Source organism: Algoriphagus taiwanensis (assembly GCF_036245645.1).
In the GTDB taxonomy this organism is placed as follows: domain Bacteria; phylum Bacteroidota; class Bacteroidia; order Cytophagales; family Cyclobacteriaceae; genus Algoriphagus; species Algoriphagus taiwanensis.
Genome location: NZ_BTPE01000022.1, coordinates 1 through 54,103, shown reverse-complemented (window position 1 = coordinate 54,103; position 54,103 = coordinate 1). Strand labels below are relative to the sequence as shown.

The 54,103-nt window shown below is 43.6% G+C and carries 46 protein-coding genes; 28 read left to right on the top strand and 18 right to left on the bottom strand.

Going from position 1 to position 54,103, the window contains the following annotated elements; translation table 11 throughout:
- Positions 1-345 precede the first annotated feature (345 nt).
- A complete protein-coding gene (locus AAA938_RS19500; protein ID WP_338230513.1) occupies positions 346-768 on the bottom strand; it encodes a nucleoside-diphosphate kinase in 423 nt (140 codons plus the stop codon).
- A gap of 183 nt (positions 769-951) precedes the next feature.
- Between AAA938_RS19500 and AAA938_RS19495 the strand changes: the two genes are divergently transcribed.
- From AAA938_RS19495 to AAA938_RS19480, 4 genes are read left to right on the top strand one after another with little or no spacing between them, the layout of a single operon-like run.
- The gene (locus tag AAA938_RS19495; protein WP_338230511.1) at positions 952-1,986 is read left to right on the top strand and encodes a DHH family phosphoesterase; all 1,035 of its coding nucleotides are present in this window, start codon (positions 952-954) and stop codon (positions 1,984-1,986) included.
- Positions 1,987-2,025: 39 nt separating this feature from the next.
- Complete coding sequence (locus tag AAA938_RS19490; protein ID WP_338230508.1) at positions 2,026-2,952, top strand: FKBP-type peptidyl-prolyl cis-trans isomerase; 927 nt, start codon at positions 2,026-2,028, stop codon at positions 2,950-2,952.
- Between the two features lie 28 nt (positions 2,953-2,980).
- Positions 2,981-3,544: an FKBP-type peptidyl-prolyl cis-trans isomerase gene (locus AAA938_RS19485; RefSeq protein WP_338230506.1), complete on the top strand. Its 564-nt coding sequence runs from the start codon at positions 2,981-2,983 to the stop codon at positions 3,542-3,544.
- Positions 3,541-4,092 (top strand): FKBP-type peptidyl-prolyl cis-trans isomerase, encoded by a 552-nt coding sequence (locus AAA938_RS19480; RefSeq protein WP_338230504.1) that lies wholly within the window; start codon positions 3,541-3,543, stop codon positions 4,090-4,092. Before AAA938_RS19485 ends, AAA938_RS19480 begins: the two co-directional genes overlap by 4 nt.
- Positions 4,093-4,117: 25 nt before the next feature.
- Here AAA938_RS19480 and AAA938_RS19475 read toward each other — a convergent pair whose 3' ends face one another.
- Entirely contained in the window at positions 4,118-4,696 is a 579-nt protein-coding gene (locus AAA938_RS19475) for a methyltransferase family protein (RefSeq protein ID WP_338230502.1), read from the bottom strand.
- Positions 4,697-4,737: 41 nt separating this feature from the next.
- Here AAA938_RS19475 and AAA938_RS19470 point away from each other — a divergent pair, with 41 nt between their 5' ends.
- Complete coding sequence (locus tag AAA938_RS19470) at positions 4,738-5,955, top strand: NAD(P)-dependent oxidoreductase (protein ID WP_338230500.1); 1,218 nt, start codon at positions 4,738-4,740, stop codon at positions 5,953-5,955.
- On the top strand, positions 5,942-6,607 hold the full coding sequence (gene deoC / locus AAA938_RS19465; RefSeq protein ID WP_338230498.1) for a deoxyribose-phosphate aldolase: 666 nt from the start codon (positions 5,942-5,944) through the stop codon (positions 6,605-6,607). The genes AAA938_RS19470 and deoC overlap by 14 nt, the downstream gene beginning before the upstream one ends.
- Here deoC and AAA938_RS19460 read toward each other — a convergent pair.
- A complete protein-coding gene (locus tag AAA938_RS19460) occupies positions 6,604-7,716 on the bottom strand; it encodes a Na/Pi symporter (protein ID WP_338230497.1) in 1,113 nt (370 codons plus the stop codon). The two genes, deoC and AAA938_RS19460, sit on opposite strands and share 4 nt — an antisense overlap.
- Positions 7,717-7,928: 212 nt before the next feature.
- On the opposite strand from AAA938_RS19460, the gene AAA938_RS19455 reads away from it, so the two are divergent.
- From AAA938_RS19455 to AAA938_RS19430, 6 genes are all read left to right on the top strand, one after another.
- Positions 7,929-9,059, top strand: a complete 1,131-nt coding sequence (locus AAA938_RS19455) for an inorganic phosphate transporter (RefSeq protein ID WP_338230495.1) — start codon at positions 7,929-7,931, stop codon at positions 9,057-9,059.
- Positions 9,060-9,070: 11 nt separating this feature from the next.
- Positions 9,071-9,514 (top strand): nucleoside deaminase, encoded by a 444-nt coding sequence (locus AAA938_RS19450; RefSeq protein WP_338230493.1) that lies wholly within the window; start codon positions 9,071-9,073, stop codon positions 9,512-9,514.
- A gap of 105 nt (positions 9,515-9,619) precedes the next feature.
- Entirely contained in the window at positions 9,620-10,228 is a 609-nt protein-coding gene (locus AAA938_RS19445; protein WP_338230491.1) for a superoxide dismutase, read from the top strand.
- Positions 10,229-10,429: 201 nt separating this feature from the next.
- Complete coding sequence (locus tag AAA938_RS19440) at positions 10,430-12,865, top strand: outer membrane beta-barrel protein (RefSeq protein WP_338230489.1); 2,436 nt, start codon at positions 10,430-10,432, stop codon at positions 12,863-12,865.
- Positions 12,866-12,947: 82 nt separating this feature from the next.
- Positions 12,948-13,595 carry a TatD family hydrolase gene (locus AAA938_RS19435; RefSeq protein ID WP_338230487.1) on the top strand — a complete coding sequence of 216 codons (648 nt, stop codon included), beginning with the start codon at positions 12,948-12,950 and terminating at the stop codon, positions 13,593-13,595.
- Positions 13,592-14,317, top strand: a complete 726-nt coding sequence (locus AAA938_RS19430; RefSeq protein WP_338230485.1) for a tRNA threonylcarbamoyladenosine dehydratase — start codon at positions 13,592-13,594, stop codon at positions 14,315-14,317. The genes AAA938_RS19435 and AAA938_RS19430 overlap by 4 nt, the downstream gene beginning before the upstream one ends.
- Here the strand turns inward: AAA938_RS19430 and AAA938_RS19425 are convergent, their stop codons facing one another.
- Positions 14,318-14,782 (bottom strand): MaoC family dehydratase, encoded by a 465-nt coding sequence (locus AAA938_RS19425; protein WP_338230484.1) that lies wholly within the window; start codon positions 14,780-14,782, stop codon positions 14,318-14,320.
- 193 nt (positions 14,783-14,975) lie between these two features.
- On the opposite strand from AAA938_RS19425, the gene AAA938_RS19420 reads away from it, so the two are divergent.
- The 5 genes from AAA938_RS19420 (at position 14,976) to mtgA (ending at position 22,294) form a co-directional block, all read left to right on the top strand.
- The gene (locus AAA938_RS19420) at positions 14,976-16,838 is read left to right on the top strand and encodes a DUF3857 domain-containing protein (RefSeq protein WP_338230482.1); all 1,863 of its coding nucleotides are present in this window, start codon (positions 14,976-14,978) and stop codon (positions 16,836-16,838) included.
- Entirely contained in the window at positions 16,835-18,769 is a 1,935-nt protein-coding gene (locus tag AAA938_RS19415; protein WP_338230480.1) for a DUF3857 domain-containing protein, read from the top strand. Before AAA938_RS19420 ends, AAA938_RS19415 begins: the two co-directional genes overlap by 4 nt.
- 4 nt (positions 18,770-18,773) lie before the next feature.
- Positions 18,774-20,699, top strand: coding sequence for a DUF3857 domain-containing protein (locus AAA938_RS19410; protein WP_338230478.1), 1,926 nt, complete (start codon positions 18,774-18,776; stop codon positions 20,697-20,699).
- 98 nt (positions 20,700-20,797) lie between these two features.
- Positions 20,798-21,592, top strand: a complete 795-nt coding sequence (locus AAA938_RS19405; RefSeq protein ID WP_338230476.1) for a class I SAM-dependent methyltransferase — start codon at positions 20,798-20,800, stop codon at positions 21,590-21,592.
- A gap of 6 nt (positions 21,593-21,598) precedes the next feature.
- Positions 21,599-22,294, top strand: a complete 696-nt coding sequence (gene mtgA / locus AAA938_RS19400) for a monofunctional biosynthetic peptidoglycan transglycosylase (RefSeq protein ID WP_338230475.1) — start codon at positions 21,599-21,601, stop codon at positions 22,292-22,294.
- 429 nt (positions 22,295-22,723) lie between these two features.
- Here mtgA and AAA938_RS19395 read toward each other — a convergent pair whose 3' ends face one another.
- Both AAA938_RS19395 and AAA938_RS19390 read right to left on the bottom strand, forming a co-directional pair.
- Positions 22,724-24,502: a chloride channel protein gene (locus AAA938_RS19395; protein ID WP_338230473.1), complete on the bottom strand. Its 1,779-nt coding sequence runs from the start codon at positions 24,500-24,502 to the stop codon at positions 22,724-22,726.
- A gap of 30 nt (positions 24,503-24,532) precedes the next feature.
- Complete coding sequence (locus tag AAA938_RS19390) at positions 24,533-25,465, bottom strand: M28 family peptidase (RefSeq protein ID WP_338230472.1); 933 nt, start codon at positions 25,463-25,465, stop codon at positions 24,533-24,535.
- 69 nt (positions 25,466-25,534) lie between these two features.
- On the opposite strand from AAA938_RS19390, the gene AAA938_RS19385 reads away from it, so the two are divergent.
- Entirely contained in the window at positions 25,535-26,527 is a 993-nt protein-coding gene (locus tag AAA938_RS19385; protein WP_338230470.1) for an NTPase, read from the top strand.
- 206 nt (positions 26,528-26,733) lie between these two features.
- Here the strand turns inward: AAA938_RS19385 and yjjX are convergent, their stop codons facing one another.
- Together yjjX and AAA938_RS19375 are read right to left on the bottom strand one after the other, a co-directional pair.
- A complete protein-coding gene (yjjX, locus tag AAA938_RS19380) occupies positions 26,734-27,300 on the bottom strand; it encodes an inosine/xanthosine triphosphatase (protein WP_338230468.1) in 567 nt (188 codons plus the stop codon).
- Positions 27,301-27,321: 21 nt separating this feature from the next.
- Entirely contained in the window at positions 27,322-28,029 is a 708-nt protein-coding gene (locus AAA938_RS19375; protein WP_338230466.1) for a YebC/PmpR family DNA-binding transcriptional regulator, read from the bottom strand.
- 149 nt (positions 28,030-28,178) lie between these two features.
- Here AAA938_RS19375 and AAA938_RS19370 point away from each other — a divergent pair, with 149 nt between their 5' ends.
- Both AAA938_RS19370 and AAA938_RS19365 read left to right on the top strand, forming a co-directional pair.
- Positions 28,179-29,516: an NAD(P)/FAD-dependent oxidoreductase gene (locus AAA938_RS19370; RefSeq protein WP_338230464.1), complete on the top strand. Its 1,338-nt coding sequence runs from the start codon at positions 28,179-28,181 to the stop codon at positions 29,514-29,516.
- Between the two features lie 84 nt (positions 29,517-29,600).
- The gene (locus AAA938_RS19365; RefSeq protein ID WP_338230462.1) at positions 29,601-30,005 is read left to right on the top strand and encodes a Spy/CpxP family protein refolding chaperone; all 405 of its coding nucleotides are present in this window, start codon (positions 29,601-29,603) and stop codon (positions 30,003-30,005) included.
- 105 nt (positions 30,006-30,110) lie between these two features.
- On the opposite strand, the gene AAA938_RS19360 is transcribed toward AAA938_RS19365, so the two are convergent.
- The 5 genes from AAA938_RS19360 to mutY all read right to left on the bottom strand — a co-directional run bounded on the left by AAA938_RS19360 (position 30,111) and on the right by mutY (position 39,619).
- Positions 30,111-31,586: a glutamate synthase subunit beta gene (locus AAA938_RS19360; protein WP_338230459.1), complete on the bottom strand. Its 1,476-nt coding sequence runs from the start codon at positions 31,584-31,586 to the stop codon at positions 30,111-30,113.
- Position 31,587: 1 nt separating this feature from the next.
- Positions 31,588-36,078: a glutamate synthase large subunit gene (gene gltB / locus AAA938_RS19355; protein ID WP_338230458.1), complete on the bottom strand. Its 4,491-nt coding sequence runs from the start codon at positions 36,076-36,078 to the stop codon at positions 31,588-31,590.
- 579 nt (positions 36,079-36,657) lie between these two features.
- On the bottom strand, positions 36,658-38,007 hold the full coding sequence (gene gldE, locus AAA938_RS19350) for a gliding motility-associated protein GldE (RefSeq protein ID WP_338230456.1): 1,350 nt from the start codon (positions 38,005-38,007) through the stop codon (positions 36,658-36,660).
- A gap of 72 nt (positions 38,008-38,079) precedes the next feature.
- Positions 38,080-38,529, bottom strand: a complete 450-nt coding sequence (locus tag AAA938_RS19345) for a single-stranded DNA-binding protein (protein WP_338230455.1) — start codon at positions 38,527-38,529, stop codon at positions 38,080-38,082.
- A 40-nt stretch (positions 38,530-38,569) separates the two neighbouring features.
- Positions 38,570-39,619 carry an A/G-specific adenine glycosylase gene (gene mutY, locus AAA938_RS19340; RefSeq protein WP_338230453.1) on the bottom strand — a complete coding sequence of 350 codons (1,050 nt, stop codon included), beginning with the start codon at positions 39,617-39,619 and terminating at the stop codon, positions 38,570-38,572.
- A 145-nt stretch (positions 39,620-39,764) separates the two neighbouring features.
- Between mutY and AAA938_RS19335 the strand changes: the two genes are divergently transcribed.
- The 3 genes from AAA938_RS19335 to AAA938_RS19325 all read left to right on the top strand — a co-directional run bounded on the left by AAA938_RS19335 (position 39,765) and on the right by AAA938_RS19325 (position 42,684).
- Positions 39,765-40,073, top strand: coding sequence for an HU family DNA-binding protein (locus AAA938_RS19335; protein ID WP_338226214.1), 309 nt, complete (start codon positions 39,765-39,767; stop codon positions 40,071-40,073).
- An 18-nt stretch (positions 40,074-40,091) separates the two neighbouring features.
- On the top strand, positions 40,092-40,925 hold the full coding sequence (locus AAA938_RS19330; protein WP_338230451.1) for a tetratricopeptide repeat protein: 834 nt from the start codon (positions 40,092-40,094) through the stop codon (positions 40,923-40,925).
- A 187-nt stretch (positions 40,926-41,112) separates the two neighbouring features.
- Entirely contained in the window at positions 41,113-42,684 is a 1,572-nt protein-coding gene (locus tag AAA938_RS19325) for an Rne/Rng family ribonuclease (RefSeq protein WP_338230448.1), read from the top strand.
- Positions 42,685-42,696: 12 nt separating this feature from the next.
- Here AAA938_RS19325 and AAA938_RS19320 read toward each other — a convergent pair whose 3' ends face one another.
- Genes AAA938_RS19320 through AAA938_RS19310 form a run of 3 tightly spaced genes read right to left on the bottom strand, consistent with a single transcriptional unit; the run spans position 42,697 to position 44,704 of the window.
- Entirely contained in the window at positions 42,697-43,803 is a 1,107-nt protein-coding gene (locus AAA938_RS19320) for a DUF4221 family protein (RefSeq protein WP_338230446.1), read from the bottom strand.
- Between the two features lie 52 nt (positions 43,804-43,855).
- Complete coding sequence (locus AAA938_RS19315) at positions 43,856-44,314, bottom strand: hypothetical protein (protein WP_338230445.1); 459 nt, start codon at positions 44,312-44,314, stop codon at positions 43,856-43,858.
- A gap of 42 nt (positions 44,315-44,356) precedes the next feature.
- The gene (locus tag AAA938_RS19310; protein ID WP_338230443.1) at positions 44,357-44,704 is read right to left on the bottom strand and encodes a DUF3127 domain-containing protein; all 348 of its coding nucleotides are present in this window, start codon (positions 44,702-44,704) and stop codon (positions 44,357-44,359) included.
- 332 nt (positions 44,705-45,036) lie between these two features.
- On the opposite strand from AAA938_RS19310, the gene AAA938_RS19305 reads away from it, so the two are divergent.
- The 3 genes from AAA938_RS19305 to AAA938_RS19295 all read left to right on the top strand — a co-directional run bounded on the left by AAA938_RS19305 (position 45,037) and on the right by AAA938_RS19295 (position 46,505).
- Complete coding sequence (locus AAA938_RS19305; protein ID WP_338220044.1) at positions 45,037-45,639, top strand: RNA polymerase sigma factor; 603 nt, start codon at positions 45,037-45,039, stop codon at positions 45,637-45,639.
- Positions 45,614-45,847 (top strand): hypothetical protein, encoded by a 234-nt coding sequence (locus tag AAA938_RS19300; protein WP_338220043.1) that lies wholly within the window; start codon positions 45,614-45,616, stop codon positions 45,845-45,847. Before AAA938_RS19305 ends, AAA938_RS19300 begins: the two co-directional genes overlap by 26 nt.
- A 106-nt stretch (positions 45,848-45,953) precedes the next feature.
- The gene (locus AAA938_RS19295) at positions 45,954-46,505 is read left to right on the top strand and encodes a hypothetical protein (RefSeq protein ID WP_338230441.1); all 552 of its coding nucleotides are present in this window, start codon (positions 45,954-45,956) and stop codon (positions 46,503-46,505) included.
- Between the two features lie 672 nt (positions 46,506-47,177).
- Here AAA938_RS19295 and AAA938_RS19290 read toward each other — a convergent pair.
- Together AAA938_RS19290 and AAA938_RS19285 are read right to left on the bottom strand one after the other, a co-directional pair.
- Complete coding sequence (locus tag AAA938_RS19290) at positions 47,178-48,041, bottom strand: prolyl oligopeptidase family serine peptidase (protein WP_338230439.1); 864 nt, start codon at positions 48,039-48,041, stop codon at positions 47,178-47,180.
- Position 48,042: 1 nt separating this feature from the next.
- Positions 48,043-49,470, bottom strand: coding sequence for an aldehyde dehydrogenase family protein (locus AAA938_RS19285; RefSeq protein WP_338230437.1), 1,428 nt, complete (start codon positions 49,468-49,470; stop codon positions 48,043-48,045).
- Between the two features lie 322 nt (positions 49,471-49,792).
- On the opposite strand from AAA938_RS19285, the gene AAA938_RS19280 reads away from it, so the two are divergent.
- Entirely contained in the window at positions 49,793-50,299 is a 507-nt protein-coding gene (locus tag AAA938_RS19280) for a hypothetical protein (protein ID WP_338230435.1), read from the top strand.
- A 37-nt stretch (positions 50,300-50,336) separates the two neighbouring features.
- On the top strand, positions 50,337-54,103 hold a 3,767-nt coding region (locus AAA938_RS19275; RefSeq protein ID WP_338230434.1), incomplete at its 3' end, for an Ig-like domain-containing protein.

Here is a 54,103-nt window from a genome sequence, read left to right as displayed (position 1 = left end):
GAAACAAAACTCCTGAAGAAATCCATCAAACCAATCAAAAAACAGATCGATTGTGGAAAAACTATTACCCCAAAAACCGTACACTTGTAAACCAATAAAAGGACTAACAGAAATAGTCAATCAGTATCAGGATTTAAACAATAACCTGTAAACTATTTTTAGGACGAGTCAGGAGGAAAAGGTTCCTTTGGGGGAGGCTTCGGAGGGGGAGGTGGCTTTGGCGGTTTCGGAGGAGGTTCTTTCGGCGGCGGAGGAGCTGGAGGAAGTTGGTAATTATGGATTTCTTTAGAGAAAAATAAAAAAAGCGCCAATCGGCGCTTTTTTCCTGTTGAGCTTTTGAAAAAATCAGATTACTCGCTCCAATTGGGAGAAGTAGAAATTTCCTTCAATAGCAGCATTTTCGTCAGAATCAGATCCGTGAACTGCATTCGCCTCGATGGATTTGGCGAAAATCTTACGGATGGTGCCTTCCGCAGCGTTAGCAGGGTTGGTAGCTCCGATTAGGGTACGGAAATCTTCCACTGCGTTTTCCTTCTCCAGGATAGCTGCGATGATAGGACCGGAAGACATGTAAGCGCAAAGATCTTTGTAGAAAGGTCTCTCTTTGTGGACTTCGTAAAACTTACCCGCCAATTCAGGAGTCAGTCTCGTGGCCTTCATAGCTACGATTTTGAAACCTGCCTCTTCGATCATTTTCAAAATTGCACCTGAGTTGCCAGCCTCAAAAGCGTCCGGCTTGATCATGGTGAATGTTCTGTTTCCTGCCATGGGATTGTATCTATTGGTTTAAATCGGTCGCAAAAATAGAGGTTTTCCTTTCAATTTCGGCTACACCCTCCAGGAATCTCTGCTATTTCGCTTATTTTCAGGGAGATTCACGCTTTGGCATTTCTGAAAAAATTACTGACCTTTGCAGGCTACTAGAGCCAATGTGCTGCTGAACAGATTCTAATGGAAGCTTTAGCTACATTTCAAAGAGAACTTTCTTCACCCAAAAAAATATTCATCACCACCCATGTCAAGCCCGATGCCGATGCTTTGGGTTCCTCTTTGGGTCTTGCCAACTACCTGTTGAAAAAAGGCCATGAAGTGACGGTGGTGACTCCTTCGGATTATCCCTCTTTCCTGTATTGGATGCAGGGCAACGATTGGGTATTGGATTTTTCCAAAGAAGAAGACAAAGAACTTGCCACTGAAAGGCTGAACGAAGCCGAAATGATATTCTGCTTGGACTTCTCTGCCCTAAACCGGGTAAATGAACTCGGAGAGATGATCCGTAAATCCAAGGCTTATATTGTTAATATTGACCATCATCAGGACCCGGAAGACTTTGCTGACTTTCGGTTTTGGAGTACCAAAGCTGCTGCTACTTGCGAGCTGGTCTATGAACTGATCGTCAAGCTTGGGGATAGGGACCTCATCGATGCGGGCATTGCATCTTGTCTCTATGCCGGCATCATGACCGACACGGGTGGATTTCGCCATCCCAATACCACCAAAAACGTCCATTTGGTGGTTGCGGAATTGATTGGTTTGGGGGCAGATCCCTCTCAGATTTCCAACCTGATTTATGACTCCAATTCCGTCAATAGACTGAAGTTTATCGGTTTTGCAATTACCCGGCGATTGGTAGTCAGGGAAGACATTCACACGGCCTATTTTGTCATCAGTAAAAAAGATCTTAAAAAATATCAAAGTCAGACCGGGGACACAGAGGGTCTGGTCAATTATGCCCTATCTTTGGACGGCATTAAGCTGGCTGCACTTTTCTCAGAGCGGGAAGATGGAATAAAAATTTCCTTCCGATCCAGTCCTGAAGTAGCGGTCAACAAGTTTGCTGCGTCTTACTTCGAAGGAGGTGGACATAAAAACGCTGCAGGAGGAAAATCCATGCTAAGCCTGAAAGAGACCGTCGAGGTTTTTGAAAGCCTAGTCGAAAAATGTCAGGAGCAACTTTTCCAAACCGAAGGCATCAGTGCCGAGTAATCGGAAAAAAACAGAAAATTGAAAATTCACTTAAAATTTATGAAAACCAAAAACAGCCTTTTGGCAGGCCTAGCCCTTGTAGTCGGTCTAGGTACGCTTACCTCCTGCAAGAAAACTCAAGTCACTGAAAAAGACGGAATCGAGTACACCTATGTGAAAGAGGGCTCTACCAAAGCTCCCAACGGGGACTTTATACTGTACAACCTAGTCATCACCAATGATGCAGATTCAGTAGTTTACAGCACCTTGGATCAGCCATTTCCTGGCTATCTGATGGCAAATGATTCACTTCCAGCTCAAAATGGCTTGGATGAGATTTTCCTCAACTTGAAAGAAGGCGATTCCATCACCTTTCAATCTACTGCCAACATCATTTTCAGCGGAAATTTCCCGGCTTTCTTGGAAGCAGAAGATAAGCTGACTGTCAAATTGGGTGCTTTTGCTGTCAAGACAGAGGCAGAAATGCAGTCCTACTATGAAGAAGTCATGATGGCTGAGCAGGCAAAAAGTGCCGAGAGAGCTAAGACTATGATGGTGGAACAAGCAGCTACCATCGAGGCTTATGCAGCTGAGAAAGGCCTGAATGTACAAAAAACAGAAAATGGACTTTACTATGTGATCGAGCAGGAGGGAACAGGCGATGCTGTGACTCCGGGTACGACCATGTATGTCAACTATGCCGGTTACTTATTGGACGGTACTTTGTTTGATACTTCTTGGGAAGAAATCGCCAAATCCAATAATGTATTCAGCGAAGGACGTCCCTACGAGCCACTTCCGGTCAATGTAGGTATGGGTCAGGTCATCCCGGGATGGGATGAAGGCCTGATGCTGTTGAAAAAAGGATCCAAGGGTAAATTCCTGATCCCTTCTCCTCTAGCTTATGGAGAAGCAGGTGCAGGTGCCATGATTCCCGGAAACTCCATTTTGATTTTTGACGTAGAAGTGGTCGACGTTCAGAAATAAAGCCAAAAAATTAACTAAACCAATATCTATGAATCCAAGACTTAAAGCCCTTTTTACTGTCCTTATTGGCTCTTTCGCAGCCCTTTCTTGCGTGGATCCTGATCAGACCCAAGAAGTGCTTTTGGAAAGGGACAAAGAGGCGATAGAGAAGTACCTTTTAGAAAACCCTATCCCGTCGGTGAAAGAATTTTCTGAGCCTGTAGAAGGTTTCTACATGTTTTGGGAAGTGTCTGTAGATCCGGAGCTGAATAATCTGCTTAGAGGTGATACAGTTCGGGTTGACTACACGGGCAAGCTTTTGTCAAATAAAGTATTTGATACCTCTATCGAACAAATAGCTAGAGATAATGGGGTTTTTGATTCAAACAGAAACTATCAACCTCTCCGTTTTGCGGTTGGAAATGGATTTGCAATTACCGGATTTGAATTTGCATTATCTCTAATGAGAGCAGGAGAAAAAGCCACTGTGATTTTCCCTTCTCGTTTAGGATACGGCTCTCAGCCTAATGGACCAGTACCTGCCAATTCACCGCTTATTTTCGAATTAGACCTGATTGAAGTTAAAAATGGTCTAAACCACCTGAATCCATGAAATTATTCCGAAATCTCTTTTTCTTTTCTGTTTTAGCATATTTAGCCTCCTGTGAGCCCAACAATCCTTTTGTCACAGGGCCGATCTACGATGCGGCTGGAAATTTGGCTATTGATCGAGAGAAAATCGATGCTTTCCTAGATACGGCTAGAATTGACAGTGTTTACCGAATTCACGATCCTTCAGGAGTGGTGATTATCGTACAGGAAGACGGAGTAGGAACCCGACCTGTGACCAATTCTGTGGTTTATACCGAATATACTGGATACCTGATGACTGATGGAACAGTATTCGATACGTCTGATGAAGATATTGCCCGTGAAAATGGAATATTTTCTGAATCCAGAGATTATGTGACTTTCCGGTTTGTTTTGGGCACAGGCCAGGTGATACCAGGTTGGGATTTAGGCTTCAGGAGATTGAGACCCGGAACCAAAGGGCAAATGATCATTCCCTCTCCGTATGGATATGAGGATAGAGCGCAAGGAGAAAGAATCCCTCCCAATTCGATTTTGGTTTTCGATTTTGACTTCCTTGGAATAGATTAATAAAAAAGGCCCTCGGGCCTTTTTTTCATTTAAACAAACTGGGGAAAAAGGCAGGAACCTTTCTTTGATACTCCCGATAAGCATCCCCAAAAAATTCCAGAAGATTTTTTTCTTCAAAATGAATCCCAAAGGGCAAATACAGAATCAGACAGGCCAGATGAACTCCGGCTCCCCAAGTCCCTGAAACCATAAAATACCCTCCGAAAATCAATACAAGCCCTAGGTATAAGGGATGCCTGATCCTAGAATATATTCCTTTGATGATTAAGTCATTGGCTTGGGTTTCGGACTCGATAAGAAACTTTTTTATGGATATCTCCCGAATAGATCTGAGTAAAACTATCACTCCCAAGGTGGCAACCAAATAGCCCAAGTGGACGACAATCGGAATCGGATAGAAAAGACTGGCAGGGGGCAAAAGAGAAGCCTGAATCATAAGAAGAAAAAACAAAACCAAAGAGAGCAAAGAATAAACGAGCCGGTAGTTTTTGTAAAAGTTTGGCCACTTCGCCTTTAAAATTCTTTTTAACTTGGACGCAGCAAGCGCAGAATGAATCGTATAAAATACAGCCCAGCTTAAGGCCATCAGAAGGTAGGGCATCATTCGCTAATGGTTGAAATTAATCCTAGACTTTTGTCCAAAGTATGAAAATCGGAATAATCCGCGAAGGAAAAAATCCACCCGACGACCGAACGCCCTTTACTCCCGATCAGCTCAGAGAGCTCAAGGCTAAATATGGGGATCAGGTGGAATTTATGGTAGAGTCAAGTCCCAATCGGTGTTTTAGCGATGAGGAATATCGAGAGGCAGGGATCTCCGTCGTGGAGGATATTTCTGAAGCTGAGTTCCTATTTGGTGTCAAAGAGGTGCCGGTTGCTCAATTGATTCCGGACAAGACCTATTTTTTCTTTTCCCATACCATCAAAGAACAAGCCTACAATCGTCCCCTTCTCCAGGCTGTATTGAAGAAAAACATCCGACTCGTCGACTATGAGGTGCTTAAAGATGAGGAAGGGAAGCGGGTCGTTGCCTTTGGGCGATGGGCGGGAATAGTCGGAGCCTACAATGCTTTCTGGACCTATGGGCAGAAAACTGCCCTGTATGAAATCCAAAGAGCAAGACAGCTCAAAGACTTAAAGGAAATGCATGAGGAGCTTCGCAAAGTACAGTTCCCTCCGATCAAAATTGTCGTGACCGGTTCAGGCCGGGTAGGGGGTGGAGTAAAGGAGGTTTTGGATTCCCTCGGTCTGCAAGAAGTCAATACCCATGATTTTCTCCATAGCTATTTTGAAGAGCCTGTCTACGTGGTATTGGGTTCCTCGGATTACAACCGGAGAAAATCCGACGGAGGATATGACCGACAGGAGTTTTATTCATCCCCTGAGAAATACGAAAGCCATTTCCAAAAATTTGCCGAGGCTGGAGAGCTTTTGATTGCTGCAGCTTACTGGGCCAAAGGGGCCCCCCGATTGTTTCGATTAGAGGATATCCAAAGCCCTGATTTTGCCCTTTCTGTGATTGCCGATATCACCTGTGATATTGGTGGCTCGATCCCGACTACAGTCCGTGCATCTACGATTCAATCACCAGTGTACGATATCGAAAGGGAATCTGGGACGGAAATTCCAGCCTTTGGCAGTCAGACGAGCATTTCGGTGATGGCTATTGATAATTTGCCCTGCGAGCTTCCCCGGGAGTCCAGTGCTGAGTTTGGAAGACAGCTTTCCCATTGGGTGATTCCAGCGCTTTTTGAGGAAAATTCCGCCATTTTGGAGCGTGCCACAGTGGCTCGAGATGGGGACTTGACTTTGGAGTTTATGTATTTGAGTGATTATGTCCGTGAGTTCAATGAAGAAGCTTAACCGTTTTTTGGAGTCTACCCTTTTGAAGCCGACAATGACAGGTGAGGAGGTGGATATGTTGGTCAGAGATGCCATACAGGAGCAGTTTGTCGGGGTATGTGTTCCTTCTTTTTGGGTGAAAAAGGTAAAAAGAGAACTTCAGCAGGAAGATATCCAGGTAGTCACTGTCATTGGTTTTCCCTTTGGGTTTGAGGATACGGCAAGCAAAGTGGCCCAGACTCAGGAAGCAATCCGTCAGGGAGCAGATGAGTTGGATTTGGTTTGGTCTCAGACCGCTTTTCACTCCGGGATGAATTGGCCCAAAATTGAGATTTCTCAGATAGCCAAGCTATGCCATGAAGAAGAGCGGATTCTTAAAGTGATCATCGAGACGGCATACCTTTCTCCTGAGCAGATCCGCGAAGCCTGTTTGATTTGTCAGGATGCGGGAGCAGATTATGTGAAAACTTCCACAGGCTATGCGCCCACCGGTGCAAAGACGGAAGATATTAAGCTGATGAGAAGCACTTTGGGATCAGGAGTTGGCATCAAAGCCAGTGGAGGTATCAAAACCTTGGATTTCGCGCTGGAACTGATTGCAGCAGGCGCAGACCGAATCGGAACCAGTTCGGCCCTTGGCCTGATGAATGAAATGAGAGCACGTGAGAGCTAGTCCCTGCTGAAGAAAATCAGTAAAAACGGAAGAATAAAAAAGGTGATGAGGATATAGGCAAAACCCACGACCCGGTTTTGGACTGCACTTTTTCCCATGAATCGGGCGATTTGAACCGGGATATTTCTCAGTCTGGCAAAGGGTAAAAAGATCAATGCTCCAAATCCGTTGAAAAGGATGTGAACAATGGCCAAAGCAATGGCTGCCTCGGATTTATAAACCGAGGCGATGACAGCCGTGATCGTCGTTCCCAGGTTTGCCCCCACAATAAAAGGGAAGGATTTGGCCAGGCTTACTTTTCGATTGGCCACCAAGGGAACCACCAGTGAGGTGGTCACTGTGCTAGACTGTACCAAGGCAGTAAAGAAGGTGCCATAAATAAAGGATAGGCCCGATTTTTTGAAAATGAGATTATTGATCCGGTTAAAGTTGTCCAAGACAAAGGTCTTGTACATGGTGGAGGAGAGCACCTTTATCGCACCAAAGACCAAGAAAACCGCCAAAATCATGGTCACAAAAGGAATGCTGATGTGATCTGTAATCCACTGGGTAATTGGTCTTGTGAAGATCTTGTTGTACACAATGGGACCTTCAAATGCATCATCCGTAGCAAAAAACGAGGCAATCTGTATAGCAATCTTGCTGAGGAATCCGAAATAGATTTCCAAAGGAAGAAGAATAATCACACTCAGAATATTGAATAAATCGTGGAGAATCCCTGCTGAAAGTGCTCTTCGAAACTCCTTTTTCTTCATGATAAAAGAGAAAGAGACCAAAGTAGAAGTAAGGGTGGTGCCGATATTGGCACCCAAAACCATGGGAACAGCCTGCTGAAGGGTCATATTTCCAGAAGCGACTATTGCCACAATGCTGGCCGTGACGGTGGAGCTGCTTTGGATCAAAGCTGTTACGAGCAGGCCAATGAACAAGCTGATGAAAGGATTCCGGGTAGCAAGGAGAATCTCATTGGCCACGGTATCGTTGATAGCGCCCATGGACACAGTGAGCAAGTCAATTGAAAAAATAAATAACAAAAGCCCAAGGCCTACCTGAATGTAGTTTTTTACATTTTTTGAGACATTGGACTTGCTTAGTTCCTCACTTTCCATTCCCTAGACAATGAATTTTTTTGTGGATTACCCTGTGAAGGGATGTGATGAGCAGAATTTTTAATCAATTTCTGGGCAAAAGTTGAATATTTTTTCAGAATAACCAGCTAAAATAGGGTTGATAAAGAAGGTTTTTTGGCTAGTTAACAATTTGTTAACATGACCTCCGGATTATCTTCAGTAATTTGGCGCCAAAATTAAGCCACCCGGCAATGAAGCAGAAAAAATTAGATCAGAATATCAATCAGGACAAGCTTTCCAAATCAGCCTATGCCCTTTTTGATTTCACCAAAAGTGAGCGCCCCTTTCTGATTACCGTTTGTATCCTCATCTCTATCGCAGGCCTGATTACTCCCTATCATTATGCGGCCATGTGGTTTGGCTTTGCTTTGGCAGCCTACTCCGCGATCGCCAATGACAGTATTCAGACTATTGGTACATTCATCGCATCCAATAGCAAGAGACCCTGGTACCTGCTTTGGTTGTTTATGGGGTTGATTTTTGTGGGTACGGTGACCTACAGTTGGATGACTTATGGCGGAGACGTGAGTTATGAGCGTCTGAGTGTTCCCGGTCTGGAAAAAGCCCCTGAAAGCTTTGTCTTCCTCCAATTGGCAGCACCCATCGTCCTTTTGATCATGACCCGGTTTAGAATGCCGGTTTCCACTACTTTCCTTTTGCTCAATGTCTTCACCTACAAGGCGGGAACGATTGTAGACGTGATGACCAAAAGCTTTTTGGGTTATCTATTGGCTTTTGTTTTGGCCATGTTGGTTTGGTTTATTCTGGAGCGCTTTGTCAAAAACTACCTGAAAGGAAAGCCGGCTCCCTACTGGATTTATCTGCAGTGGCTTACATCGGGGCTTTTGTGGGCGGTTTGGATTATGCAGGATGCAGCCAATATTGCGGTGTTTCTACCCCGTCAGCTCAATCTCTATGAATTTTTGGTCTACACCGGGTTTATCTTTTTTGGTTTAGGATTCCTTTTTTACTTGAAAGGAGACAAGATTCAGGACATTGTCAACGAGAAGTCCAACGTGACGGACGTACGGGCAGCTACGATTGTGGACTTGGTCTATTCGGTAATTTTGGTCTACTTCAAGATGTACAGCAAAGTGCCCATGAGTACGACTTGGGTATTTATCGGACTTTTGGCAGGTAGAGAATTGGCCATTGCTTTGGGTAAGCACGGCAAATCCTCCAAGCGAAAGGCTTGGCTTTTCAGAGCGTTTCGATTGGGCAGAAAAGACATATTGAAGGCCTTGTTTGGTTTGGTTGTCTCTTTGATTTTGGCCATCATCATCAATGAAGGGGTACGAAAAGAAATCTTTGCTCTGTTTTAATCGGTCCTAGTTTGGAGATTTACAGCCACGAGTACTTTATGAATGAAGCCCTAAAACAAGCCAAGATGGCTTTTGAAGAGGGTGAAATTCCGGTGGGGGCTGTGGTAGTGTCCAAAAACAGAATCATAGGCAGAGGATATAATCAGACAGAGAAGCTGCAGGACGTCACTGCTCATGCAGAGATGCTGGCTATCACTTCTGCAGCCAATTATCTGGGAAGCAAATACCTTCCCGAATGCAGAATGTATGTGACGCTCGAGCCCTGTCCCATGTGTGCAGGAGCTTTGTATTGGTCACAAATCGGGGAAGTTCACTATGCAGCCTCTGATTCGAAGCGGGGATTTCATCACTGCAATGAGCACATGCTCCACCCTAAAACCAAGGTTTACACGGGATTGCTAAAAGAAGAGTCCGAAAGCTTGGTCTTGGAATTTTTCCGAAAACTGAGAGAATAAGGCTTTTTCTTCGGGAAAAGAACCTTTTTGCAGTGTGGGGGGTTGAAAGAGTATTACTTATTTTAGGACACTTTAAATCAATGTTTAACCCAAAAATTCAATAATATGGCTTTTACTCTCCCATCTTTACCTTATTCTTTTAATGCGCTAGAGCCGCATATCGATGCCCGAACTATGGAAATCCATCACGGCAAACACCACAATGGGTACGTGACCAACCTGAACAATGCAGTAGCTGGCACCGATTTGGAAGGGAAATCTCTTGAAGAACTCATGCAAGTAGCGGGTTCAAATGTCGCTGTAAGAAACAATGGGGGTGGTCACTGGAATCACAGCCTCTTCTGGCAAATCATTTCTCCTAACGGAGGCGGAAATCCGACGGGATCTATTGCTGTGGCAATTGATGAAAAATTTGGATCATTTGATGCTTTTAAAGAAACCTTCAACAAGGCTGCTGCTACAAGATTTGGTTCAGGATGGGCTTGGCTTTGCGTAGATCTAAAAAAAGAACTTTGCGTGTGTTCTTCTCCAAATCAAGACAATCCTTTGATGGATGTGGCAGAGTGTCCAGGAACCCCTATTCTTGGTCTTGATGTATGGGAGCATGCTTACTATCTCCACTATCAAAACAGAAGACCGGATTACATTTCTGCATTTTGGAATGTAGTTAATTGGGCTGAAGTGAATAAGAGATACGAAGCTGCAATGCAATAAACATCACGATACTTTGGGAGTCCCAATCAGAAATGATTGGGATTTTTTTTGTCCTATACCGAATAAAATATTGTCCGAATATGAGACAGGTATTTTTATTGGCAAAGTAGGAATACGCTATTTTGGCTCATTTTGGGCACTTTCCTGCTATTGGCATTTCATTTTCCTAAAGAGTGGCATAAGACTAAGCCAACATAAAAAATGAAAACGACCAACTTTATTTTTCTCACCTTATTGACCTATCTCCTCGGGATAAGCAATCTGGCAGCCCTGCCAAAGGAGATTTCCAAAATCTCCGGAAAGGTAGAGGATCAATCCGGTCAAGCCGTTCCCTATGCCAACGTTGCCCTGATTTCTGTGGATGGAGGCTTGGTGGATGGGGCTGTTTCGGATGAAAATGGGTCCTTCATGATCGAATCTGTCAAAGCCGCCAAAGTCAAATTGGTTATTTCTTCGATCGGGTATGCCACCTTTTCTTCAGAAGCCTTCGACTTGGTGCCCGGAATGTCCAAGGACTTTGGGAAACTGATCATTCAGGATGAAATGACCGGATTGGATGAGGTGACCGTGAAAGCCTCCCGGCCAGAAATCATCATTGAGCCGGACAAAACCATTGTCAACGTAGAGGGAACCGTGATGGCAGAAGGTGCAAATGCACTGGATGTGATCGGTAGATCTCCTGGAATCTATGTAGATCAAGACGGAAATATCAACCTAAACGGACGTACAGGAGCTACTGTGATGATCAACGACCGCCCCACTTACATGAGTGCAACTGATCTGGCCAACTTCCTGCGCTCGATGCCTGCGGACAACATCAAAAGCATCGAAGTGATCAACAATCCGTCTTCCCGATTTGACGCTGAGGGATCTGCCGGAGTGATCAATATCCAACTCAAAAAGAACACGGTGGACGGGGTGTTTGGAAATGTAATGGTAGGCAGCCAATACAATGGACAATATGCTCCCAATGCCGGAGCCACACTAAACGTGAAAAAAGGAAAGTGGTCCACCAATGGTACCTTGAATTACAATGAATTTGCAGTCTACAACGACTTGGATATCAACAGAAACTTCACTTTGGAAGAGGGTGTGTCCAATTTCAATCAGGATTCCAGAATCACTTCCCGGTACAAAACCCCATCCTTTGTGGGTTCTGCCAACTATGAGATAAATCCCAATCAAAACTTGGGAATCAATCTTCAGGCTTCCAACTCAAGGGATATCAATACCAGTACTTCCACTACGGTAGTGACTAACCCCGGACAGGAGTTCAACAATTATATCGAGTCATTCAATGACTCAGAAGGAGTCAGAAATCGGGTGTTTTCCAACCTTCACTACGACGCAAAGCTGGATACATTGGGCACGAAGATTTCTGCCGATGTGGATTTTACCTTGATGGATTCCGAAAACAGCTCGCTATTGGACAATAGCTACTGGGCGGGAAATGATCCGGAAGGAGGATATACCGATCGGGTCCTGACGATCAATGACATGTTTTACACCATTCTTACAGCCAAGGTGGACTTTACCAAGCCTTTGAAGGGTGGAAAAACTTTGGAAACTGGCGTAAAAGGCAGCTGGGTGGAATCAGACAATGATCTGGATTTGAGCCGTGCAGTAGGAGAAGGTCCTTACGAGCCTGATCCCAATTCCAACCGATTCATCTACAATGAGAATGTCTTGGCCGCCTATGCTATGCTCAAAGGCTCTTTCAGTGAAAAATTCAGCTATCAGGCAGGACTGAGAGGTGAATATTCTGATATCACCGGCAACTCAGTGACCCTTGAGCAGGTGAATAAGCAGAAGTATTTCAACCTTTTCCCCAGCTTATTTGTCCAGCAAAAGGTAAGTGATAAGTATCAGATCGTGTACAATGCCAACCGCAGAATCACCCGACCCAACTATCGATTGCTCAACCCATTTGTGTATTACATTGACCCGCTGACTTCTGAGCAGGGCAATCCTAACCTTCGGCCTCAATATTCTACCAATTTCGAGATGAACCACATCCTGAAAGGGGCCTATCAGTTTACATTGGGCTATAGCGTGACAGAGGATGCATTCATGCAGGTGTTTGAGCAGGATCAGGAAACCCGATCCACGACTACTTTCACAGACAATTTTGACAAAACCCGAAACGCCAACTTCAGAGCCATTCTTCCTTTCGAAATCAAGAAATGGTGGAATACCTCCAACATGGTTCAGGTGAATTACAATCAGTTCCAGTCCCAAATTGGGGAAAATGTTCTGGATGTAGATCAAGTGTCCTATATGGTACGAACCCAGCAAAACTTCACCTTGCCTAAAGGATTCAAGCTGGAAGTAATGGCCATGTATTTGGGGCCTCAGATTTGGGGTCAGGGAAGCATCGGAGGATTTGGATGGGTAGATATGGGAGTGACCAAATCCCTGATGAAGGACAAGCTTTCACTTTCGGTCAATGGAACAGACCTCTTCCGAACTCAGGTGATCAAAGCGAAAGTGGAATTTGCCGATATCGATACTTCATTCAGACAGTACAGAAGCAATCAGGGAATCCGCTTTACACTTCGCTATAATTTTGCCAAGGGCGAAAGCTTCCGCGTAAAATCCAGCACGGGTAGTTCTGAAGAAAGAAACCGATTGGATTAATCTACCTTGTTTTACTAAAAGCAAAAGCCTCTTCTTCACGAAGGGGCTTTGTTTTTTTATGGAAAAAATGAAGCTTAGCCCGATGAATTTCTGGGATTTTCATACGCATCAAAATGGCAAAGCCAATGCTATCTTTAATGGAGAAGGAGAGGTTTCACCTGCCGGGTTGTTCTGTTCTTTGGGCATTCATCCCTGGGATTTGGATGAAAATTGGGAAGAGAAATGGCAAAAAATCTCCATGCAGGTGAAAGATTCCATTTCCGTACTGGCAATAGGAGAGTGTGGCTTTGACCGGATCAAAGGTCCTGAACTGGAGATTCAAAATGCCGCTTTTCATGCCCAGGCTAGTCTGGCTTTTGAGTTGGATATTCCGCTTATTTTGCATTGTGTGAAAGGGCACGATTTACTACTGGAATACCTGAAGAAGGAAAAAAATATCCCTCAGATCATTTGGCACGGCTGGAATCTCAAGCCTGACCTTGCACTTAGGCTACTGGATTTTCCCGTCTTTTTTTCTTTTGGACATCATCTGAAAAAAGAAGAGAGCAATGCTCAGGCTTGGCTCAAAGCCTGCCCTCCTTATCGCATCTTTTTTGAGACGGATGATTCGAATATGGAAATTTCTGAGATTTATCAGGCTGCTTCCCTAATTTTGGGCCTTTCTCCGGCGGAGCTAGCTCAGCTGGGGATCTCAAATTGGAATCAGATAAGCAGTAGAAAAATACAATGAATGATTTTGCCTGGCTCAGTAGGACAGAGCTAATCACCGGCCGGGAAGGTCTGGAGAAGCTTTCCCGGAAGCACGTTTTAGTAGTAGGATTGGGAGGTGTAGGTTCTTTTGCAGCAGAGTTTATCGCCCGATCTGGAGTGGGTCAAATGACCATCATCGACGGGGATACCGTGGATATCTCCAATGTCAACCGGCAGCTTCCAGCTACCCAGCTGAATGTGGGGCAGTCCAAGGCCGAATGGATGGAGGAGCGCTTGCTGGCCATCAACCCGAAGTTGAAGATTCTTGCCATTCGGCAATTTCTAAATCCCCACGAAATGACTGCTCTTCTGGAGGCGAATGAGTTCGATTATGTGGTGGATTGCATCGATAGCTTCACTCCAAAGATGCACTTGATCGAAGGGGCGAGGAAGCGGGGCTTCCGTCTGGTCAGCAGTATGGGCGCAGGTGGCAAAGTGGACCCCACGCAGATCAAAGTGGTGGACTTTTCAGATACCTATCAGTGTAAGCTGGCCAAGATGCTCAGAAAGCGACTGAAGCGGCGAGCTATTTACGGGGGCTTCAAAGCGGTCTTTTCCACCGAAGAGGTAATCAAGGAAAGTTTGATGCTGACTGACGGAAGGAATTTCAAGAAATCTGCCTACGGGACCATGTCTTTTTTGCCGGCTGCTTTTGGCTGTGCCTGTGCAGCTACCGTGGTCAATGACCTTTTGGCCAGTTGATTAATTGAAATGATAAAGGAAAATCAGAAGACCTGCGAAAGCAGGTTTTTTCTGGTCCTTGATTTCCAACTTGACCTCCACCTCTGCTTTCACAGTTCCCCGGAGGTTGGCCACATTTTTCAGTCTGGCGACTAGTCTCACTTCGCTGTCCACAGTGACTGCTTGAGCGAATCGAAGATTTTCGATGCCATAGTTGATCATCATCTTCAGGTTTTTGACCTGCACGATCTGCTCCCAAAGGAAAGGAACGATACTTAGGGTCAAATAACCATGAGCGATGGTATTACCAAATGCACCCTCTTTTTTGGCTCTTTCCGGATCACAGTGAATCCATTGATGATCGTGGGTGGCGTCTGCGAAAAGTTGAATTTGATCCTGTGTGATTCGGAAATAGGAGGAAGCTCCCAGTTCTTGCCCGTTGTATTGCTCAAACTCTTCAAAACTTCCGATAGAAATAGGTTGCATGGGTGGCTTTTTGATTTGGTGGCTCAAAATAGGGAATCGGTTTTTTTTAGCAAAAATTCATCCCTCCAAAAACGGCCTTGAAAGGAAAGAATTTGAATGTCGTAGATTCATGAAAAATTTTTTATAAAAATTTACCTAAAAAATTTTTAATGAATTTTCCTTCTTTTATACTTGTCATAATTTCCCTTAATACATGTTTAGATTTCAAGTTTTTGCCTGCTTTTTATGTCTTTTTTTAATGGACATGGGCAAAGGATTTTCCAAGACCTCTCCTCCCGTTTATTCTCAGCTTGAAGAAAGGCAGGTCGTCACGCTACATGCTGATTTCTCAGTAAGTCATGAGGTTACCAAAGATTTGCTGGTCATGTCCAGAGAGGGGCTAGACCATGTACGGGTAGTGTTGGGATATGATAAGTTGCGGAGTATCGAGTCTTTCGAGGCAGAAATGATCAATCCCCTCACCCAAAAATCACTTTTGAAAACCAAATTGAAGGATCTCCGGGACGTGGCGCAGTTTTCTCAAGTAAATATTTTCGACGACAACCGACTGAAGATCTACGAACCTTCTACTTCTGTTTTTCCTGTTCTGGTCAAAATTCGGTATGTGATGAAGTCCAAAACGAACTTTGCTCTGCCGACCTGGGTGCCTGTACCCAATTACAATCAAAAGGTCAAAGAGGCCATTTTCTCTGTGGTTTATCCTGAGCAGCTGGGGCTGAAGTACAAGGAGGTGAATCTGCCCACAGAGAAGAGAGAGTCTTTCGAGACAGGTTTGAAGACCGTTTCATGGATTGTCTCGGATTTGGAGGTTCAGGGCAAAGACTTCAAAAAGGAAGATGACTATCGACTCCTGCTTGCGCCAGTAAGGTTTGGATTGGAAGGCGTGGTGGGAGAAATGAGTGATTGGACCGGCTTGGCCGCATGGCAATATCAGCTTAACAAAAATAGGGATAAGCTGCCCGATGCTTTCAAAGCCCAAATCCAAGACATGGTGTCTGAGGCAGACACAGATTTTAAAAAGATTCAGATTCTGTACCAATATCTCCAGAAAAACTTCCGCTATGTGAGTATTCAGCTTGGCATAGGGGGGTGGCAGACCCAAGTGGCTGCAGAGGTCTATCAGAATAGGTTTGGGGATTGCAAAGGCTTGACCAACCTGATGAAAGCTATGCTGGCTGAAGTCGGGATTGAGTCCAATTACACCTTGGTATATGCTGGCACGGATGCCGACGATATAGAGGTGGACCTTCCTTCCAATCAGTTTAACCACGTCATTCTCCAAGTGCCTTTGAAAACCGGCCCCATTTGGCTGGAATGTACCTCGAGTACGCTTCCTGCAGGCTATTTGGGAGAATTTACCAAAGGGAGACATGTTTTGGTTGTCCGGGAGGACGGTGGGTATTTGACCCAAACCCCGAGCTATAATACTGAAGTATGGAACACCCTGAGCAGCAAAAACAAAATCCGGATTGACAATCAGGGCAATGCGGTGATTGAGTCGGCAGTTTCGGCTCAGGGAAACTTTGCTGTGAAGCTGACTGACGTCAAATATCACCTGGATGCCAGACAGCAGCGGGATTTTCTAAACCGAAACTCAGGCATTTCCGGACTTTTGGTCAATGGTTTTCAGATCGATCTTCATCAGGAGGATTCCCTGCCCAAAGCTGATTTGGCCTATGATGGAGCCATCATCAAGTTTGTTCAAAGCACAGCCAAGCGCCATGTATTGAAATCCTTTTTGGGAAAAATCACTGAAGATCAATTGGCTTTTTCCAACCTTTTCAAAACAGAGGAATACGAAATCCAGCTTCCGGAAGCCTGGCAATCTGAGTCCCAACTCCCCCAAGTGGATCGAAAGGAGGAATATTTTTCCGCTTCACTGCAAAGCCGCTTGGATGGGGATCGTCTTCTCATTAGCACAGCGCTTCAGATTAGACTTCCTGAGGAGTTTTCGGACGAAGAAAAAACCAATCTGGTCAAGCAGATCAACTCCACCTTTGATTACTCTCTATTATTCTTAAAAACCCCCACCACAAGCACATTACCTAATCCATGAAGAAACTGTTTTTCCTTACCTTTTTGACCCTTTCGGTCGGATTGGCTTACTCACAAAGTCAAAAAATGGGAGATCTGTCTCCTGAAGAAATTGCTTACAACGAAGTAGCCTACGAACCGGGCTCTTCAGCAGTCATGCTGGTGGCTACGGCCGACTCTAAGTTTTTCTCCCAGATATTCGAGACCCTCCATTTTCGCAGAATCAAAATCCTGACTGAAGCAGGCAAAGAATATGCGGACATCAAAATCAGGTATTTCCGAGGCGACCGGGGTGTTGAGGAGATTTATGGGGAAAAGGCCCAAATTATCAACATCGTCGACGGCAAGCAGGTCATCACCAAACTGGGCAAAGAAAACATCTTCGATGTGGATTTGGGAGATGGATATCGGGAAAAGAGATTCGTTTTTCCAGATGCACAGGTTGGGTCTATTTTAGAATACTCCTATCGCAAGGCGGATAAAAACCTGGAATTCTTGGATGGCTGGACATTTCAAAATTCCATGCCTACGCTCTATTCCAAATACCAGGTGACTATGATTCCACAATTGGAGTACAAGACCATAGGTCAGGGATCCAATTTTTTCACCAAAGCAGAAAGAGAAAGCAACAACGGGACGTATGCCTGGACGCTGAGGAATCTTTATTCACTCAAGGAAGAGCCCTTCATGAAAAACTACAGGGACTACCTAGATCGGGTGGAGTTTCAGCTGTATCGCTATCAGGTAGCAGCTACCACCTCTGGTGCAGAGTGGAAGGATTTTCTGAGTACTTGGGAAAAACTCGGCGATGAAATGATCGAGTACTATTCCATGAAGGGATTTTATCGGACCAACCCGATCGAAAAGGATGCCCTATCCGCCGACCTTTCTGGAGAAAATGAAACAGAGAAAGCCAAAAAGGCCTACTACTATATCCGGGATAACTTTGCCAACGAAGGAGTGGACTGGATTTATACCAATCAAACCCTTCCCCAACTCTTGAAATCCAAGCAGGGATCTCCAGGAGAGCTGATTTTGGCCTACATGGGTCTGCTGAAATCCATGGGAATCTCCTGCGAGCCAGTTTTGATCGGAAGCAAGGGTTACGGGCGAAGTTCCATTGTTCCTTACCCATTCCTCAATCAGTTTGATGAGATTCTTCTACTGGCCACTTTGGATGGAAAGCCCCAATTATTGGATTTGAGTGATCCCTTGGCTCCCTTCGGCTACGTGGATTTGGATAAGCATGTATCTGGAGGTCTTTTGTTGAAGAAAAACCAAAGTCAACTCATCAATTTGGCTGTCAAACACAATTCTTCTGAAATGATCTTCTCAGACGTGGTCCTGGACTCCCAAAGCGGAGAGCTCCAAATGAATTACAATGTGAGGAGCTCGTATTATGAGGGATTGGATCAATTTCACCGAGTGGACAACTTGAAAAAGGCAGAAAAACCACTCGCCGAGATGTTTGACGTGGAGGAAATGGAAATGGAATTGAGAAATGTAGAAGTAGAAAACCTGCTGGAGGAGAAAAACTACCTCAATACCAAATTCCAACTGGTCATGGCGGGTGCAACTGAGCAGGAAATGCTGGTGTTTAACCCCTTCAAATTCTCCAGTTTTTCAAAGAATCCGTTTACCCAGGATTTCCGGGTTTTCCCAGTGGATTTTGGGTATTCCTTCCAGCAATCACTGGTAGCTAATATCCATATTCCTGAAGGCTATGAGATGGAAGACTATCCTACCGATGAGGTATTGACCATAGATGGTGCCCCCTTGATTTTTACTTTTAAGACAGAGCAAATCGGACAGTTATTTAAGGTCAATGCTAAAATCGAAGTCAGGCAGCCTTTGATCTCCTCCGAGCAATATGTGGATCTGAAGTTTTTGATGGAAAGTATCGCCAATAAGCTGAATACCCCGGTGATTATGAAAAAGACTGCCCGCCCATGATTTTATGCGAAGAGAAATTTTCCTGAGCCTGATCTTGGCCCTAGGGACAGTAGGGCTTGGTTTTGGGCAGGTAGTGTTTGGTAAATATTCAGAAGTGGAATTGGGATTGGAAACAGTCCCTTTTCAACCCGATGCTACGGTGGTGACCTTGTGGGAAGAGGCGAATAGCTATTTCGTAATCAATGGGCTTTCGACGGATTATCATTATCGGTTTAAGGTGCTGGATGATAATCACGAAAATTTTGGAGACATTCTGATTCCTTACTATAGGGGTAAATACAATACTGAGGACATTTCCAAAATCCAAGCCCAAGTCTCCTATATAGAAAATGGGGGTAGGAAAACGTTCGTTCTCACCAAAAGTGAAATCAAAGAGGTGAATCTTGGAGGAGGTGAATTTCAATATGTGCTCGTATTTCCTCATGTCAAAAAAGGGAGTATCCTTGAATTGAAATACCGGAAACTAGACCAGGAATATGGTATTTTGGAAGGTTGGGCCTTTCAAAAAAAGTACCCTGCTCTGTTTAGTAAATACAGCTTTAAGGCTCCGGATTTTTTTCAATATCAAATGATCATGCAAGGGAAGCAAGTGGCTGAAGCTGCAGAAATCTCCGAACGAAAAAATCAATATTCTTGGCTTAGGAAGGATATTCCCTCCCTTCCCAATGAGCCCTTTGTCGGAAATCTTCTGGATTATCAGGAGCGGGTGGACGGCTATTTATTTTCCAGTCAATATGTAAGTTCAAATCAGCTGGAAAACTCAGAAATCGTGTATTCCTCCTGGAGCCAACTGGCCAATACATGGCTTCAAGTCCCGGATATGAATTCCTACTTTATCCAGTCTCCCGAATCCATCCCTGACTATCCCACCCTAAAACTGGACAGTCTGACTAAAATCGAGCAGGCAAAGAAGATTTACCACTTTGTAGCCAATGAAATCAAATATTTAGAGTCTTCGTGGATAGAGCCTATTTATCCACTTGATGTTCTATTGAAGAAGAAGGAGGGCAACAGTTTTGATAAAAATCTTTTGTTTCTCCATCTGCTCAGAAGGAGTGGGTTTGAGGCCAATTTGGTTTTGATCAATGAAAGATATCGAGGGAGGACACAGCTGATTCCGGTTCCTTTTATCAACCAGTTTCATACCTGTCTGGTCCAGTTGAATTTAGAAGGGAATCAATTTTTGGTGGATGCCAGCGATCCCAATATCCCATTCGGGATGCTACCTGTTGAAAAAGTGAGGGATAGGGGATTTGTACTGGAGTTTGACATGGGGAGATTGGAGGACTTGACCTATGCCCACCGGTCGGGAAGTATACAAATGGTCCGCTTCGAAAAACTCTCGGATGGAAGCATGGGCTTCAAGAGTCAGATTAAGTTTTTGGATCAGGAAGCCCTGGCGATGAGTCAGTACCAGAAGGGAATAAAGGATACGGTCGAATTACTAAAGGACGATCAGAGGTTTGATCGATTTGATATTTCCAATCTTTCAAGTTTGGATCAATTGGAGAGCCAAAGATCCTTCTCGATTTTTTTTGATGCTAAGTTGGAAGAACCCAAAGATGAGCTATTGTATTTGACACCCTTCGCTTTTTCCAAATTTTTCGAAAATCCCTTTGTGCAGAATGATCGAGTGCTGCCGGTTGAATTTAATTATCCGTTTTTTGAAAATATTAATGCCAGCATTCCTATCCCACAAGGATTTGAATTGGAGGATTATCCCGAGTCTGTTTCCATCACCAATCCGAGCAAGACCATCCGGTTTAATTTTCTGATTAACAAGGTGGAGGATGAGTTAAAAATATCTTCCAGGCTAGAATTCAGTACTTCCGCTGTACCGGTTTCTGAATATGGTGATTTAAAGGTTTTAATGGAGACCGTTTCTGCCAAGCTGAAATCACCTGTGATATTGAAAAAGACGACACCATAAAACGCTGTATTTAGAAAGGAGGGACTTATTTGAGGGTAGCGAAGATAAATTATTGGCTAAACACCTGTAACTTTCCGGCCTACCAGAGCCCCTTTTATATGGCAAATTATCTGCATGGTTTTATCCCCGAAGAGCAGCAGCGACTGATCGATCAAGCGGGATTTTTGGCACCAAAAATCTTTAAAAAGATAGATTTTTCGGGATGCGAGCACCTTCTTGAAATTGGCTCAGGGGTAGGCGCGCAGACTCAAGCTTTGCTTAGCCTATTTCCCCAGTTGAAAATCACCTGTGTGGATTATTCAGACTCGCAGATCGAGAAGGCCAAAGAGAACTTAAAAGGGTTTGAGGATCGGGTTACCTTCTCGGTTCAGGATGCTATGGAGCTGAATCTGGATCAAACATTTGACTCCGCGTACATTTGTTGGGTTCTTGAGCATATAGCGGAGCCAAGGATAGTATTAGAAAAAGTTCACAGACATCTTAAGCCGGGCGCCAAAGTTTTCCTGACAGAAGTATTTAATTCTACCCACTATACTTTCCCGGCACTTCCTTTTGCCCAAAAGTATTATCGAGCCTACAATGATTTTCAGACCCAAATCGGCGGTCATCCAGAGATCGGCGCAAGTCTTGGTAATCTCCTTCAGCAGTCGGGATTTACACAAATTTCGCATTGGTTGGGAGGGTTTCACTTGGATCAAACCCACCCGGAAGAGCTGAAGGCTATGATTTCTTTTTGGGTAAAATTGATGAAAAGCGGTGCTGAACATTTGATTCAAGCAGGCTTGGTTACAGAAGAGGAGGTGAGGAAAATGGAAGAAGAATACCATATGCTACCTGAGAATGAAAATGCCGTTTTTTTTATCCAATTTGTTCAGGCATTTGCCTCTGTCTGATTCTCTATGAAAGTTATTCGTTGGGTCTTTCGCTTCATCTGGAAATTAACCTTGTGGTTTTTTGGGCTTTCCATAGGCTTGGTGATTCTTTATCGCTTTGTTCCGATTCCAATTACACCTTTGATGGTGATTCGTCTGTTTGAGCAGGCTACGGATTCCAAAAGAGAAATGAGATTGTACAAGGATTGGGAGCCCCTATCTTCTATTTCCCGCCATGTACCTCAGGCAGTGGTAGCTGCCGAAGACCAAAAATTCCCAGATCATAGTGGATTTGATTTTGAGGCTATGGAAAAAGCTTGGGAAGGAAACAAAAAGGGAAAAAGAATCAAAGGTGCCAGTACCATCACCCAGCAGACGGTGAAGAATGCCTTTTTGTGGCCAAACAGGAGTTACATCCGAAAAGGACTGGAGGCTTATTTCACAGTTTTGGTTGAGTTCATCTGGGGGAAAGAGAGAATCATGGAAGTCTATCTGAACATTATTGAGATGGGAGATGGAATCTACGGCATCGAGGCAGCTGCCCAGCATTACTACAAGATTCCTGCCGCCAAAGTCAACCGGAGTCAGGCGGCTTTGATTGCGGCCGTACTTCCCAATCCCCTTCGATGGAATCCTACTAGGCCTACTGCCTACATCAAAGGAAGGCAATCCTGGATATTGAGACAAATGAACAATTTGGAACCGGTTGGGTACGGAAAATAAGAATTGAACTTTCCCCATTAAAATTTCAATTTTTCCTGAAATCCATTTATTATTTAGTTGAATTTTTTGGTTTGTTTTGTTCCTAATGGGTCAAGAGTATTTCCAACCAAATTTTATTCTAAATCACAATCTTCCATCGATTAAATTTAGGTATCATTCTTTAGAAGAAAATTGTTTTAGAATTTTTTAAAAGTTGCCTCTAAACGCGCTGAGAGGCATAAAAAAAAAGCAAGAAAAATTTATCCACAAATTCAATTATTTATCCACACACCTGTTATAAAAGGAATTAAATACCTGAAAATAAACAGGTTACAAAATTTACATTACGCAGATTTTGTGGATAAAGTTTGCTAAGTAGAAAAGGAGCATGCTTTGTTTTTGCTAAAAAAGTGGATAAATCAAAAATCCAAATTTTATTCTAAATCGGCTTTAATCATGCTTTTGTCTCAGTAATCTTTTGCGATAGGCATTGAAGATTCTTGACTTGGAAACAAAGCCGATGTAGCGTTCCTCCTCCAAGACAGGGAGGTTCCAAGCACCTGAGCGTTCAAACTTCTCCATCGCTGTTTGCATATTTTCAGTAATGGATAGTACTTCTGGGGGACTGTGCATCAGCTGCTTGACGAGTAGGCTTTGTTGTTTTTCCGGATCAAACATGATATCCCGGATATCATCCAGAGTGATGATGCCCAATAGCCTTTTTTGATCATCGACGACCGGGAAAATATTCCTCTTGGATACCTTCACCAAGTTGATCAAATCCAACAGCTTGGCTTGGTGGTGAATGGGTAAGAGGTCCCTTTCGATCACATGGGAAAGGGTAATATTGTCCAAAAGCTCCTGATCTTTGGATTCTGGAAGGGATTTTCCCTGATCTCTCAGTTGAAGTTTGTAAAGGCTGTCTTTTTGGAAATAGGTGGTCGTGGTGAAAGAGATTGCTGATACAAACATCAAAGGAATAAAAAGCTCATAGCCCCCGGTGATCTCAGCGATTAGGAATATCGCCGAAAGAGGGGAATGCTGTACTCCAGCCATCACTCCGCACATCGCGACTAGAGTAAAATGGGCCAAAGGCAGTTCGATGTGGAAATCCACCATGTTTTTGGAATAAGCAAATACAAATCCCAAAATCCCTCCCACATAGAGTGAAGGCGCAAAAATACCGCCACTTCCTCCTGCGCCAAGCGTAATGGCAGAGGCAATAGGCTTCAGCAAAATGATCATGACCAAAAAGCCAATGATCAGAAGAGGATTTTCAAAAGAAGAAAAGAAGGGGCTTTTTTCCAGAATTTGGGAGGATTTCCCTTCGATGAGCAGGTTCAGCGTCTCGTAGCCCTCTCCGTAGATGGGTGGAAAAAAGAAGACAATAAATCCCAAAAATGCTCCACCATAAAGCAAGCGCATCCATTGGTCGTTCAAATCTTCCATCGCGCGCTCAGTTTTTCTTACCATTCTTGAGAAATAAAGCGAAACAAGTCCGCACCCGATTCCCAACAGGAAATAATAGGGCATATGGCTGGCACTGAAGGAATCTGTCAGGTTGAATTTGAAAATGGATTCTTTGCCCATCAAAACCATAGAGGTCAAGGAACCCATCACAGAGGCTATCAGGAGTGGAATAAAGCTTGCCGAGCTGATTTCCAAAAGGATTACTTCGACCGCAAAAATCACAGCTCCAATCGGGGCGCCGAAGATGGCCGAGATAGCCCCTGCAGCTCCACAACCAATAAGCAAGGCTCTTTTTTTCGCATTGAGATGCATCAGCAATCCTACATTTGAACCGATCGCCGAGCCCGTGACCACCATAGGAGCTTCCAATCCAACCGATCCTCCAAAACCAACCGTAAGCGCTGAAGTGATTACCCGGCTATACATTTTCACTCGGGGAATCAGGGCTGAATTTTTGGAAATGTTGAAAAGTACATCCGGGATTCCATGCCCGCCTACATCTTTGAGCAGATATTTGCCTGCAAAGTATGCCACACCTATCCCGATCAGCGGATAGAGGATATAGAGAAAATTGGCATATTCCGTATAAAAATCCTCAGTAAGAAACTTCTGAATAGCATGCACTGCTTCCTTGAGAATCACAGCAGCGATACCCGACAAAATTCCAATCAAACCACTCAGAATAAGCACAAAGGCCTGATTGCTCATGTGCTTGAGCCTCCATACCAGTAGTCTTGTTATGAGATCAGTTTTTGCCAAGTCAGATTTGTTTTTTTGCTGTGCTTAAGATTAGTCGGCCAATTGATCATCCAATGCCAAAATGCATTTGAGAATCAAGTTGGTCGCATTGATGTAGAATTCTTCCTGAATATTCTTGTATTCATCTGAAGGGCGATGATAATCCTCGTGATCCTCTACACCGAAATAGATGTGAGGAACTTTTTTCTCAAAAAATGGACCATGGTCCGAGGCTTGGGTCCAATCTTCCCTTCCTGTGCCTGGTTCGTCATGTCCAAATTTCAGGGTAGGTGAAAGGGATGCCGAGGCCTTTTCCAAAATTGGCTTGAGTTGAGGGTTGTGGTATGTTCCCGAAGCATAGATTTCATTTTTGTCATTTCTGGAGATCATATCCATGTTGATATTGACCACAATCTGCTCGAGAGGGTAGGGAAAGTCCCTGACCAAGGCTTTGGCTCCCTGAAGGCCCATTTCCTCAGCATCCAGTGCTGCAAATAGTAAGGCATGTTTGGGGCGATTTTTGGAGAAATAGTCTGCCAGTGCCATCAGGGCTGCCGTTCCGGAGGCATTGTCGTCAGCACCGTTGTAAATGGAATCTCCGTTGGCATCCGGTCTGCCTACGCCCACATGGTCATAGTGAGCGGTGATGACGATCACTTTTTTGGACTCACTTCCCGGGATGAATGCCACCAAATTAGCCGCGTCCTCATAAGTTTTCTTTTCGCGTCGGTTTTCGAAAGAAAATCGCTGAATAAAATCCGGATAAATGGGCTCCGCGAGAGATAGACTTTTATAGTGCTCCAAAATATACTTTTGGGCTTTTAGATTCCCTGTAGTCAGGGGTTTTCTACCCTGAAGCTCGTCAGAGGAGAGGTATCGGAGATGGCTGAGAAGTTGCTCGGAATCTACTTTTTGGGAAAGAACTGGAAAAGTCAGCGATAGGAAGGAAATAAAAAGAAGAAGTTTCAGGTTTTGTTTCTGCATCTGGCGATATGTTGTGCGTTATGTATATTCGTAAAAATACTAAGCTAAAAATCTCTGCCACCTGATTCAATGAAATATATCGGCTCTTTTCTCCTGTTTTTTACTTTTTCGATTGCTGGATTTTCTCAGGGAGCCTTACCCGAGAGTTTTTTCAACGGGAAATCTGTCGTCGTTGTATCTACCGATCCTGGTTCTAGGCCAGTTTTGTCTTGGAAGGAGCTGGCAGACAGCGTTCATGTGCATTTGGTAGAAGCGGGAGGAGATCCTATCGCCTATTTTGAATTAGAGCAGGTGGTGCTTTCGGAGGCTCGGCAGGCAGATTACGCTCGCGCCTTTCAGCAGCGTCAAGTGAAGAATGTCATTTTGGTGACGCGTCAAAAGCAAAAGCTGAGTATTCATATTGGCCCTTTTAGTGGTGATGGGAAAATCATCCCCACCACAGCGCTCTATGGTGTATCCGGAAAGGACTGGAATGAAGCAGGAAATCAGCTGGCCGAAGTCGCAAAAGGTACTAATTCAAAAAACTACCTGGTTTTGGATGTGGCAGAATTTCCCCAGATCAGCACTCAGGAGACTGCCCAGTCAGTTCAGCGATTCCTACCCCGAAATCCGCTCAATCTGGAGGTTTTCAAATTGGGAATTCCTTTGGAGGGCTCCTCTGCCGAGACGGGTTTGATGAGCTATTTTCGATATGATCTTTTGGGAAAAAGCCAGGATGCCATACTCACCGAGCAGGCAGCCCAGAAAAATCAGATTCAGTCGATATTTGAAAACCTATATCCCAATCAAATCGAATGGCTGACTGAGGCCAAAACCAATCAGGAGTTGATCCGCGATCGAGTCCAGTTTTTGCTGGTAAGAGTAGAAGGTAGGCAAGCAGATTTGATGGAAAGTATGGGTTTGGAGCCTTTTGGAGGGGAAGAAGGTGCAAAAACCGTGGTAAAATATTACATCAAGTTTTTGGTCAGAGATGAGCTTTACATAGGACCGGAGTGGGATGCTGATCCGGATTGGAAAGTGGCATTGACCCAATTCCTAAGAAACCTCCAAAAACCAGCATGAAAAAAGCCTCCCGAGGGAGGCTTTAGAGTAAAATTGACTTTGGGGTGATTAAAGCAACTTTTACTGAAAATAGTGGTGAAAAGCAGAAATCTTAATATCAATCGCTTATTTCTTAAAAGAAGAGATTAATCTTCACTTTTGCAATTATTTTTAAAAATTTCTAAATAAAATCTTAATACTCGATTTTATTAATCATTTCCCGGCCATTAGTAAATATTTTCATTAAGGAATGGAATCAAGGCCAGGATAATGGCCTGCTCGTAATAAGCCGATCTGTTGACCACTCCTTTGGTAAGAATCCCGACGGATCCTCCACTTAGTTTGGAGTTTTCTCGTTCGAAGATCAAATCATCTGCTTTTCCCAATTCCATCCCGTTTTTGACCAAGTCTGCCACTTTCTTGGGTAGATAAAAACAGCCGGTTTTAGCCTGTCCTTTTCTTCCATTTTTCCCAAGAATATAAATCCAGGCAAAGGCAAACATCCCATGAGCATCTTCATCAACTCCTCCTTCGATACCCACCCAAAAATTTGCCTCAGGAAATACACCGCGGGAGTTTTGAGCCCGGTTTTTTGCTCCCAAGAGTGTTTGTTCATCACCCACGGGTTGATCTGGTACGCCGGAGAAAGCATGGATTCCCTCTACCAAAAAGGAACGATTGAATGCTTGGGTGAAAGCATCTTCAGTACAGGAAATCTTTACTGGGTTTTTGCTTCCTACCAAAACCAAAAGTTTTTCGGAAGGCTTTAAATTTTCTCTTCTTTTAAACTGCATGAATCAAGGCCAATGAGTGAATTAGGCCATATTGGTGAATACCTGGTTTACATCATCGTCTTCTTCCAGACGGTCAATCAGCTTATTGATGACCTCTTCTTGCTCTTCGGTAAGTTCGGTGAGCGTGGTTGGGAATCGCTGGAAATCCGCCGAGATGATTTCAATTCCTTTGTCTTCCAAGGCCTTTTGCATGGCTCCGAAGTCTTCAAATTCTGTGTAAACGAACAGTTCTCCTTCGTTTTCGTCAATATCGGTCAAGCCAAAGTCGATCAGTTCCAACTCTAACTCTTCCATGTCATAGTCTCCTTTGGCAAAACGGAAAACTGCCTTTCGGTCAAACATGAAGCTTACAGAACCGGATGTACCTAGAGAACCACCGGCTTTGGTAAAGTAGGATCTTACATTCGCTACCGTGCGGTTGGTATTGTCTGTGGAGGTTTCCACGATGACTGCGATACCAAAGGGCCCGTATCCTTCATATACAATCTCCTCATAGTCCCTTTCCTCCTTGTTGGATGCACGCTTGATCGCTGCCTCGATGCGGTCCTTGGGCATTTGTGCACCCTTGGCATTTTGAATTACTGTTCTCAGCTTGGCATTGGTTGTGGGGTCGGGTCCTCCGGCTTTGACAGCCATTACGATCTCTTTTCCCAGACGGGTAAATACCTTGGACATCTTGTCCCATCTTTTGAACTTCCGTTCTTTCCTGAATTCAAATGCTCTTCCCATGGATTTTCATTTTAGAGGTGGGCAAAAATAACAATTCTTTTCACTTGGGGGAAAAAGGAAAAGTATTGAAGAAAAAAGAAAAGCAGGCCCATATCTTCAGTCTTGCTCCGCAAAAATTCGTGTAAGGACTAGAACCTATCCCTATCTCTATGTCATCTGCCTCTTTTCCCATACCCAATCTTCCTAAATTGGACCTGCCTAAAGTGGTCATTGTCGGGGCTGGATTTGCCGGCCTTAAACTTGCCCGAAGCTTGAAGGGTGGACCTTTTCAGGTTATTTTACTCGACAAAAACAATTTTCATCAGTTTCAACCACTTTTTTATCAGGTGGCTACTGCAGGCCTTGAGCCTTCTGCCATTTCATTTCCCATTCGGAAGATTTTTCAGTCTACCCGAAATGTCACCTTCCGTATGGCTGAGGTCCTGAGTGTGGACCAAAAGCAAAACCGACTCTTCACAGACATTGGCTATATTGATTACGATTTTCTTGTGCTCTCCATGGGTGCAGATACCAATTATTTCGGGGCAAAAAACATCGAATACTTTGCCTCCCCGATGAAAACCGTCTCAGAGGCCCTATATATTCGGAATAAAATCATCTCCAACTACGAGCGAGCCATCTCTATCGAAAAAGTAGAGGAGAGAAAAACCCTCATGAATGTGGTCATTGTCGGAGGTGGGCCTACCGGAGTGGAACTTGCCGGGGCCATGGCAGAATTGAGAAATAATGTGTTCCCAAAAGACTACCCTGAGCTCAGCTTCAAAAACATGAAGGTGGTCTTGATCGAAGCAGGTCCCAGCCTGCTGGGTGCTATGAGTCAGGAGTCTCAGAGTCATGCATTGCAGTATCTTCAGCAACTGGGCGTGGAAGTGTATCTCAGCACGCGAGTTCTGGATTACGATGGCGAAGAAGTCCAGATAGAGGGTAAAGAACCGATCAAAACGGAAACCCTGCTGTGGGCTGCAGGAATCAAACCCAATGCGATCGAAGGGTTCCACCCGGAGCAATATTCCGGCAACCGAAGGATGTTGGTGAATTCATACAATCAATTGATCGGATCAGAGCGGATTTTTGTCTTGGGCGATCAGTGTCTGATGGCTGAAGAAAGCCAACCCAAAGGGCATCCTCAGGTAGCTCAAGTGGCTATTCAACAAGCCAAAAATCTCTCAATCAATCTTAAAAATACAATCACGGGCAAACCCCTCATCCCTTTCCGATACAAAGACTTAGGATCTATGGCCACTGTGGGAAGAAAATTGGCTGTGGTGGATTTGCCTTTCGTGAAGTTTCAGGGAGTCTTGGCGTGGTTGACTTGGCTTTTCGTGCATTTGATGGCGATCCTTGGAGTGAAAAACAAGCTATTTATTTTCCTGGATTGGTCTTGGAACTACCTGAGCTTCGATCCAAGTCTCCGCTTACTCATCAAACCCAAATACGTGAGAGCTTCTGAAAGAAAGGGCTTGATTGAGGAAAAATCCATCAATTAGCATTTGTTAACAATTGGCCAACCCTCAGGATTAAACCTCAGCCCACCTGCAAGGTCTAAATCCTGAAACAAAACCAATAACAACATGAAAAAGTGGATCATCGGCGCAGCTCTTTTGGTATTTACCAGTCTAAGTGTGGCTGCCCAAGAAGGAAAAAGAACTCCTCCAAGTCCTGAGGAAAGAGCTCAGAAAATGACCGAGCGAATGGCTGAAAAACTTTCACTATCTGAAGCTCAGAAAACTGAAATCTATTCCATCAACTTGGAAAATGCCAAAAAGAGGCAAGAAGAGATGGAGGCCAAAAAAGCTGAATCGGCCGACCGAAGAGCAGAAATGAAAGCTCAGGATGAAAGAATCAAGCAAGTACTCACCGAAGAGCAGAGAAAAGCCTGGGAAGAACTGAAAGAGGAAAATCGAGGCAGAAGAAGACCCGAAGGACAAATACACGATCGAAGTGAAATACGGAGAGGACCTCGTGGAGTAAACTAAGCCAAAAGATGAAAGCCGCCTAAAGGGCGGCTTTCTTTATCACAGGGAGTCAACTAAACAGGATACTCTAAATACAATCCCCCACTGCACGAATCAGCGAGGATCCTAACCTGCGATATGCTCGTCGACTTGGAAATAGGATTCGTCCTTTCTCGGTAGGCTCGAGCTTCCCATCAGGAATTCATCCACCTTCACAGCAGCCTCCCTTCCTTCAGAAATTGCCCATACCACTAAAGACTGTCCTCTTCTCATGTCTCCTGCCAGAAATACCTTGGAGTTGGTACTCTGATAATTTTTTGATTTAGGCAGGGTATGATTTTCCATTTTTTCCACTCCGAAAGCTTCCAAAAGACCATTTTGAGCAGGTCCCAAGTAGCCAATAGCTATGAAGGCAAGATCACAGGGGATAACTCTCTCCGAACCTTGAATCTCTACGAAGGTCATTCTGCCTCCTTTTTCAATCCACTCGATGTCGGCCACTTTGAGTCCGGTGACCTCTCCTTTTTCGTTTCCGATAAATTCTTTGGTCAAAACAGAGAAAATACGCTCTGCTCCTTCCTCATGTGAACTCGAGGTTTTCAAAGTCATTGGCCATTCTGGCCAAGGATTTAACTCTGTGCGCTCCTTGGGTGGCTTGGGCAGAAGTTCCAACTGGGTGACTGAGGCAGCTCCATGACGATTGGAAGTACCGATGCAATCGCTTCCGGTATCTCCTCCTCCAATGACCAAAACATGCTTTCCTTTGGCTTGAATCGGATTTTCCTGAATTTCCCCTCCAATCACCTGATTCTGTTTGCCCAGAAATTCCATGGCAAAGTGCACTCCTTTCAGCTGGTCTCCCTGAATATTCAAAGCCCTGGGTTGAGCTGCTCCGGTAGCCAATACCACCGCATCAAAGTTTTTCAGGATGTTTTCTGCTTTGACATTGAATCCTATTTCAGTTTGAGTAGAGAAGATGACTCCTTCTTTTTCCATAATCTCAATACGGCGGTCGATCACCCATTTCTCCAATTTGAAATCAGGGATGCCGTAGCGGAGAAGTCCACCTACTTTGGCGTCTTTTTCGAAAAGAGTCACCTCATGTCCTGCCTGATTAAGCTGGTCTGCGGCTGCTAACCCTGCTGGGCCCGAGCCAATGACAGCTACTTTTTTTCCAGTTCTTACCGCTGGGGGATTAGCCTGAATCAAACCCAGTTCATAAGCCTTCTCGGCAATGTTTTTCTCGATCAGCTCGATGGCTACCGGGTCTTTGTTAATCCCAAGCACACAGCTGGCCTCGCAAGGGGCAGGACAGATTCTTCCGGTAAATTCAGGGAAGTTGTTCGTGCTTTTCAAAATATGAATGGCCTGTTCCCACTCCTGCTGATACACCGCGTCGTTGAATTCAGGGATTACATTCCCCAAAGGACACCCATGATGGCAAAATGGAACCCCGCAGTCCATGCATCGGGCAGCTTGGTGGTTAAGTTTTTCCCCGGAAAAGGGCTCGTATATTTCCTTGTAATCACCGATCCGCTCTTGAGGATCCCGTGATACAGGTGTTTCTCTTTTAAATTGAATAAATCCTTCTTTCGCTCCCATCTTAAACCAATGATTTTGCTTGTTCTTCTGCTCTTTTCTGTAATACCGCTTTGTAATCTCTAGGAATGACCTTGATAAAGAGATCCTGCACAGACTCCCAATTGTCGAGGAATTTCTGACCTAGTTTACTGTTGGTCAGCTTGACATGCCTCTTGAGGTAAATCTTCATAGTGGAGAGGTCTTCCTCATCCATCAAGTCTAAATCCACCATTTCGGTATTGATCTCTGTGATGTATTCTTTGAGAATGTAGGCGATTCCACCGCTCATCCCCGCAGCGAAATTGCGGCCGATCTCTCCGAGATTGATGACCAATCCTCCGGTCATGTACTCGCATCCATGGTCACCGATACCCTCGATTACTGCTTTTACTCCGGAGTTTCTTACGCAGAATCGCTCACCGCCTTTTCCGTTGATATAGCTTTCACCGGAAGTAGCTCCGTAGAAAGCCACATTTCCGATGATGATATTTTCTTCGGCTGCAAACCGGGCATTTCGACTTGGATACACGATAAGTTTTCCTCCGGAAAGTCCCTTCCCGAAGTAGTCATTGGCTTCCCCTTCCAATTCAAAATTGACTCCTTTGGCCAAGAATCCTCCAAAGGTCTGTCCAGCAGAGCCGGAAAACTTGTAATGAATGGTGTCTTCCGGCAAGCCCACTCCTCCGTAGATTTTGGAGATTTCGTTAGATAGCATGGCTCCAACTGATCGGTCCGTGTTTTTGATCTGAAAGTTGGATTCTACCTGAATAGCTTGCTCCAAGGCCGGGGTGGCAACTTGAATTAGCTGTCGGTCCAGAACTTGGTTGAGTTCAAATTCCTGATCGATCTGCTTGTGGATACCCACATGGTCGGGTACTTCCACTCGGTGGAATATAGGGGAAAGGTCCACCTTGTCCCATTTCCAGTGATTAAGATGCCCTGTGGACTGTAGCACGTGGCTTTGGCCGACCATCTCATCAATGGTACGGAAGCCAAGAGAAGCCATGATTTCCCGAAGGTCTTGAGCCAAGAATCGGAAATAATTGACCACATGGTCGGGATCCCCGGTGAAGAGTCTTCTTAAATCTGGATTCTGAGTGGCAATTCCCACTGGACAGGTATTCAGATGACATTTTCTCATCATGATGCATCCCTCTACTACCAAGGCGCCGGTGGCTACTCCCCATTCTTCCGCTCCCAAAAGAGTAGCAATTGCAATGTCCCTTCCGGTTCGGATTTGTCCGTCAGTCTGAAGGACAACTCGGCTTCGAAGGTTATTTTTGACTAAAGTCTGATGAGCTTCCGAAAGACCCAATTCCCAAGGAAGACCTGCGTGACGGATAGAGCTGAGCGGAGAGGCTCCTGTGCCTCCATCGGCGCCTGAGATCAGAATAACATCTGCCATGGCTTTGGCCACACCTGCAGCTACTGTGCCCACTCCTGCCTGAGATACCAGTTTTACATTGATTCTAGCCTGACGATTGGCATTTTTTAGGTCAAAAATCAATTGAGCCAAGTCCTCAATGGAGTAAATGTCGTGATGTGGAGGAGGGGAAATCAGCCCGACTCCCGGGGTGGAATGCCGTACTCTTCCAATCCATTCGTCTACTTTATGCCCCGGTAGTTGTCCGCCTTCTCCCGGCTTGGCCCCCTGAGCCATTTTGATCTGGATTTCTTCGGCATTGCTGAGGTAGTGAGAAGTCACCCCAAATCGACCGGAAGCCACCTGCTTGATGGCTGAACGCTCCCAGTCTCCATTTTCTTTTCTCTGATACCGAATTTCGTCTTCCCCTCCCTCTCCGGAATTACTCTTGGCACCAATGCGATTCATGGCAATGGCCAAGGTGGTGTGGGCTTCATGGGAAATGGAACCGAAAGACATCGCTCCGGTGGCAAATCGCTTGAGTATATTCTCCTCGGGCTCTACCTCATCCAATGGAATGCTGATTCTTTTTTTGAATTCGAACAGTCCTCGGAGAGTCAGCGCATCGGTGGTTTGTTCATTGATTTTGGAGGCAAACTTCTTATACAGCTCATAATCCCCCAGTCGGGTTGATTTCTGCAGGAGGTGGATGGTTTCGGGGTTGAACATGTGCTTTTCTCCCCGTCTTTTCCACTGATAGACACCGCCTGTTTCTAGCACAGGGCTATGGGTCTCGTAGGCAGCTCTGTGTCTTGCCAAAACTTCCTCTGCCAGTTCATCAAAAGAAACCCCACTGATACGGGATACCGTACCGGTAAAGCACCGGTCAATCACCTCAGGCCCCAAACCAATGGCCTCAAAAATCTGAGAACCCTGATAGGACTGAAGAGTGGAGATACCCATTTTGGAAAGTACTTTGAGCAAGCCTTTTCCGATTGCTGCCTGATAATTGGCAAAAAGTGTCTTTTGATCTTTTACTTTTGGCAGCTGACCGCTTTCCATGAGTTGGAGTAGGGATTCCAAAGCCAGGTAAGGGTTAATGGCTGAAACCCCATAGCCGATTGCTGTGGCAAAATGGTGCACTTCCCGGATATCCCCGGATTCCAATACCAAGCCCGCACGGGTTCTGATTTTCTTTCTGACTAAATGCTGATGAACTGCCCCGATTGCTAAAAGAGAGGGAATGGGTGCCCAGTCCTCAGAACTTTTCCTGTCGGAAATGATCAAGACGTTTTTCCCCTCATGGATTGCCTCCTCAGCTTCCTGACATAGCTTATCTATGGCCTCCAAAAGTCTGCCCGGCTGATGGTCTGCTCGGAAATGACCAAAAAGACGCTGAGACCTGTAGCCCAAGTGTTCCATCAGGGTGATTTTCTCCAAATCTTCATTGAGCAAAACTGGCTGTGAAATATGGATCTGCTTGGTATGCTCAGGAGATTCTTCGAGAATGTTATGACCTTCACCGATTCGGGTGAAAAGGGACATCACCAGTCGCTCCCGGATAGGATCAATAGGTGGGTTGCTGACTTGTGCAAAAAGTTGCTTGAAATAGTTGGAGATGTGCTGGCTTTGCTTGGAAAGTACTGCAAGCGGTGTATCCGCACCCATGGATCCAACCGGTTCATAGCCGGTATCCCCCATTGGGCTTAGGATGACTTTCAACTCCTCAGATGTATACCCGAATACGGTCTGACATTTTTTGAGCTTATCATTTTGATAAGGAAAAGCCATTTCTTCCGGGTCGGGGACAAATCTGAGTTTGGTACGCTTCTCGTTTACCCACTTTTCGTAGGGCTGCTGACGGCAGATTTCACCTTTTACCTCCTCATCAAACAGCACTCTTCCTTTTTCCAAATCCGCCCAGATCATTTTTCCTGGGCTGATTCGGCCTTTTTCGGTAATGGTAGCTTCCCGGATAGGGAGAGCACCAGCCTCTGAGGATAGGACGAGTCGTTGATCTCGGGTGATGAAATAGCGAAGAGGCCGCAGTCCATTTCGGTCCAAAGTGGCTCCTACGGACTTTCCATCGGTAAAAAGCAGGGCTGCAGGTCCATCCCAGGGCTCCACCAGAGAGGCATGGAATTTATAGAATGCCTTTCTGTCCCGGTCCATCACTTCGTTGTCCTGCCAGGCTTCTGGTACCAGCATCATCATGGAGTGAGGCAAGGATCGACCGCTGAGAGTCAATAGCTCCACCATGGCGTCCAAGTTTGCAGAGTCGGAGTTGTGCTTATCTGTGATCGGGAGAAGCATGGCCAACTCTTCCTCGGTAAAAAACTTGGACTTCATCAGGGCCTCCTTGGACTTCATTTTGTTCAAGTTGCCCCGGATGGTATTAATCTCCCCGTTGTGTGACAAGAAGCGGAAAGGCTGTGCCAGTCTCCAGTTGGGGAAGGTGTTGGTAGAGAATCGAGAGTGAACGATTGCAAATGCTGATTCAATTCTTGGATTTTGTAGGTCTTTGTAGAAAGGTAATACCTGATCTGTTCTCAGCTGCCCTTTATATATTAATGTGCGACTACTCAAACTCGCAAAGTAAAAGGAGCGGTTGACCCCGGGGATTTTTGAGTTGATCTCAGAAGTGGCATAATTTCTCAGAATGTAAAGCTTACGCTCAAGGTCTATATCTCTGAGATCATCCTTGTGCTTTACAAAAAGCTGCTCAATATTGGGCATCACGTCCAAAGCTCCCGAACCGGGTACCGTCTCGTCGACGGGTACCGTTCGATAGCCGATCAATTCAAACCCCAACTGATCGATCAGTTGATTCAAAAGCTCTTTTGATTTGAGGAATAGCTGTTTGTTTTTTGGGAAAAAGGTCATCCCTACTCCATAGGAGCCGGGTTCGGGAAGGTTGATTTCCGTTCTGGCAGTGACATCTTTCAAAAATTCATGTGGGACTTGGATGGAAATCCCCGCTCCGTCTCCTGTTTTGGGATCTGATCCTCGCCCTCCTCGATGCTCCATATTGCTAAGCATATATAGTGCATCGCTGATTGTCTCATGAGTAGGGGTATTGCTCAAATCCACCACTGCACCAATGCCGCATGAGTCATGCTCAAATTCCGGCCGATACATTCCTTGCTGCATTATTTTCTAGGTTTTTATAGGTTCAAAATTTCCAAAAATTACAAAAAAAATTCCCTTTGTTAAAATTTAAGCAACGATTGGGCTTTGTAAATGAAGGATTATTGACTAATAATCGGATTGTTTGATTTTTTAATAATCTTAAAATGGGAATAAATTTTCGCCGATTTTTCAAGAAAAGATGTAATTAACCTCTAACTAGGCTTTCAAATCCTGTCATTTGGCATTGAAAAATTGAGATTTTTCGAAAAATGGTTTTATTCAAAAAAAAATCTTGAATCATAAATTTTTTTCTACTTCCATTTTCCACTTGGAAGATATAAAACCTCATAGGATAGAAATAATTCAGAATAAAAATTGGCGAATGGTCAGTCTATAAAAATTAGGTAAATTGACTTTCGTCCACTTTCAATGCCAAGCTTCTTTATTTTCTGGAGAAGAAATGGGGATTTGGGGAAATGAATGGCACAATCTTTAAAAAATCGGCTATCGTAACTGATTAAGAGATAAAGACGATAGCCTGACCTTAGGCAAAGAAAATTCTGTTTGAAGCAAAGAAATGCCGAGTTTACAGAAATTGTATTAATCCATGAATTTATCGTCCTCTTTGGTCCCATGATTTTTCAGATGGACCTTTACCTTTTTGATCTTCCTTGCGTCCACCGCCAAAACGGTGAATTCAAAGTCTTGGTAATTGATTTTGGTTCCGTTCTTCGGAAGTTTGGAGTTGATCTCCAGAAGCAGTCCACCAAGAGACTCGCTTTCCCCTTTGACCTCGTCAAATATCTGAGAATCCACTTCCAGCTTCTTACAAAAATCATTGAGGGACACTTTACCTTCAAAAACAAAAGTGTCCTGATCTATTTCCTGAAAAAAGAAATCTTCGGCGTCGTCAAACTCGTCGTTGATTTCTCCGATGATTTCCTCGATCAAATCCTCCAAAGTCACCAAGCCTGAAGTGCCCCCGTATTCATCTACCACAATCGCCATATGCACCCTCATTTTCTGAAAATCCTTGAGAAGGGCATCTACTTTTTTGTTTTCAGGGATAAAGAAGCATTTCCGGGTGAGTGATTTCCAGTCAAAGTTTTCATCCTTTTCTATGTGAGGAAGAAGATCTTTGATATAAAGTACGCCAAGGATATTATCTATCGTCTCCTCATAGACGGGAATTCTGGAATAGCCGCTTTTGTTGATGCGGTCCATTAGCTCGTGAAAGTCCATTTCCACGTCTATCGCAGTGATTTCCAGTCGGCTTTTCATCACTTGCTTGACGGACAAGGTTCCAAAGTTTACGATCCCCCTCAAGATTTCTTTTTCTTCTTCAGGCGTGTCTTCGGTAGTGATTTCCAATGCTTGGTTTAGCTCATCTACAGAGAGAGAGTACCCTTTATGCTGTATTCGCTTTTCAATCAAATTGCCAAATCCAAGCAGTAGGTAGGAGAAAGGCTTCAGCACGGAGGTGAAAAAAGAAAGGATGGATGCCATAGCCATGGAAAACTGAAGTTTGGCCTGATTGGCATAGACTTTTGGTACGATCTCTCCAAAAAACACGATGGCAAAAGTGACTCCGATGGTCTGAACCAAAAGAATGACAATTCCAGAAGCATTGTTGCCGAAAATAGACCAAGTGAGGAAAGTCGTAAGGGTGACAATCCCGATATTGATCAGGTTGTTTAGGATAAGGATGGTGCTAAGCAGGGTTTTGGGCTGTGCCAATAAGGCGCTTATCTTTCTTCCTTTGCTGGGATTGGTTTCCCTGAGTTCTTCTATTTCGTCGTTGCTTAGGGAAAAGAAGGCCACTTCAGAACCTGAAACCAGAGCGGAACAGATCAATAAAAAAATTAGAACTAACCCGTTGATCAGGAAATAGTTGGGAGAAAGCTCGACAATCTGTGCGATGACAAGATAACTCGGGTAGGGGTCGTCCATCTGGGATACTAAATGTTTTTGCAAAAATAAGTAATTCCTCCGAATGTAGACTTCGGAGGAATCAGTTGGTTTTTAGAATGGAAGATCATCATCTTCAATCTCCTTCATCTCAGGTGCCGGTTGGGCACTTCGGGTAGGGGTAGAAGCCGGACTTGACATTTCATTGGATTGGGGCATTCCACCTCCTTCAGGCCTTCCTCCGAGCATAGTGAAATTCAGAACGCGAATCCGGATTTTTTTACGGTTTTGTCCTTGTTCATCCTGCCATTTGTCAGACTTGATTTTGCCTTCCACATAGATTTGTGAGCCTTTTTTGAGGTATTGCTCGGCTATTTTTGCTTGCTGATCCCATAGCTCCAAATCGTGCCATTCGGTCTGTTCGACCCGGTTTCCATTTCGGTCTTTGTATGCTTCGGTGGTTGCCAAACTGATGTTGGCCACCACTTTGTCTCCTTCGAGGTATTTCACTTCTGGGTCTGCCCCAAGATTTCCTATCAAAATAACTTTATTTACTCCAGCCATTATTTCTCTGTTTTTTGGTTAAAAAGGAAGTTGAAGTTACTTAAATCCCCTGATCGTTCAAAAAATTGACAATCAATTTGGGCTTGGCCAGTTCGTCGATTTCCTTTTCCGATACGAGTAAATATCCTTCTTGCTCACACCATTGGTAAAGGGCCTGTCGTTTTTCAGCCGGAAATTCTACTTCCGCAAACTCAGCCTCCAAGCGCTGATGGGAAAGCAGGTGCCGGTAGCTTTTTGGAATAGGCTTGGCATCGGTTATTTCTGACAGAAGAGTTTTTGTTTTTTCCTGAAGGGGAAAATCATGCAATCCCTCCCAGATGTCTCCTGAGCTTCTTTTGTTCCAGACCCATTCGGTTCCGCACTTGATGACGAGGTAATTTAGCTTTCGATCCTTGACTTTGACTTTGTTGATTTTGACCGGGAGCTGATTGACTAGGCCGTGGGTATGAGCAAAGCAGGTTTTTACCAATGGACAGGTCTCGCAGGAAGGGTTTTTGGGCGTGCATTGTCTGGAGCCAAAATCCATCATGGCCTGATTAAACTCGGCGGGATTGTCTTTTGGGATCAACTGATTGGCCAGGGCTTCAAATTCTTTTTTGGTCCTGGACGAGTTGATATCCGAGTCCAACCCAAAATATCTGGCGAGGACGCGAAATACATTCCCGTCAACAACTGCCTTAGCTTCCCCAAATGCGAAGCTGGAAATAGCAGCCGCGGTATAGCTACCTACACCTTTTAATAATAGGAGTTGGTCATAGGTCTGGGGGAAGACCCCATTTTGCTCAAACCAAATCCATTTGGCGCAGGCATGGAGATTTCTGGCTCGGGAATAATAGCCCAATCCCTGCCACAATCTGAGGACCTCCGACTCCGGGGCTAGTGCAAGATCTTTGACCGTGGGATAGGTTTGGGAAAAGGCGTAATAGTAAGGTAATCCCTGAGCGACTCTGGTCTGCTGCAAAATGATTTCTGAGAGCCAAATAAGGTATGGATCGGTGGTTCCACGCCACGGAAGATCCCTTGGATTTTGTCTATACCATTGGATGATTTGGTTGGGAAAAGCCTGAAATTCAACAGATTTGCTATTCATTAGGGTAAAATATTTCTGGTGCAAACCAAGGTAATTTTTTTCAATTTGTTTTTTAATTGCTTTGGTTCTCGTACATTTGCAGTCCCAAAAACACTTGGTTAATAGGTTGTTAAGCTTATTTCATAATTTCTAAATTAAAATCACTGTGACAAAAGCAGAAGTAATCACCAAGATTTCCGACAAAACCGGGATCCAAAAGGATGATGTGACACAAGCCATCGAGGCGTTCTTCAAAGTAGTAAAAGATTCCATGGCCGAGGGAGAAAATATCTACGTAAGAGGCTTTGGAAGTTTCATCAACAAGAAAAGAGCGAAGAAAATCGCCCGAAACATCTCTAAAAACACGGCGATCGTGATCGATGAGCACTACATCCCGGCTTTCAAGCCTTCAAAAGTGTTCATTGAGAAAATCAAAACCAGCAAAAAAATCAAGGAATTGGCTCCTCAGGACTAAGTCTGAGGCGACTTTGACATGAAAAAATCTCAGCTCATTCTCATCGTAGCAGGAATTCTGGCAGTAGTGGGCCTTTATGCACTTCCCAAAGTAGTGGTAGATAATGAGTCTACCGGTTCAAAAATGGAAGGTGCCGTGGAGGATTCGGAAGAGACCCAAGCCCAAGGGATTACCGAGCTTCATGAGAATGAGCTTTCTGCTGAAAACAGAACTCAGGCTGATCAACTCAAGCAGATGTATGCAAATGCAACTGAAAATGAGGAGAAAGTAGCCGCAGCTCAGGTTTTGGCAGAATTGTATAAAGGAGAAGGGCTATTTGACAGTGCAGCTTATTATTGGAGCGAAGCGGCTGATCTTTTGCCATCCAACCTCTTTCTGGCTGAAGAGGCAGGGAAAGCAAATTATGAAGCATTCAGCTTTGCTTTGGATAAAGCCAAAGTGGAAAAACTGGCGGAAAAAACCAGAAACTACTTGGAAAAGGTGCTGTCCAAAAACCCGGCCCGTCTGGATTTGAAGACCAAAATCGCCATGACCTACGTCTCCTCTTCCAATCCTATGCAAGGTATCACCATGCTGAGGGATATATTGGAACAAGATCCTCAAAATGAGGACGGACTATTCAATATGGGGATTCTCTCCATGCAGTCCGGACAGTACAATAAGGCCGTTGAGCGATTTGAAGAGCTGATCAAATATCACCCCGATAATCTTCAGGGGCAGTTTTATTTGGGCGTTAGCTACTTTGAATCCAAAGAAAAAAACAAAGCGAAAGCACAGTTTGAGGCAGTGAAGAAAATGACTGAGGACCCAATGATTCTCAGCAGTATTCAGAGCTACCTCGACAGGCTATAAAATCAGTATTTCACATCTAAACCTTAAAGACTATGCCTTGCGGTAAAAAAAGAAAAAGACATAAGATTGCTACTCACAAGCGTAAGAAAAGACTGAGAAAGAACAGACACAAGAAGAAGTAATTTGCTTCGATTGCCTGTTTGAGTAATCATCAACGTTCATTTACATAGTAACATAAATAGAGATTTTGAGTACGGAATTGTTAATCGATTCTGCTCAAAATGGAAGTCGAATTGCCCTACTGAATGATAAACAACTGGTTGAGCTCCATTCCGAGGGAATGGAGAATCAGTTTAAAGTAGGTGACATTTACTTAGGGACTGTCCGAAAAATCGTCAATGGGCTGAATGCAGCCTTCATTGATGTCGGATACGAAAAGGATGCATTTTTGCACTACCAAGACCTGGGACCAAATGTCAACAGCTTGTTGAAGTTCACCAAAATGGTGAGAAACAATAATTACAACAGCTACCTACTGAAGGGCTTTGACAATGAACCCGAAATAGAAAAAGTCGGAAAAATCGATAAGATTCTTTCCAAGACCAATCAAGTGCTGGTTCAGGTAGTCAAAGAACCTATTTCTACCAAAGGCCCCCGACTATCCTGTGAGCTCTCTCTGCCCGGTCGTTATCTAGTGCTCGTGCCTTTCTCAGATACAGTCAATGTATCCAAGAAAATCAGAAGCAGTGAAGAGCGAAAAAGGCTTCTCAGACTCATCAACTCCATCAAGCCTGCCAATTTCGGAGTAATCATTCGAACTGTGGCCGAAGGACAGTCCGTGACGGAACTCGACAAAGACCTTCGAAATCTTCTCACTACTTGGGAGGAAGGCATGAAGAAGCTGCTGAAAGCCAAAAGCCGGGACAAAATCATCGGAGAGATGAGCATGGCCTCCTCACTTATCAGAGACCTGCTCAATGAATCATTCGACGCAATCACCGTAGAAGAAGAATCTACCTACGATCAGATTAAATCCTACATCAGGACCATAGCGCCTGAAAAAGAAAAAATTGTCAAGCTTTACAACGGTAAAGCCAAGCTATTTGAAAGTTTTGGAATAGAGAAGCAAATCAAAAGCCTCTTTGGACAGACGGTGAGCCTTCCTCAGGGAGGATATGTAATCATAGAGCATACCGAAGCCCTGCACGTCATTGACGTCAATAGTGGCAACAAGTCCAATCAGGAAAGCGATCAGGAATCAACAGCCTTAAAGACCAATTTGGTGGCTGCCAAAGAGATCGCAAGGCAGCTTCGCCTCCGCGATATGGGAGGAATCATCGTGGTGGACTTCATAGATATGAAAAGGGCCGAAAACAAAAAGGCCATCTATGAAGCCATGCAGCAGGAAATGAAGTCTGACCGGTCCAAGCATACCGTTTTGCCTTTGAGCAAATTTGGACTGATGCAAATCACCCGACAGCGTGTAAGACCTGAGGTAAACATTGTGACCAAGGAAGTCTGTCCGGCCTGTAACGGTACCGGTAAAATCCAAGCCTCGATATTGGTGGCAGACAAGCTTGAAAATGATCTCGAGCACATGGCCACCATCCAAAACGTGGAAAAAATACACATTGGGCTGCATCCCTATCTGCACGCATACTTCACCAATGGCCTGATTAGCCGAAGGGTGAAGTGGTTTTTCAAGTACTACAAATGGATAAAACTGATCAAAGATTCTTCCCTACCTGTGACGGAATACAGATTCCTGGATGAATCTGGAGAAGAAATCGAACTAAAAGCAAAAAGCGAGGCTGAATAAGCCCCGCTTTTTTTATGGGTTGATTTTCGAGAAGTCAATTTTCACAAATGGGATATTGTCTTCTATAAATAGAGTTCCTAAAGGGAAATACAATCCGTCTGGCGTTTGGAATGAATAAGGTGAAAATTCCAAATCGCTAAATCTTATTTCGGCAAGTTTTTCCCCTCTTGAATCCATGACTACAAAGGCATGTTTTGATTTAATGTTTTGCTCTAGATTACCATCGTTAATCCTAATATGCCTGAATATTAAACCCGTCTGATAATCTTTTTGAATTGCCGTGTATTTTGAACTTTCGAAATTGGGATTAAAGGCAGTCCACTCACCCCGTTGCGATGTAGTACCTCTTAGAAATTCCAATTGCTCAAACGGGGCTAAAGGGAACATGTTGATCTGATTTTCTTTGATTTTGAGTACAGTATCTGAAATGGCAAAAGAGATCCAGTGTGATTTTTCTATCGTATCAAACATATGGAAGTATTGGCCCAATTCAGGGTCCTGCAAAAATTGCCGGGCAGAAGTAGGATAGCGAAATGAAATATGATTAAAACTGCTGTCTGCAAGTGAAAAATCTAAGATCCAGTTTTCATACCTCAAATGATCATCGAAAAGGACGAATGGAACATCGGCTATGAATAGACCCTTTTCAGATTTGAATAGGGGATTGAATGGAAGGGCGGTGTAGTTGCTCCCCAATCTTTCAGAAGGTGTTTCGGGTAAAGGTATTCTCCGCAGCACCGTTCCTTTCCAATCACATTCTAATACTTTTTGATCCTGCGATAAAAAATAAATTTTATCTCGATCAATAAAATACCCAGGAATGAATTCCCCAATTCCGTCAGGACCTTCTTTTTCAAATTTTACAGAATTGAGCAGTTTGCCTTCCGGAAAGCTGTAGGTGAGGAGTCGGTATTGATTGAAAGTCAAAAGGACTTCTCCCGAGTCGGTTTGGAAGTGGGTGAAATTGATTCCTAGATTTTTGGTTAGCGTATCCTTTTCAAGATAAAGCGTATCCACCACCAAATCCTTGAGTTCAAGAAATTGGATTTCATTTGACTTTTCTGAGGAGGTACAACCAAAGAAAAGAAGTAAAAAATAGAAATAGATTAGGTACTTCATCCGTTTAGATCATTTTCCTAAACTTAGAAATAAAATAACTTAGTTAAAAGCTTCAGTCGATGAATAGTCCCCAACCGTCATCATACCTGTCAGTAGGATCAAAACCTTTTACCCACTCGACAAAGAGTACCTTAAATTCAGCAATCAACTCCCTAAGCAGATTTAGGTGCTCTTCAGCATGAGTTTCTTCCATTGCGAGCTGATAGGTCATGGAGTTGAGATGCCTCGCATGCACTTTCATAATGGTAGCATTTTCCATCTTCAGCACATAGTCATTGACTCCTTCTGCACCGGCAAATTTGGCACAGATTACGGTGGCATCTTCCATCATCATTCCCCCATAAAGCTCTTTCCGAGCCTCATCTAGGCTGCCCACCAAAGCATGAGTAAGGGATACAATTTCATTTCCCTTTTTCATAAGAGGATGAGAAAAAATTTGATCCCGCATGGACTTGGGGTCAAATTCTTCCTCATCATCCCATTCATCATCCTTTTCAAAGTCATCCCACATGGTAAAAATTATTTAAAAAAGTGCGTTAAAATCTTTCTTTAATTAAAACGGAAGCTTGTCTTCTTCGCTTTCAGAGTAAAAGGTGTCCACTTCAGGCATAGAAGACGCAGGTCCGGAGGAAGCCCCCGTACGGTCCACTTTATAGGCTTTGACCTCCGTGTACCATCTTCCATTGTATTCTCTGCTTTCTACATCAATCCCTAAAGTAACCTGCTCGCCCACTTTCAGCGCAAACTGATCGATTTTATCTCCCCAAATGGCCACACAGACTTTTTTGGGATATTGGCCTCCTGTTTCAATGATATATTCTTGTTTTCTCCAGGCATTTCCGCTTTTCGAGTTTCCGCTTACTTCCTGAAGTTGATTGATAATTTTTCCGCTTAATTCCATCGTTGTTTTTCTTTTTCTCTATCACGAAGGTAAGAATTGAGGCGGACTTATCTGGATAAAAAAGTCAGGATAAGGGTTCCGGTTTTCTAAATTTTAACAAATTTTTGTACCTCATCAGAAAGTCATTAGGGTATGTTCATTTTTTAAGGATAAAATTTCATGAAACCGAAAAAAATAGAATTTCTTATCGAATTTGGCTTTGGGCTTGATTATTTCAAAAAAATCAGGCTAGATTAATGGCCCAATTCATATTACCCTTAAAAAAATTTTTCATCACCCGCTAAATAGATACTATGGCATAGACTTCTACGTTGTACAAAAACCAACTACATATGAATAAGCGAAAAGGTCCATTAGACAGTGAATTGATCGCTCAGTATCGCAACGGAAGTGAAGCAGCATTTGATCTATTAGTAGATCGGTATCAGGGCAGGGTATTTACTACCATCTTTCTCATTGTAAAAGACCAAAAGGTAGCAGAAGACCTTTTGCAGGATGTATTTGTCAAGGTAGTTCAGACCTTGCAATCGGATCGGTATACGGAAGAGGGGAAGTTTCAGCCTTGGATCATGAGAATTGCTCATAATCTGGCTATTGACTACTTTAGAAAAAGTAAGCGATACCCAACTATCTTGATGGAGGACGGAAGCAATGTCTTCAATTCACTGAAATTTGCAGAGTCAACCATTGAGGACTTGAGGATTAAAGAGGACACCATAGAGTTGGTCAAAAGACTGATTGAAGAATTGCCTGAAGCTCAAAAAGAGGTGTTGGTCATGAGGCATTATATGGATATGAGTTTTCAGGAAATTGCCGAAAAGACAGGAGTGAGTATCAATACGGCTTTGGGAAGAATGCGCTATGCGCTAATCCATCTTAGAAAAAAAATGAAACAATTAAATATTGCCTATGACAAAACCTTTTACCCCAAATGACCTGGTAAGATATATCTACCGGGAAATGACCGAGGGTGAACAAGAACTCTTAATGCAAGCCTTGCACAGCGATGATTCCCTGATGCAAGAATATTTAGACCTGCTGAGCACGATAGAGAACTTAAATCAGGTAACCCTGAAGCCATCGGAAAAAGTAGTGAAAGCCATCAAATCGCTGGCTCATTCTACGGGACTCCAAAAAGTCTAAAGAACCGGTAACCCCGCGCTTGCGGGGTTTTATTTTTTAAATACAAAAAATTGCATTTGAAATAAATTTTTATATCTTTATTAAACATTTTTAAAACCATATGAATATGAAAAAAATATCAAAAATTCTAGCATTCCCATTGGTAATAGCAACCATGTTTGCCTGTAGTCCAATGGAAAATCCAGATTTAATTCAAATTGAAGAGACCGACATTGATGGTGGAAGCCTTTACCTTAATGAGGGGACGATTAATGCCAGGCTTTCTAGCGGTGGAATTGCACCAATCCTTTGGACATCTGGTCCGGGTGGAAATGCCTCCTGTGCAGACACCGGTTTCGAATTTGATGAAAGCACAATTCGGAATGATTTCAACAAGGGTAAATTTGAAGCAGAATGGCCTGATGGATTCACCATCGAAGTAGTAAATGGTAAGTATGTTAACTGGTCATTTGATGGATCTTCGGGACAATGCTTGGAAGCTGTTGCTTTCATAGTAAAAGGTGGACCTGCTTCGCATATCTATATCTATGATGGGGGCGAGACATCAGATGAGGGTTTAGTGTCCCCTCTAGTAGGAAAAAAGAAAAAGGAAAATGCTGATTTAAGTAATTTGACTATTTGTTACAGTTTGACTAGCTGTACTGTAGATAGCGATTAATTTTTGTTCTTTCAGCTATCAAAAAAGGATGGGTCGATTTTTCGCCCCATTTTTTTGGTCCAATAAATTTAGAATAGCGTTGATCAAGCTAGCTATTCTTTTATTTAGGCCAAAAGTATACTCAACTATGGTTTTCTGGTTTGAAAAAATTTTGCTTAGTAGAATCAAAGGGCATTGTTTTTCAGTGCCTTTTTTTCATTTGCTGAGAAAAACATATTCACTGAAAATTTGAAGCTCGGATAGTATCTCAGAAAGATTTTTTAGTTTTTATAGACAAATATGCGTGTCTAAATATTTTATCTCGGAAAAGCGATCTCAGCCTATTGGGAGATTTTTTATTTTTTTTGCTGTCTTGTTCTGTAAATAGGTTGGATATCGCTTTTTTCAAAAAAGGAAAGTGGGAGGAGCATTTAAATGCAAAAAACTTTTCCTTAATGAGAAACTTTTTTAATGTGGAAACACGAACTCATGGTGATTGTGGTCCCAATTGACCAATTTTAGAATCCTATTCCTGATTTATTATTTGAATTGGACCAGAAAAATCTTAAGGACAATACTTTGAAGTTCCTGCCAGAGTATATTCTTGGAATGGAGCCAAATTCTAAATATTCACTGTGCATGGAATAAACTGTTCAAATCCGAAATCTTAGAACAAATTTTAAGGCGCTTATACTAATTTATTGCAGAAATGAAGTTTTTAGCCTCTTCGAGAAGGTTCTTATAGGTTTCATCCGTGAATCCATGTCCTTGGTTAGGTACCCGGGTAAATTGGTGGATAATTCCCGTCGAATTGAGCTTTTCTTCCAATAGTTCACTCTGGGAGATGGGTACCACTGTATCTATATCCCCATGAAAAAATATTGTAGGAGGATCATTCGAGTCCAAATGACTTATCGGACTGGAATCCAAATAGGCTTGAGGAATTTGATCAGGCTTTCCACCTAGGATACTTTCCAGACCCAAGGCAGTAATCGTATTGAATCCATGGAGTTCTTTCAGCGCTGTCGGAGGAAAAAAAGCAACCACTGCCTTGATAGCCGAGAAATCATTTCGATAGGCATGTTGAAGTGCTAGATGACCTCCTGCACTGGCACCGGAAATGATAATTTCGTCAGATACGCTCCAGGATTCCAGGTTTTGATTGATGTATTCAAAAACAGAAATAATGTCTGCTTCTTGGGCTGGAAATTTATTGTTTCCAGAAATGAAATCGAAAAGGCGATAATTAACTGAAACAAAAGCGTAGTCTGGGAAGAGGGTTTCTAAGACTGGTTTGAATTGCAGAAACTCACTTTTATCTCCATCAATCCAGGCTCCTCCGTGGATATATACCAGCAAAGGGGTATTCTCCCTGCTTCTTCCTGCTGGAAGATAAATATCCATTTTTTGGCGAACGTCTGTGCCGTAAGCTTGGTCCAAAATTTCTCTGGCAGGCAGAAAATCAACGTTTGGTTCTGGATCCGAGCTACAGGCCCATGCCAGGCTCAAGAAAAAAATCAATCCAAAGGATCTGAGGATATAAATATTCCTGTTCATTTTAAAACCATCTGATTAGCGACTCCACAATTTTTTTGGCCTTCACCCCATACGGCGGCCTTAGAAGGGTAACGTTATTATATCCAATTCGTTGTTTCAATACTCCTTTTTCATTGCTGAAAGCCAAGAATCCAAAATGACCGTGGGCTTTGCCAATCCCGCTGTTATTCACACCTCCAAAAGGCAGTTCGTTGTGGATAAAGTGAAGCACACAATCGTTGATGACTGCATTTCCGGAGCTGGTTTTTTCCAGGATCTGCTCGTAACTTTTCGATTTATCAAATACATAAAGCGCTAGAGGCTTAGGCTTGCGATTAACATATTCAATTGCGTCTTCTAGTTTACCAAAAGAAAGAATGGGTAGGATTGGCCCAAAAATCTCCTCATGAGCGATTTCCATTTCCTCTGTGATTTGGCTTAGGAGAGTCGGTTCAATAAAGCGGTGATGAGGATTGGATTTCCCACCAAATTCTACTTTAGCACCTTTTTCAACAGCATCATCTAGATAGGACTTGAGTCTGGAAAAATGTCGGTCATTGACGATTCGAGCGAGATCTTTAGAGCTTTCAATCCCTATGAAGTCAGCATCATACATTTGTTGAATTGCTACCTTCAGCTCATTGAGAAGCTGATTCTTGACTGATTCATGGACAAGAATATAATCAGGAGCTACACATGTTTGTCCACAATTGACCAATTTTCCATAAATGATCTTTTGAGCCGCATCTTTAAGGTCGGCCGATTCGGTGACGATAGCCGGCGATTTACCTCCTAATTCCAGCGTGACTGAGGTAAGGTTCTTAGCGGCATTTTCCATCACAATCTTTCCAATTTGTGGACTGCCTGTGAAAAAAATATGGTCGAACGGTAAAGCTAAAAGGGCCTGAGCCACAGAAGCATCCCCTTGGACAACTGCTACCTCCTCCTTATTGAAAATAGCTGAAATCATTTGCTCAATCAGGTCTGAGGTATGCGGTGTGAGTTCAGAAGGTTTAAGGACTACAGGACAGCCTGCTGCCAGGGCAGAAATAAGGGGCCCAATAGCCAAATTGAAGGGGTAATTCCAAGGTGAGATGATCAATGCGACCCCCTTTGGCTCAAATTGGACTTTGGCTTTGGTGCCCAGCATTGCCAGAGGAGCCGGAAGAGACTTGGCTTTCATCCAAGACTTGAGATGCTTGATGGTGTGATTGATCTCAGAGGTGACCGGATAGATTTCTGAGAGGTCGGTTTCTACTTCCGGTTTTTGGAAGTCATTCCAAAGGGCTTGCCTGATATCAGATTGATGGTTTTTTATCCAAGTTCTGATTGCTTTCAGTCTCTCTATACGGTCGAATGTTGTGGAAGATCTCCATGTCAATGCCGTTAGGCGGAGTTGCTTCAATTTTCTTTCGAGGTCGGATTTTAAAGGGTCTATAGGGGTATCCATGGAAAACTTTTTGAATGGGTAAGATAAAGGAAGAAGAAGCAGGGATGAAAATTTTCTCAAAATAAAAGTGGGCAATTAGGCCTGAATGTTTAATAAACCTCGGTAAATGTTAAACAAAAATGTAATTTGGAGATACAAAAATCCATTTCGTACCAAAAAATTTGTATTACGTACCAAAATTTTTTGAAAAAGGCTTGGAAATGAAAAACATTAAAGTGTATTTTTACTGCATAATAATGCTATTGTATTTCATTTTCCCAAAAGGTCAACGATAAGAAGGGGACAAAGGGTCATGAATTTTAAAATTGTTAATACCAAGGATATGAAAAATTTTGTAAGTCACGATTGGAATAGGCCAAGGATAAGTGCCATTCTTTCAAGCATTTGTCTTTTTATTTTCCTTAGCAACTCGCTAATGGCCCAAGAAATTGTTTCGATGGAAAAAAAGCTTTCTAGCCTTTCTGATACCGAGCGAAAGTCTGTCAACGAAATGCTTTTTGGTAAAGTTGGTATTCTCGAGGTAAGAGATGGTGCTTTGATTTCACCTGAGGAAATTCAACTCCCTATTAAGTCTATTCGAATCAGTTCGACCTCAGACTTTTCAGCCATTCCAAATAGTGAGTTCGATTTCTCTTCGGTTGAAGTTGTTTCAATCAAAGTCAAAGGGGACGCTCAAGTAAATCTATCTGATCCTTTTCTGTCAGCATTACCTAATCTAAAGTATGTGTATGTGATTTTCGACAATTATATGTCAGAAAGCGAAGTGAAATCAAGATTTTCTGTTGACCCATCTAGGTCATGGGTAGTAATGTTTTCTTTACCTGAATGATAAAGCAGAATAATAACCAGGTTAGACTCCAATCGTTATGAAAAATATTTATCAAAATCTATCTAAAATGCCCTTAAGGTCAGGGGTGTTTTTCGTTATTTTTAGTCTTTTTGTTGGGAACTTGGCCTATGGTCAGATTCACAAAGAATTTACTCCTAGGGCACCAAAAACAGATCCTGAGAAAAAATTCTACAATATCAAAGGCGATTTTGCAATGCTGGGGAATACTAACCTAACATTAGCTGATTATGACCTAGCAGAAGATAATAGTGGTAATCAAATGCAATTTGTGGATATAGATAGCGATCCAAATACTATCAATTCCTCAAGTGCAAATCTTATTTTCGATCCAAACCTGGATAATCCAAATTGCTCAAACATCGTTTGGGCAGGTCTTTATTGGGCGGGTAGAGCAGGGCCAAATGAAGGCAATTTTTTGGTAGAGGTACCGAATGCTACCGTTCCGCCATTCCAAGTGCAGATTACTCCTACAAACAGCAATTTGGTATTGCATAATGGTGGTATAGCAAATACTCCCTATATAGTTAGTGTTTACGATTATACGGGTACTGGATCTAATAATTCTAACAGAACTAGTACTGTTTTTTACAGAATTGACCTAGGTAATAATGTTTATGAATTCACCTACTTTATAGGTGGAGGCACTAGTTATAATACTAACACAATTCAATACCGTGTAAATGGGGGAGCTTTTCAGAATGTTCCAATTGCTTCAACAAACGATCAAAATACAAATTTTCGAACCGCGACTTTTTCCAATAATCTGGTTTTAACTGGAAATGGGAACAATGGTGGTAACATTACTTTGACTGTTTCAGGGCTGAGAAGAGATAGAAGACATGTCGGAGGCACAAATTCAAGAACCTTATCCCAACAACAAGATGTTTCAGGAGCAATTATTGCGGCATCTGGTTTCTTCGTTTCTACCACGGGAACAAAAACTCTTGATAAAAGAGTTGTAAAATTGAAAGTTCCTGGAAGTGCGAATTACATTAATGTTCAAGCTCAACCTGGAGATATTTTTTACTCAGTAACCAACGATTCTGAGTTTCGTCAGATGTATGCTGGTTTTGCGGATGTCACAGAGTTTGTCAAGGATTTGCCCAATGCAGGTCTTGGTACTTATACCGTAGCCGATATTGCAACCATAGATGCCCTTTCCGACGGTACAGGAAATTTTGGAGGATGGGGAATGGTTGTAATATATGAAAACTCTGATATGAAGTGGAAAGACATAACAGTTTTTGACGGTTATGCACACGTTTCAGGCCCCAATGCAGGTACTTGGGGTTTAGATATTGATGGTTTCCGAGCTGCGCAGGATGGACCAGTAGAGGTTAAACTTGGCGTTATGGCAGGAGAGGGCGATAGAAATATTTCTGGAGATCAATTTGCCATCAAGTTCAATAATGTTTCAGGTGACATCACTAATAATGCCCATTGGTTCGCGCTAAGTCATGGTGGAAATACCTCAAATAACTTTTTTAACTCGTCTATAGAAACTGGAGGCAATACAAGAAATCTCAATAGGGTTAATAATACCGGTATTGACATTAGTACTATTGAGAACTTTAACGTCGATGGAAGTGGAAACAATATCTACATCGATAACAATGATACAGCTACAAAATTCAGGTATCGAAGTACGGGTGATACCTATGCAATTTTCAATATTGTATTTGCAGTAGATTCCTATGTTCCTGAAGTTGAGCCTAACAACACATTGGTTTCAATCAATGGAAACCCTGTTGCCAATCAACATGCACCGGGTCTTGAGGTTGATCCAAATGACGTTTTAGTATACAAATTAGATATTAGAAACATTGGTACGGAGGCTATCAATAATGCCATTGTTGAAATTCCTATGCCTTACGCAGGAGTATACGTCTCATCCAATGGAACTACAAATGGTTTTTCCCCTGTTAGCCCCCCTTCATTTAATCCTGTTACAGGATTATTGACGTGGAACCTAGGCACTCTGCCTTTACCTGATCCTGATGATCCAAATGACATACTTGCTACCCTGAATTATACCATCAGGGTAACCGATGATTGTTTTATTATTGCAAATGCAAGCTGTGCTGGATTTATCCTTGTTGATGGGACAGTTAATGGAACCGGTGCAATTACAGGTGCAACACTTGGAGATGCAGGTGATTTTATTTTTGGATTTAATGATGATCAGGGAGAATGTGAGGGTTCACCTATCACAGATCCAACTCCTATAGCGATCGATCCAACCAATGCTAATTGTACTGGAGATGAGGAGAAAATCATTATTTTCTGTGAGAATGAGGTACAGGAGACAATCCCAGTTTCAACAATCAGAAATCAATTCCCTGCAGGAACTCAATTCTGGTCAGGAATAGATTTACAAACATTGGAAGGTACTGGAACATTATTTAATAACGCTACTCCATTCCCTGCTACACCAGGCCAAACCACTTACTATGGTATCCCACCAAGCATTGGGGGAAGTATTTGTTATTTCGAATTTATTATTGAGGTTACCGATATAGAAGGTACTCCTATTGTAGATGAGGATATTTCCTATTGTATTGGAGAGCAAGCAGATCTTTTAAGTTCATTAGCAGAGCCATCTCAGCAAGGCTATCAACTATTTTTCTATGAAACGATCGATTCCCAAACACCTTTGGATGTATCAGAACTGAGACCCTCCACTGCTTCAGCAGGAACAGTGACATATTATGTAGCACAAGGCACACCGACTTGTATTGGTGAGCGAGTTCCGATAGTGATTGAAGTAGTTGCTTTGCCTATCCTAGAGATTACCAATCCAGCTGCCGTATGCGCTCCTGGTACAGTCGATTTAACAGCTGACGCTGTTACTGATGGCAGTGATGCGGATTTGATTTTTACCTACTGGACTGACTTGGATGCCACTCAGACCTTAGCTAATCCTGAGTCTGTTTCCATTTCAGGAACATACTATATAAAGGCTGAGAATGCAGCTGGCTGTTTTGTAGTCAAGCCGGTTGTGGTTGTGATCAATGCGTTGCCGGACTTTACGGTGACCCCACCTGCTCCTGTATGTTTTCCTTTTGAGATTGATTTAGCAACGACGCATACTTCAGTTCAAGGTGCAGAGTTTACCTATTGGAGAAACCAAGAGGCTACAATTCCATCTACTCAAACTGTTGGCGAATCAGGAACCTACTTTATCAAAGCAACGCTTAATGGATGTGAAGTAGTTAAATCTGTAGACCTAATTGTGACTCCAGCGACGGAGATCACGACTCAGCCTGTAGGGGCGACCTATTGTATCGATGCGACAGCGACGGCATTGACTGCCTCTGCTTCGGGCACGGAGCCGATCACGTATGAGTGGTTCAGCAATGCGACCAACAGCAACGTGGGCGGAACGTCTGTAGGCACTGGAGCGAGCTATACGCCATCCACTGCTGTGGTAGGCACAACTTATTATTATGTGGTAGCGACCAGTGCAAGCTGCGGACCTGCCACTTCAAATGCGGTAGCGGTCGTGGTGACTCCAGCGACGGAGATCACGACTCAGCCTGTAGGGGCGACCTATTGTATCGATGCGACAGCGACGGCATTGACTGCCTCTGCTTCGGGCACGGAGCCGATCACGTATGAGTGGTTCAGCAATGCGACTGACAGCAACGTGGGCGGAACGTCTGTAGGCACAGGAGCGAGCTATACGCCATCCACTGCTGTGGTAGGCACAACTTATTATTATGTGGTAGCGACCAGTGCAAGCTGCGGACCTGCCACTTCAAATGCGGTAGCGGTCGTGGTGAC

What these genes read in the sequence shown, in the direction of transcription:
- AAA938_RS19410 (WP_338230478.1), top strand. Translation starts at nt 18,774, where the DNA reads ATGCGAAGAGAAATTTTCCTGAGCCTGATCTTGGCCCTAGGGACAGTA.
- AAA938_RS19430 (WP_338230485.1), top strand. Translation starts at nt 13,592, where the DNA reads ATGAATGATTTTGCCTGGCTCAGTAGGACAGAGCTAATCACCGGCCGG.
- AAA938_RS19495 (WP_338230511.1), top strand. Translation starts at nt 952, where the DNA reads ATGGAAGCTTTAGCTACATTTCAAAGAGAACTTTCTTCACCCAAAAAA.
- yjjX (WP_338230468.1), bottom strand. Translation starts at nt 27,300, where the DNA reads ATGCAGTTTAAAAGAAGAGAAAATTTAAAGCCTTCCGAAAAACTTTTG.
- AAA938_RS19415 (WP_338230480.1), top strand. Translation starts at nt 16,835, where the DNA reads ATGAAGAAACTGTTTTTCCTTACCTTTTTGACCCTTTCGGTCGGATTG.
- AAA938_RS19485 (WP_338230506.1), top strand. Translation starts at nt 2,981, where the DNA reads ATGAATCCAAGACTTAAAGCCCTTTTTACTGTCCTTATTGGCTCTTTC.
- AAA938_RS19475 (WP_338230502.1), bottom strand. Translation starts at nt 4,696, where the DNA reads ATGATGCCCTACCTTCTGATGGCCTTAAGCTGGGCTGTATTTTATACG.
- AAA938_RS19390 (WP_338230472.1), bottom strand. Translation starts at nt 25,465, where the DNA reads ATGCAGAAACAAAACCTGAAACTTCTTCTTTTTATTTCCTTCCTATCG.
- AAA938_RS19330 (WP_338230451.1), top strand. Translation starts at nt 40,092, where the DNA reads ATGAAAAAATCTCAGCTCATTCTCATCGTAGCAGGAATTCTGGCAGTA.
- AAA938_RS19470 (WP_338230500.1), top strand. Translation starts at nt 4,738, where the DNA reads ATGAAAATCGGAATAATCCGCGAAGGAAAAAATCCACCCGACGACCGA.
- AAA938_RS19365 (WP_338230462.1), top strand. Translation starts at nt 29,601, where the DNA reads ATGAAAAAGTGGATCATCGGCGCAGCTCTTTTGGTATTTACCAGTCTA.
- AAA938_RS19290 (WP_338230439.1), bottom strand. Translation starts at nt 48,041, where the DNA reads ATGAACAGGAATATTTATATCCTCAGATCCTTTGGATTGATTTTTTTC.
- AAA938_RS19460 (WP_338230497.1), bottom strand. Translation starts at nt 7,716, where the DNA reads ATGGAAAGTGAGGAACTAAGCAAGTCCAATGTCTCAAAAAATGTAAAA.
- mutY (WP_338230453.1), bottom strand. Translation starts at nt 39,619, where the DNA reads ATGAATAGCAAATCTGTTGAATTTCAGGCTTTTCCCAACCAAATCATC.
- deoC (WP_338230498.1), top strand. Translation starts at nt 5,942, where the DNA reads ATGAAGAAGCTTAACCGTTTTTTGGAGTCTACCCTTTTGAAGCCGACA.
- AAA938_RS19480 (WP_338230504.1), top strand. Translation starts at nt 3,541, where the DNA reads ATGAAATTATTCCGAAATCTCTTTTTCTTTTCTGTTTTAGCATATTTA.
- AAA938_RS19420 (WP_338230482.1), top strand. Translation starts at nt 14,976, where the DNA reads ATGTTTAGATTTCAAGTTTTTGCCTGCTTTTTATGTCTTTTTTTAATG.
- AAA938_RS19370 (WP_338230464.1), top strand. Translation starts at nt 28,179, where the DNA reads ATGTCATCTGCCTCTTTTCCCATACCCAATCTTCCTAAATTGGACCTG.
- AAA938_RS19500 (WP_338230513.1), bottom strand. Translation starts at nt 768, where the DNA reads ATGGCAGGAAACAGAACATTCACCATGATCAAGCCGGACGCTTTTGAG.
- AAA938_RS19425 (WP_338230484.1), bottom strand. Translation starts at nt 14,782, where the DNA reads ATGCAACCTATTTCTATCGGAAGTTTTGAAGAGTTTGAGCAATACAAC.
- AAA938_RS19490 (WP_338230508.1), top strand. Translation starts at nt 2,026, where the DNA reads ATGAAAACCAAAAACAGCCTTTTGGCAGGCCTAGCCCTTGTAGTCGGT.
- AAA938_RS19305 (WP_338220044.1), top strand. Translation starts at nt 45,037, where the DNA reads ATGAATAAGCGAAAAGGTCCATTAGACAGTGAATTGATCGCTCAGTAT.
- AAA938_RS19280 (WP_338230435.1), top strand. Translation starts at nt 49,793, where the DNA reads ATGAAAAATTTTGTAAGTCACGATTGGAATAGGCCAAGGATAAGTGCC.
- AAA938_RS19405 (WP_338230476.1), top strand. Translation starts at nt 20,798, where the DNA reads ATGGCAAATTATCTGCATGGTTTTATCCCCGAAGAGCAGCAGCGACTG.
- AAA938_RS19375 (WP_338230466.1), bottom strand. Translation starts at nt 28,029, where the DNA reads ATGGGAAGAGCATTTGAATTCAGGAAAGAACGGAAGTTCAAAAGATGG.
- AAA938_RS19385 (WP_338230470.1), top strand. Translation starts at nt 25,535, where the DNA reads ATGAAATATATCGGCTCTTTTCTCCTGTTTTTTACTTTTTCGATTGCT.
- AAA938_RS19435 (WP_338230487.1), top strand. Translation starts at nt 12,948, where the DNA reads ATGAATTTCTGGGATTTTCATACGCATCAAAATGGCAAAGCCAATGCT.
- AAA938_RS19320 (WP_338230446.1), bottom strand. Translation starts at nt 43,803, where the DNA reads ATGAAGTACCTAATCTATTTCTATTTTTTACTTCTTTTCTTTGGTTGT.
- AAA938_RS19310 (WP_338230443.1), bottom strand. Translation starts at nt 44,704, where the DNA reads ATGGAATTAAGCGGAAAAATTATCAATCAACTTCAGGAAGTAAGCGGA.
- mtgA (WP_338230475.1), top strand. Translation starts at nt 21,599, where the DNA reads ATGAAAGTTATTCGTTGGGTCTTTCGCTTCATCTGGAAATTAACCTTG.
- AAA938_RS19445 (WP_338230491.1), top strand. Translation starts at nt 9,620, where the DNA reads ATGGCTTTTACTCTCCCATCTTTACCTTATTCTTTTAATGCGCTAGAG.
- gltB (WP_338230458.1), bottom strand. Translation starts at nt 36,078, where the DNA reads ATGCAGCAAGGAATGTATCGGCCGGAATTTGAGCATGACTCATGCGGC.
- AAA938_RS19295 (WP_338230441.1), top strand. Translation starts at nt 45,954, where the DNA reads ATGAAAAAAATATCAAAAATTCTAGCATTCCCATTGGTAATAGCAACC.
- AAA938_RS19315 (WP_338230445.1), bottom strand. Translation starts at nt 44,314, where the DNA reads ATGTGGGATGACTTTGAAAAGGATGATGAATGGGATGATGAGGAAGAA.
- gldE (WP_338230456.1), bottom strand. Translation starts at nt 38,007, where the DNA reads ATGGACGACCCCTACCCGAGTTATCTTGTCATCGCACAGATTGTCGAG.
- AAA938_RS19300 (WP_338220043.1), top strand. Translation starts at nt 45,614, where the DNA reads ATGACAAAACCTTTTACCCCAAATGACCTGGTAAGATATATCTACCGG.
- AAA938_RS19285 (WP_338230437.1), bottom strand. Translation starts at nt 49,470, where the DNA reads ATGGATACCCCTATAGACCCTTTAAAATCCGACCTCGAAAGAAAATTG.
- AAA938_RS19455 (WP_338230495.1), top strand. Translation starts at nt 7,929, where the DNA reads ATGAAGCAGAAAAAATTAGATCAGAATATCAATCAGGACAAGCTTTCC.
- AAA938_RS19440 (WP_338230489.1), top strand. Translation starts at nt 10,430, where the DNA reads ATGAAAACGACCAACTTTATTTTTCTCACCTTATTGACCTATCTCCTC.
- AAA938_RS19360 (WP_338230459.1), bottom strand. Translation starts at nt 31,586, where the DNA reads ATGGGAGCGAAAGAAGGATTTATTCAATTTAAAAGAGAAACACCTGTA.
- AAA938_RS19345 (WP_338230455.1), bottom strand. Translation starts at nt 38,529, where the DNA reads ATGGCTGGAGTAAATAAAGTTATTTTGATAGGAAATCTTGGGGCAGAC.